Raw genomic sequence first — 55061 nt, 5'->3', positions numbered from 1 at the left:
GCGCCCTGCGCGACCGCCTGAACGGGATCGAGGCGGCGACCTTCCCTGATGGCCCCCGCAGTGCAGAGATCCGGATCGAACTGCCCGAGGATGAGTTGACCGCGGATTTTCTCGACCGTACCCAGATGCGTACGCCTGATGGCGGATACGTCCCTTTGGCTGATATTGTCAGCGTCGAGCGGCGCAACGGCTTTTCGACCGTCCAGCGTGAAAACGGCATTCGCCTGATCTCTGTCACCGGCGACATCTCTGAAGATGACCCCGCCCGCGCGACCGAGATAAGCCGCGCGCTGGCCGAAGACATCCTGCCCACCATCGCTGCCGAACGGCAGGTCGATTTTCGCAAGGCGGGCTTGAGTGAGCAGGAAGACGAATTCCTCGACGACAGCCTGACGGGCCTGATCCTGTGCTTGACCGGTATCTACCTTGTATTGGCATGGGTCTTTGCCAGCTGGACGCGGCCAATCGTTGTCATGGCGATCATCCCTTTCGGACTGGTGGGCACCATCTATGGCCACGGTGTGTGGGACATACCACTAAGCATGTTCACGGTTGTCGGTTTGCTGGGCATGACCGGGATCATCATCAATGACAGCATCGTGTTGGTCACGACCATCGATGAGTACGCCAAGGACCGGGGCCTGTTCCCGTCGATCATCGACGGTGCGGCGGACCGGCTTCGACCGGTCATGCTGACAACTCTGACAACCGTGTTGGGGATGACGCCGCTTCTGTACGAGACATCGCAACAGGCACAGTTTCTGAAGCCGACGGTTATCACACTGGTCTACGGTCTGGGCTTTGGCATGGTGCTGGTATTGCTGGTCGTGCCGGCACTGGTCGCCGTACAACACGATGTGGCGCGACAAGTGCAGGCAATGCGGCGCGGGTTGGGATCACCAACCCCGTCGGTCCGCTGGGGCTTCACGGGGCTATGGGCGCTGGTGCTGTGCTGGTTCGGGGCAACTATGGGGTATGCTTTTGTCACCGACAGGCTGCCTGTCTACCTGACCAACATATTACCGCAACTTGCCGAACGTGACGCACTACCAACGGCACTTGTCCTGTTTGCAGCCGGGGTCATGGTGTTGGGGTTGGCCGCCTATGTGCTGGCGGCACTGGCCTTCCAGATCGTACGCCGCCGCGCCGCCTAACCGGCCGTGCAGCCGCGCACATCCACGGCATAACTGCCGCCCAGAATAGTGATGCGGACGTTTGACCGATCAACGGCAAAGGCGCCGCCTTCTGCGTGCACCATCTCGCTGACAGCGACGACAGTATTGCCGCTTCGGGTCGTGTCCGCTTCGCCTACCCAAACGCCAGGCACACCAGATTCTATGACTGCAACCTCGGTCCCACCCGTATGGGGCAGGTTTATGCGAGCCTCGATCTGCATGCCGTGCCGGGTCGGGCGCAAGCGACAGGTGGCAGATTGTACCTCTGCCTCTGCTGCGGAATAGGGCATGTCGGCCAGAGCGGCGACAATGGCCGGCGTCGGGCCCGAATCCGGGTTGTCCAGCAGCGTGTCGATGGACACCTGGTGAGGAAGGCAGACATCGGAACAGACGCCCATGGACAGCGTGGTGCGCAAACGCATGGGCTTTCCCTGCTTGGCGGGGGTGATGTGCATGGGGATCACCACCTGCTCGGTATACCCGATCGAGCGCATGCCGTTCTGAACATGCACATCCGGGGTCGGCCAGTTCAGACTTACGGCGCTGATGTTACGGGCACGGGACCAGTTGAAATGCGGGGGGATGCCCGCATCGCCCGGCGCGCGCCAATAGGTTTTCCAGCCTGGAGCCAACACCAGACGCACGGCAGCCAGACGGCGACCGTCGGGCAAATCCCAGCCCTGCAGCACTTCGGTCTGCACAATATCATCGAACCGACCCTGCGCCAGTGTCGGCACAGCAGTCATGGTAGCCAGCAAGGCGGCAAGGGGCAGGGCGCACGTTTTCATAGTTTCTAGATGCAACGCCAGACGATCAAAGCCAAGTCACGTCCCGGTCAACTTCCTGTAACGATCCGGTGCGCGGTGGCTCGCCTGCGGCACGTCTTCCGGTTGCTCCGCGCGCGGACCGGCGGCATTCTGCCATCAGAAACAACGGAACAGGCAATGACGGGCGCCTCCACACTGGATCTGACAGGGCAACTTCTGGTCGCGATGCCGGGCATGGGTGATCCTCGCTTTGACCGCTCGGTCGTATTTGTCTGTGCGCATTCCGATGACGGAGCAATGGGCTTGATCGTCAACAAGCCCGCCGCTGACATGGTGCTGGGCGAATTGCTGGACCAGATCGAGATTGCCTGCACGTCGCCAGCACGTCGCGACCCTGTGCACTTTGGTGGCCCGGTCGAAACGTCACGCGGGTTCGTTCTGCATAGCACCGATTACACGTCGCGTCTGCAAACGCTCAAAGTCGGTACCGCCTTCGGTATGACGGCAACGCAGGACGTGCTTGAGGATATTGCCATCGGTGACGGGCCAGAACGGGCGCTGGTCATGCTGGGCTATGCCGGATGGGGGCCTGGCCAGCTAGAGGCCGAGATCACCCGCAATGGGTGGCTGACGGTTGCCGCGACACCACAGCTTGTCTTTGGCACGGGCAACACGTCGAAATGGATGAAAGCGCTGAATGCGCTGGGCATCGATCCGTTGGGATTGTCGGCAGAGGCGGGGCGGGCCTAGGGCCGGGGGGCCGCTGCCCGGCGCAAACGATCGTTGATGGCGCGACCCAGACCGCATTCGGGAATGGGGGCCACGGCAATGGGTTGGTCCAAGGCATCGAGCACATGCAAGTGGTCGAACAAATTGGCCGCTGCTTCGATCAGATCCCCCGAAAGCGACAGGTTCAGATCCGAGGTCATCGGACCAAAACCCAACAGCACCTCGCCCGGATGGGTCGCGTTGGCATTCAGGCGGACGGGTGCGCCGGGGGCATAGTGCGAGGCCAGCTGACCCGGTGCCGTGATCGCATTCCCGGCTTTTGCAAGGGGGCCAACGACGCGTTCTATCTCTTCCTGCGCTAACCCGCCAGGGCGCAGCAGGGTCAGGGGATCGCCCCCAACGATGGTCGACTCCAGTCCGACAGAGCAGGGTCCAGCATCCACAATAGCATCGACCCGCCCCCGCAAGCCCGCCATCACATGGTCGGCGGTCGTTGGACTGATGCGGCCAGATGGGTTGGCAGACGGGGCCGCCACAGGCCCGTCAAAGACGCGCAGCACGTCCTGTGCGGCCGGGTGGGCCGGTACCCGCAGCGCGACAGTGTCCAGCCCAGCGGTCACCAGTGGTGACAGGCCATGCCCCCGCGCCAAAGGTGCCACCAGGGTCAGCGGCCCGGGCCAAAAGCTATTGGCAAGGGCCGCAAGCGGACCCGTGATGTCTGCATATCGGCGCGCCATGTCCAGATCCGGCACATGCACGATCAGGGGGTTGAAACGGGGCCGTCCCTTGGCATCAAAGATGCGTGCGACCGCGTGACTGTCCTGCGCATTTGCGCCCAATCCGTACACCGTCTCTGTCGGGAATGACACAAGCCGACCGGCGGCAAGCAGCCTTGCTGCCTCCGCAATCCCGCCTGCATCCGCGGGCAACAGGGTTGTCTCAGTTTCGGTCATTGGGCCTTGTCCGCTTTCTCGTGACGCCGCGTTTGAGTTGCGGTACGCCCATCAGAAACGCATTTATGATTTCAAACACGCCCCTTTAAGCGCCGTTCGTGCGCTTGCCAAGACATTGATACCGGAGCTGACCCATGCCATATCGCGCCCCCGTGGACGACTATACCTTCCTTTTCGATCATGTCGTTGGACTGGATCAGGTCGCCGCAACCGACCGTTTCGCCGATGCGACGTCCGATGTCACAACCGCGATCCTCACCGAAGCGGGCAAGCTCTGCGAGGACGTGATCGCGCCTCTACAACGCGCCGGTGACCTGCATCCGGCACAGCTGGAAAACGGTGTCGTACGGACATCGCCCGGCTATGCTGATGGGTACAAGGCAATTGCCGAAGGCGGCTGGGTCGGTATTGCGGCAGACCCTGAATATGGCGGGATGGGGCTGCCCATGACCGTCACCACGGCGGTGAACGAGATGATGTCAGCGGCCTGCCTGTCGCTGCAACTATCCCCGCTGATGACCCAAGGCCAGATCGAAGCGCTGGAGCATCACGCGTCGAATGATATCAAGGACCTGTACCTGCCCAAGCTGATCTCGGGCGAGTGGACGGGGACGATGAACTTGACCGAGCCGCAGGCGGGATCGGACGTTGGTGCACTGTCGTCCAAGGCCGAAGACAACGGCGACGGCACCTACAGCGTCTCGGGCCAAAAGATCTATATCTCCTGGGGCGACAATGACTTTACCGAAAACGTCTGTCACCTCGTTCTGGCGCGCCTGCCGGGCGCGCCGGCAGGGACCAAGGGCATCTCGCTGTTCCTGGTTCCGCGCAACATCCCGGATGAAAACGGCAACCCCGGCATCGCCAACACGCTCAAGGTGGTAAGCCTTGAGCACAAGATGGGCCTGCACGGCTCACCCACCTGTGTGATGCAATACGATGGTGCCAAGGGCTGGCTGGTTGGCGCCCCCGGGGGCGGCATGGCCGCCATGTTCACCATGATGAACAACGCACGGCTCGGCGTCGGTGGTCAGGGCGTGGGTGCGGCTGAAGGCGCATACCAGCACGCGCTGGCCTATGCGCTGGACCGCAAGCAAGGGCGGACCGAAGGCGATACCGGCACCATCATCGACCACGCCGACGTGCGCCGCATGCTGATGACGATGCGCGCCGAAACCTATGCCGCGCGCGGCATCGCACTGCTGTGCGCGAAAGCGATCGATATGACCACAGCCACTGACGACGAAACATGGAAATCCCGCGCGGCCCTGCTGACCCCGATCGCTAAGGCGTTCGGCACCGATATCGGGAACGAGGTGGCGGGCATGGGCATCCAGGTCCACGGTGGCATGGGCTTTGTCGAGGAAACGGGCGCCGCCCAATACGCACGTGACGTGCGGGTGACCACGATTTACGAAGGCACCAACGGCATTCAGGCCATGGACCTCGTCGCACGCAAGATGATGGACGGGGGCGAGGCAGCTTCCCGCATCATGGACGAGATCGAAGCAGCGGCCGAAGCTGCCCGGGCCACCTTCCCAAAGATGGCAGAAGCCGTGTGGCAGGCAAGCGAAAGTCTGCGCGAAACCACCGAATGGATGATCGCACAGAACCACCGCGTCCGCTTTGCGGGTGCCGTGCCCTACCTGCGCGCCTTTGCACGGGTGCTGGGCGGGCATATCCACCTCGCCTCGGCACTGAACGATCAGGGCGGTGCGCATGAGAAGGTGGCGCGGTTCTACATCCAGCGGCTGCTGCCCGAACATGACAGCCTGCTTGCGCAGGCACAGGTGGGCGACTACGACGTCTATGCCCTGACACCAGAAGAGTTCGCCGCCTGATGAAAGACACACCGCCCGCTGGACTGAGATACCCGTGGGCGGACGCGCCGGAGCACGGGGCCGCAATCGAAGTGGCCCCCGGTGTGCTCTGGTGCAGGCTTCCGCTGCCGATGAAGCTGGATCACGTAAACATCTATGCGCTTGACGATGGTGACAGCTGGACCGTGATCGACACGGGCTTTGCATCCAAGAAAACCAAAGCCATTTGGCACACGCTGATGGATGGCCCGCTCGGCGGCAAGCCGATCAAGCGGGTGATCGTGACCCACCACCACCCTGACCATGTGGGCCTTGCCGGTTGGTTGCAATCGGATTTCCGGGCCGAGCTGATCACCACCCGCACCGCATGGCTGTTCTCGCGCATGTTGACGCTGGATGTGCAGGAAACTCCGACGCAAGAGTCACTGGACTTCTACCGCAGTGCCGGCATGGACAAGGCGATCTTTGACCAGCGGGCTTCGGAACGCCCGTTCAACTTCGGGGATATCGTGGCGCCCATGCCGCTGGGCTACACCAGGATCAAGCAGGGCGACACTATCACCATGGGTGGGCGCATATGGGATATCCATATCGGCAATGGTCACGCGCCCGAACATGCCACGTTCTGGAGTAGGGACGACAACCTTGTGCTGTCCGGCGACCAGATCCTGCCGTCGATCAGCCCCAATATCGGTGTCTACGCCACGGAACCCATGGCCGATCCTATTGGTGACTGGCTGGAGGCGTGCGAACGGCTCAAACTGCTGGCACGCGACGATCAACTGGTGCTGGGCGGGCACAAACTGCCCTTTACTGGGCTGCCCACGCGGATGCGGCAACTGATCGACAACCATCATGGCGCGCTTTCACGCTTGATGGATTACATCGACACGCCCAAGGCCGCCTCGGATTGCTTTACTCCATTGTTCAAGCGCAACATCGGCGACGCGGAATATGGCCTCGCACTGGTTGAAGCTGTCGCGCATCTGTCGCACCTTTACCAAGAAGGGCGGGCGAGCCGCATCCGACGGGAGGATGGCGCGTGGATCTACCAGCGCGCCGAGTGACAGGAGCAGGTCATGAATGACGAGATCAAAACGGCAGCCGAAGCGGTGGAAGCCGATGCGTTGCCGCGTGCGCATGAGGTGCATTGTGACCCCGACGCGCGCAATGCCGCGGATCAACCCGTGCCCAAGGGCGTAAGCAAAACCCCGACCGAGCAGAAAAGTCCGGCCCAATGGGCCTATGAGCGCATCATCATGTACCTCAAGAATTTCGAGGAAAGCCTGGATAACGAGCACGAGGTGGCCATGGGATTCACCGGTGGCGATGCCGGTGTGCTGCGAATCGAGGGGATGGGATATTTCCCACCTGACGTGGTCACGTTTTACGGTTCAGACCCAACCGGGTCAAAAACGCAGCTGATCCAGCATGTGAGCCAATTGAACGTCATGCTGCGGGCCCTGCCGAAGGCGGTAGAACAGGCGGAGCCCAACCGGATCGGCTTCCGGCTGGCCCAAGATCTCGAAGATGAATAGGGCCGTGCCGCAAAGACGCAGTGACACACCCGGATGGATACGCTAAAGCGCGGCGCAAGCTGATTGGACAAGGGAACCGAATATGGCAGAGCATAAGGCGGGCGAGATGAACGTCGAGTCCCAGGAAAAGACATTTGATGGCTTCATGTCATGGGTCACATGGTCGGTGATCGTGATCTTGGTGCTGCTGGTCGGCATGGCCATTTTCATTTCATAAAGTGATGTTGCACCCTGCCGGGTGATCGGGGAGTTCGGGTATGCGTTGGATTGCGGTCTTGGCCGTTTGTGCTGTGGTTGCGGGATGCGCCCCGCCGCCCACCGTGTCTTACGCATCGAACGAACGCGTTGCGGCAGTCGCCTATCGCGCGCCGGGGCCCGCGACAATCACCCTGATGACAATGGTGTCGAACCGCGATGGCTCGGGTGGGCACTCGGCTCTTATGATCAACGGCAGCCAGCGTGTGATCTTTGATCCGGCGGGCTCGTTTGTGAATGACCGTGTGCCGGAGCAGGAAGACGTGCTCTATGGCGTGTCTCCCGCAGTTTTGGCGGGGTACAAAAGCGCCCACGCCCGCAGCACGTATCACGTGGTGAGCCAAACTGTTGAAGTGACGCCCGAACAGGCAGAGATCGCCTTGCAATTGGTTGAACAGAACGGGGCTGTTGCGCGGGCGTTCTGTACCAACGCAACGACCTCGCTGATGAAAAAAGTGCCCGGGTTCGAAGACATCCGCGTCACTTTCTTTCCCACAAACCTGATGCAACAGATGTCTCAGCGCCCGGGTGTGGAAGAAGAAAAGTATTTCGAAGATGACGAGGGCACGATCATCGACGGCATTGAAGGCATCGTGATCTCTGAGTGACGGGTTCGGACGCTCTTTGACTTTGTCAAAGTCGCCCCGCCCGCCGTCCCGTCAGAGCGCGTAGACCAGTACGAACAGCGTGACTGCCCCTGCGCCAATTGCGGCAAAAACATTCCGTGTCCACATGCCCACTGAAAGCGTCGCAACGGCGGCCAATACGCGGGTCATGTCGGTGCTGCCACCTTCTCCTGAAAAGACAACCAGCGGCGCCACCAGCGCAGGCAGGATTGCGACGGCAGTATAGCGCAGATGGCGCAACAGCCATTCGGGCAGGGGGCGGTCGCCCACGAAGCCCAGAAAGGTGAAGCGTAACAGGAAGCTGCCCACGCCAAGGCTGATGATCACGATCCACAAGGTTGCATTGTCAGTCATGGCGTGCGTCCCTTGAGCTGGAGTTCGGCCTGCGCCCCGGCCATCATCCCGGCGGCCCCGGCAAGGATCAAGCCAAGCGAGTAGGGGACGGACACCGCCAGCAACCCGACAATCACGGCGACCGTGGCCGCGATCAGATGTGGCAAGGTGCGCACCATCGGGGCCACCATCGATAGAAAGGCGATGGGCAGGGCGAAGTCCAGCGGCAGATCCTGCGGCAACTGTGTGCCAACGGCCGCGCCGACATAGCTCATTCCGAACCAGAAGATCATGACCAGCAGGCAGGTGCCAAAATAGTACGCCATGCGCTGCGGTACGGTCAGTTCGGGTACAGCCTCGAACTTGGCATGGCTCAGGGCATAGCTTTGGTCCACCAGCAGATAGGCCGCAAACACCCGCTGCCACAGCGGTGCGCGGCCGAGATAGGGGGTCAACGCGGCGGAATACATTGCCACGCGCAGGTTCACGGCAAGAGCGGAAAGGATCACCACGACTGTCGGTGCTTCGTTTTGCATGACTTGCAAGGCTGTGAACTGCGCGGCCCCCGCGATGACTGCCAGCGAAAAGGTCATAACTTCGAACACGTTCAGCCCCGCCTCGGTCGCCAACACGCCGAACAGCATGGCAAACGGGCCAGCCACGAGGATAAACGGTGCGCCGTCGCGCACACCCGCCCAAAAAGCGGATTTGGTGGTGGTGATGGGCATGAGGGGGCCTTAGACTATCTGCCAAGACTTATGACGTGCACGAGGGGGATGCAATTGGCGCGTGACACCGATCAAACCGGATACCTGATTGCGCCCGATCCTGCAGCGGCGCGACTGACGCGCGCAGTCACGGGGCACGATCACACCGGTGCCGAAACCGAAATTTCGGTGGTCGAAGAGCGTCCCCTGACTATCTACTTGAATGCGCAGGAAATTGTCACAGCCATGACAATCGGTGACTACCCCGACTACCTGGCGCTCGGCTTCCTGCGCAATCAACGGATGCTGACGGATGCCGACACGATCACGGGTGTGGACTATGACGAGGAACTTGAAACCGTCGTCGTCCGCACCTCTCAGCCTACCAACCACGAAGACAAGCTGAAGAAAAAGACACGCACCAGCGGCTGCGCCGTGGGCACCGTCTTTGGCGATATGATGGAGGGGTTGGAAGACGTGCAACTGCCGCAAGCGCAGGTCCGAACGTCTTGGCTCTATGCCCTCAGCGCAGCCATCAATCGCACGCCCTCTCTCTACCTTGAAGCGGGCGCGATTCACGGCACAGTGCTGTGCCAGCAAGACCAGCCGCTCGTCTATATGGAGGATGTGGGCCGGCATAACGCCGTGGACAAGGTGGCAGGCTGGATGCTGCAAACTGGTGCAGACCCAGCGGACAAGATCCTCTACACCACCGGCCGCCTAACGTCTGAAATGGTGATCAAGACGGCGCTCATGGGCATCCCCGTCCTCGCCTCCCGCTCGGGCTTCACGGCTTGGGGTGTCGAGATCGCGCGCGAAGTCGGTCTGACGCTGATCGGACGGATGCGCGGCCAACGCTTTGTTTGCCTGAGCGGAGAAGAACGGCTGATCCGTGACACGGATCCAGCCAGTATCAAGAACGAACCAAAAGGCGCAGGCCGCAAGGGGGCCGCGTCATGACCCTTCCACGCGCCCGCCGATTACCGCAGGGATGTCTTCTGCCCCTGCAAAAGACAAGAGTAAGCTGCCAATGACCCCACCCCTTGGCGTGATCCTGGCGGGCGGGCAAGCCACGCGCATGGGCGGCGGTGACAAGGGGCTGCTGCAGGCAGGCGGCAAACGCCTTATCGACCACGTGATCGACCGGCTCAGTCCCCAAGTGGCAGGCCTCGCACTCAACGCCAATGGCGACCCGGCCCGCTTTGCCGATCTGGATCTGCCTGTCATTCCAGATAGTATTGACGGCTTCGCCGGTCCTCTTGCGGGTGTCCTCGCGGGCCTCGACTGGGCAGCGGAGCAGGGCGCCGACACCATCGTGACGGCCGCTGCCGATACACCGTTTTTTCCCTGCGATCTCGTCCCGCGCCTGCAACTCGCGACCGAAGACATGCAACACCCTCTGGCCCTTGCCGCCACCCCCGATCCCAAGAGGGGACAGGCGCGGCACCCTACCTTCGGTCTTTGGCCCGTCGCCTTGAGCGATGACTTGCGTGCGGCTCTTCAGGGCGGGCTGCGTAAGGTTGTTCTGTGGACCGACATGCATAAGGGGCGCACGGCGCTCTTCTCTGACGAAGCGGCCTTTTTCAACGTAAATACCCCCGATGACCTCGCGCGGGCAAAGGACATGGCATGAAGATCTACGGCGTTGTCGGTTGGAAAAATGCAGGCAAAACCGGCCTGATGGAGCGGCTTGTGACCGAGATTACCGGCCGCGGCTACACAGTTTCGACCGTCAAGCATGCCCATCACACATTCGACGTCGACCATCCGGGCAAGGACAGCTTTCGCCACCGCGTGGCAGGCGCGTCCGAAGTGCTGCTGGCCTCGCGCAACCGCGTGGCGCTCATGCAAGAGCTGCGCAACACAGATGAACCCACGCTTGATCAACTTCTCACCCGGCTCAGCCCTGTCGATCTGGTGTTGGTCGAAGGATACAAGCGCGACGCCCATCCCAAAGTGGAGGCGCATAGAGCCGAGACGGGCAACCCGCTCATTGCCCCGAACGATCCCACGATCCGAGCCATCGCCAGCGATACGGCCCTGACGATGGATCGTCCGGTCTTTGATCTGAACGACACCAAGGCCATCGCTGACTTCATCCTGTCCGAGGTTGGGCTTTGACTCCGTTCGATACGATATTGGTCGCAGACTGGTCGGCTGGCAAACGCCGCCCCGCACGGCCCAGCAAAGACGCCATCTGGCTGGGGATTGCTCGCAACGGCATTCCCGATACCCCCATTTATTGCCGCTCCCGGCAAGAGGCCGAGGCGCAGATCTCGGCACTGATCGACGCTGAACAGGCCGCAGGCCGACGCCTGCTTGCAAGTTTTGATTTCCCGTTCGGCTACCCCACGGGGCTTGCCCGCTGTATCACCGGTCAAGATGATCCCTTCGCCCTCTGGGACTGGATCACCGCCCGCATCACTGACGCCTCGGATGGCAGCAACAACCGCTATGCCATCGCCGAAGAAATGAACCGCCACTTTGATGGCCCCGGCCCGTTCTGGGGCAAACCCAACCAGACCGACTGGCCCGGTGTGCCTTACCGCAAAGCTGGGATCAGCTACGACACGGTTCCCGAACGCCGCGTCTGCGACCTCGCGGCCAAGGCGGCTTCAAGCTGCTTCCAATTGGCCTTCCCGCCCACCGTGGGCGGCCAAATCCTCATGGGCCTGCCCACCCTCAACCGTCTGCGTGCGCGTGCTGGAGTCGCCGTGTGGCCGTTCGAGGATTGGCACGATGCCCCTGTGGTGCTGGCCGAAATCTGGCCGGGCCTGATCGAACCAGCTGTAAAAGCTATGCAATCGACCGACATCCGTGATGCCGTGCAGGTCCGCCTTCTGGCCCTAGCTCTCTCGCGTCTGCCGTCCGGAACCCTGTATCAGTGGATGACTGATTTGCCCGGTGCCGCGCGGGAAGAGGCGTGGATTCTCGGAGCCGGTCACACCGAAGAACTCGTTACTCATGCGGAGGACAGTGATGCCGCCGCTTAAGAACGACTGTTTTGCGTTGCCGCCCGGCGTACACTGGACCCCCGTGGACGAAGCGCTGGCGGACCTCAGGACGCGTCTCAGCCCTGTCGTCGGGCAAGAGGTTGTGTCGGTGGCAGAAGCACTCGACCGCATCCTTGCTGCCAACATCAAAGCCCCGCGGGCCCATCCCCCGTTGCCAAACACGGCCGTAGATGGTTACGGATTCCTTAACGGACGCGGGGAGGGTGACCACCATATCCCGCTCGTGGCCCAACATATGCCTGCTGGTGCCACGCCCGACGCAAGTGTCCCCGCGGGGACAGCCATTCGTATCCTCACAGGTGCCGCGCTACCTCCCGGCGTAGATACGATCATTTTGCAAGAGGATGTGACGGTCGAAGACGACGCGATCCACTTCACCGGCCCCATTAGACAGGGCGCCAACACCCGCAAGGCGGGCGAGGATGTCGAAGTGGGAGATATTGTTGCGGAGGCGGGGCGCAGATTGACGCCTGCTGACCTCGCCCTGCTTTCTGCCGTGGGAGTGGCGGAGGTGTCTGTCTGTCGTCAACTGCGGGTCGGCATCTTGTCGACCGGGGATGAGGTCGTGCAGCCGGGCGCCGATGCCGGACCGGGTCAGATCTATGATGCGAACCGGCCCATGTTGCGGGGCCTGATTGCGCATCTGGGGCATATCCCTGTCGACCTTGGGCATGTCGTCGATGACCGCGACGCCCTGCGTGCGCGTCTCGATCAGGGGGCGAAACAGGTGGACGTCATCTTTACCAGCGGTGGCGCGTCTGCAGGGGATGCGGATCATGTGTCCGCCCTGCTGAACGAGGCGGGGGCGATGGCACTGTGGCGTGTGGCGATCAAACCCGGGCGACCTTTGGCCTTGGGGATGTGGCAAGGCAAACCCGTCTTTGGACTGCCGGGCAACCCGGTGGCGGCCATGGTCTGCACGCTGGTGTTCGGCGCGCCTGCGCTGTCCGTTCTTGCGGGGGCAGATTGGAAGGCTCCGCAGGGTTTTATGGTGCCTGCCGGCTTTTCAAAAACGAAGAAAGCGGGACGGCGTGAGTTTTCTCGGGCTCGAATCCGCGACGGTCAGGTCGAGGTTTTTGCCTCGGAAGGGTCCGGACGGATCAGTGGACTGAGCTGGGCCGAGGGTCTGGTCGAACTGCCGGACGAGGCGATGTCAGTGCAGCGAGGCGACCTTGTTCGTTTCATCCCCTGGGCGGGGTTTGGAGCCTAGTCGAATGTTCCCGCCACGCGGCCCAGCAGCATGAAGGCGCGGGCGGTGCGGGTGTCACTCAGGGCCGAGAGTTCTGCATCCGTGGCCGTCTCGGCGAAAGTGGACACCGTTTGGTCAAAGCGGCGCAGGAAGTGGTGCGCCGCGTCGCGGAAGATCGGGTCCTGTTTCATGCGACCTGCGGACAGCGCCAATGACGACCGGTCCCGCACGCCGCCCAGCGGAGCGACGGCGCGGCCGCGTGCACCTTGGGCAAACTGCCGCCACACTTCGGGACGGGCGCGGTCGGGGCGCAGGTCGTCCATGTAGATGCCATCCTGGCTGAGCAGGGTCAGGATGTCCTGCGCGGCCTGCACCAGCTTCGAGGTCTCGCGGTCGCGCATGGCCTTGCGGAGCGCGGTAAATCCTTCTTCGTCTTCTGCCGTTTCGGGGAAGTTCAGAGCGCGGATGAAATCCTCGGTCGCAAGCGGCCGCGCGATATCTTCGGCGCTGGTGCCGAGCGCAAGGGTGGGTTGGTCTCCGCTGGGTTCCGGCTGCGCCACAGGTTGCTGGGCCGGGGCTTGTTCGCGGCGGCTTTGGAAGGTGGCGAGCGCTGTTTCCGTCTTGCGGGTGGCGGCGGCAATTTCGTCCAGCTTGCGGGCCACGGACGGTTCATCCGCCACGTTGCGCCCCTGGTTCTGCGCGATGTAGGCCTGTCGGATGGCGTCGATCGCGGTTTGCAAACGCTGGCTTTCCTCGCGCATCACCTTGCTGGACCGGGCTGCCGTTGCGGCCACCCAGATCATCGCCACCGGCATGAACACGGCAAGCATGGTGATCAGAAAGCGCAGACCTTCGCCTGTCCCCGTGGGGTCATCACCAGCCAGAATGAAATAGGCCGCTGCCCCAACCAGCCAGATGGCGGTCAGGATCAGGGCAGCAACCTCGATCCCCGTGACACCCACTTCGGTGGGTTTGTCGTAGATACCCAGGGGGGTCGGGCGCGCTTGTGGTTCGGGCTTTTCGGCCATGGCCTCAGCTATAGCTGATTTTCAGGACTTCATAGGACTTTTCGCCGCCCGGCGTGCGCACTTCGACGCTGTCGCCCTCTTCCTTGCCGATCAGGGCACGGGCGATGGGCGATTTTATGTTCAAAAGACCCTTTTCGATGTTGGCTTCGTATTCACCGACGATCTGATAGGTTTTTTCCTCGTCCGTATCTTCGTCCACCAGCGTCACGGTCGCACCGAACTTGATGGCCCCGGACAGTTTGGTCGGATCGATCACCTCGGCCAACGAGATCACGCCCTCGAGCTCTTTGATCCGGCCTTCGATAAAGGACTGCTTTTCCTTGGCCGAGTGATATTCCGCGTTTTCGGAAAGGTCACCATGTTCGCGCGCCTCTGCAATCGCCTTGATGATGGCGGGGCGTTCTTCGGTCTTGAGATGTTTCAATTCCGTTTCCAGTGCGGTCGCACCGGCGCGGGTCATTGGGATCTTTTCCATCGGCGTCGTCCTAATAACAGGCGGCGGCCCGCGATGGAGCCGCCGTTGTTTGCGATAGGAGATACCTGACCCAATGGAGCGGGGGAATGCAAGAGGGTTTGGGGCTTTGCCCCCGGCGCGGCGCGCCTCCCCCATGATATTTTCGGTCAGAAGAATGAACAGGCGTCCCGGAAACGGTCTGGGGGACCGTTTCGCCTGTGAATGGGCGGAGCCCTAGTCGTATTGCACCACCTCGAACTCGATATTGTCCTTGTCATGAAAATAGAAGCGGCGGCCCGGTTCATAGTCGTGGTGCTGGCCCACGCGGAACCCCTGTTCGCGTGCGGCGTCCTCAATCCCTTCGAGGTCGTCCGTCACGATGGCAATGTGGTTGAGCCCGCCGATGGTCGCATAGGAGTTATCGGTGGCCTTGCCCGCCGCGTCCTGCGTGTACAGCGCGAGATAGTGTTTGTCGGTCCCGACGTGGACGGTGCGCCCGACCTCCATCGCGTTGCCGGCCCACCGGATATGCCAGCCAAAGAGGTCGCACATCCATGCTGCGGTCGCATCCGGGTTGGAAACGGTGAGATTGGTGTGTTCGAGCATTGCGGGCATGATCTGGTCCTTTCGTCATGTGGTCTTTCCTTTTCAGGTCGATGAGGGCATCCTGCGACCTCAAGTTAACTTTAGGTCAAGGACTTTTTTCATGGCTGTATCCGAGGGTTTGAGCATTGGCGAAATCGCGTCACGGACAGGCTTGGCCGTGTCGGCCATTCGTTACTATGAGGACGAGGGGCTGTTGGCACCGTGGCGCAATGCCGGTGGGCAGAGGCGGTTTCAGCGGGCCGATATCCGGCGGTTAAGCTTCATCATGGTGGCGCAGCAATTTGGTTTCACCTTGGCCCAGATCAAGGCGGAACTGGATCTGCTACCCCGCCACCGCGCCCCGAACAAGCGGGACTGGGCGCGCATCAGCGTGGAATTTCGGCAAGGTCTGGACGAGCGTATCGCGCGGCTGGAAAAACTGCGCGATACATTGGATGGGTGCATCGGTTGTGGCTGTTTGAGCCTTGAGGTTTGTGCGCTGTACAATCCGAAGGATACGGCAGCAGACAAGGGGCAGGGACCGCGGTATTTGATGGGGGATACGCCGCCCTAGTCGTATGTTTGTCCGATCAGCATCGTTGGGGTGACGTTGGTGAAGTTGGGTAAATCGGCCAGCACCGGGCCTGCATCTGCCATTGTCGCATCAAACGCGGCCTGATCTGCAAAGACAAAGGTGGCGATGGCGTGAAAGCCCGGTGGAGTGTCCGGCCCGCCTGCCAACCCTTTGGTCACCACCTGGCTTTGAATATGTGCGCCCATGTGCTGGGCTACGAGCCCCATATGAGTGGATTGGTAATAGTCATCGTCAAATGTGCTGCCGTTGCTGACAGGATAGAGCACTTGCAGGGTCATGGGCATCTTCTGGGTCCTCGTGTTGCATGTGACCACCATGCGCGGCTTTGCGGATTCGACAAACCGTGCGGTACGCCATTGGCGGAAATGTGTCGGGCTGAAGTGCATCAGCTTTGTGCGCCGATCTGCTTGACGTGGTGCGCCGCTACGTCATTTGCCATAACGTGCCGTCGTTTCGTGAATTTTTAGTGGATTTTTTCACGATGACGCTGCACCACATTGCGCAAAGCCTATCTGTAGGCTAGCGACACGGAAATTTGCGCGAAGGCGCGGGAGAATAGGGGAGCCGCCACATGGCAGAGATTGAACGCGAAGCGATGGAATATGACGTGGTGATCGTTGGGGCCGGCCCAGCGGGCCTGTCGGCGGCCATTCGTCTCAAGCAGCTGGATGCCGACCTGAACGTGGTTGTGCTGGAAAAGGGGTCCGAAGTGGGCGCCCATATCCTGTCCGGTGCTGTGCTGGACCCAAGTGGTCTGGACGCGTTGATCCCCGATTGGAAAGAAAAAGGCGCGCCGCTAAACGTGCCGGTCAAGGACGACAACTTTTACATGCTGGGTGAAGCCGGGCGGGTGCGTATCCCGAACTTCCCCATGCCGCCGCTGATGAACAACCACGGCAACTACATTGTATCGATGGGCAATGTGTGCCGCTGGATGGCCGAGCAAGCCGAGGAGATGGGTGTTGAAATCTTTCCCGGCATGGCGTGTTCCGAGCTGGTCTATGGTGACAATGGCGAGGTGAAAGGCGTTGTGGCTGGTGTGTTCGGTCTCGAAGAGGACGGGTCCATCGGCGAGAATACCGAGCCCGGCATGGAGCTGCACGGCAAGTACGTGTTCCTGTCCGAAGGTGTGCGTGGGTCACTGTCGAAAGAAGTCATCGCCAAGTATGACCTGTCGAATGGCAAGGAGCCTCAGAAATACGGCCTGGGCATGAAAGAGATATGGGAGATTGACCCGGCAAAGCACAGGGAAGGGTCGGTGACCCACACGATGGGCTGGCCGCTGGGATCGAATGCCGGGGGCGGGTCGTTCATCTACCACCTTGAGAACAATCAGGTTTATGTCGGTTTCGTCGTTCACCTGAACTACAAGAACCCGCACCTGTTCCCCTACATGGAGTTCCAACGCTTTAAGCATCATCCGATGGTGGCAGAGCTGCTCAAGGGCGGGAAGCGCGTGGCCTATGGCGCGCGGGCCATTTCCGAAGGTGGATACCAGTCGATGCCCAAGATGGTGGCACCCGGCGTCGCGCTGCTGGGCTGTTCGGTGGGCATGGTCAACGTGCCGCGCATCAAGGGTAACCACAATGCAATGCATTCGGGCATTCATGCGGCAGAGGCGGCCTATGTCGCGATCAACGAGGGTCGTTCCGGCGACGAGTTGGACGGATACGAGGCGCTGGTGCGCACCGGACCCATTGGCAGCGACCTCAAGAAGGTGCGCAACGTGAAGCCGCTGTGGTCCAAGTACGGTCTGACGGCCAGCCTCGTGCTGGGCGGCTTTGACATGTGGACCAACACGCTGGGCTTTTCGCTGTTTGGAACGATTGGCCACGGCAAGAACGACGCCGAGGCCACGGAAGAGGCAAGCAAGCACAAACCCATCGACTATCCCAAGCCTGATGGCACGCTGTCCTTTGATCGACTGACGAACGTGTCCTTCAGCTTTACCAACCACGAAGAAAGCCAGCCTGCGCACCTCAAGCTGACGGATGCGGATGTGCCTGTGAATGTGAACCTTGCAAAATACGCAGGTCCGGCGGCTCGGTACTGTCCGGCGGGCGTGTATGAATTCGTTGAGGAAGAGGGCAAGGACACGCGATTTGTCATCAACTTCCAGAACTGCGTGCACTGCAAGACCTGTGACATCAAGGACCCGGCGCAGAACATCACCTGGACCACGCCGCAGGGCGGAGACGGACCGAACTATCCGAATATGTGATCGGTTCGCGATCTCGCGTGAAATGTGAACAAAAACGACGCCGGGCCCTGTGTCCGGCGTTTTTTATGGCGCTCAACCGCTGACCATTTCGCGAGCGTGCGTTGCACATGGGCGCAGACGTGCTAGCCTATTGCCCAACAACAGGCAAAAGGCAGTGCATCCCGTGATCCGTTCGCTTCTTTCCAGTGTCGCGTTGGCCGCCATTCTGGCGACCACCCCGCATATCGCGTCCGCGCAGTCCGTGGCCGGGTCATACCTAGCCGGGCGACAGGCCGCGATGACAAGCGATTTTGATGCCGCAGCCCGATATTACGCGGCCGCGCTGGCCCGCGATCCGAACAATGTGGAGTTGATGGAGGATGCCATCGTTTCACAGCTTGCCTTGGGTCGTCTGGATCGTGCTTTGCCCATCGCGCGCGTCGTGGAAGAGCAGGAGGTGCGCAGCCAGGCCGCGCACATGGTCATCATTGCCGACATGCTGGCGCAGGAGGATTTCACGGGCTACCTGGAGCGTGACACTGAAACGCAAGGCATCGGTCCGCTGGTCGATGGATTGCTGAACGCGTGGGCCTTGGTCGGGATCAAGGATGTCGAAGGGGCTCTTGCCGCGTTCGATGCTGTGTCTGAGCAGCGCGGCGTGCGTGGATTTGCGCTGTATCACAAGGCGATGGCGCTGGCCGGTCTTGGTCAGTTCGAAGCAGCAGGAGAGATTTTCGAAGCAGAAGGGTCTGGCCCCCTGCAACAGACCCGCCGCGGTGCCATGGCGCGGGCTGAAGTTCTGTCGCAACTGGGGCGGAACGAAGAGGCCATCGCGTCCTTGGACGTGGCCTTTGGCTCGGTGAGCGATCCGGAACTGGACGCCATGATCTTGGCGCTTGAGGCTGGGGAAACGTTGGCCTTCACCCATATCACTGGCGCGCGCGATGGTGCGGCGGAAGTGTTTTATTCCCTTGCGGGGGCACTACGTCAGGATGCCGGGGCTGACTACACTCTGCTGTACGGCCGCATCGCGCGGCATTTGCGGCCCGATCATGTTGACGCGTTGCTGCTGAACGCCGATCTGCTGGAAACACTGGAACAATTTGAACTGGCCAATGCCGCCTACAAGCAGGTGCCCGCCGATCATCCGGCCTTTCATGCTGCCGAACTGGGTCGCGCCGCGGCACTGCGTGAGTCGGGCAAACCCGATGCTGCCATCGAAGTGCTGGAGCAGTTGGCAAAACGCTTTGGAGATCTGCCGCTGATCCATTCGACATTGGGCGATGTGTTGCGACAGCAAAGCCGGTTCGAGGAGGCTGTGGCCTCTTATGATCGCGCGCTGGAACTGACGGACCCGGATGACCGCCGCGCGTGGTTCCTACACTATGCCCGTGCGATTTCACACGAGCGGCTCAAGGAATGGCCTGACGCCGAGTCCGATTTCAGGCGCGCGCTGGAACTGAACCCCGGTCAGCCGCAGGTGCTGAACTACCTGGGCTATTCACTGGTGGAAAAGCAGATCAAGCTGGACGAAGCGCTTGGGGTGATTGAACAGGCGGTGGAGGCGAGCCCGGATAGCGGCTACATCGTCGATAGCCTTGGCTGGGTGCTGTACCGGCTTGGCCGCTACGAAGAAGCGGTGAGCCATATGGAACGCGCGGTCGAACTCATGCCGGTTGACCCGGTGGTCAACGATCACCTTGGCGATGTGTACTGGGCCGTGGGCCGCGAGCGTGAGGCGCGGTTCCAGTGGATGCGCGCGCTGAGCTTTGTCGACCCCACTGAAGTTGACGGAGAGGCCGACCCCGAACGGATGCGCCGCAAGCTGGCCGTAGGGCTGGATACAGTGTTGTCCGAGGAAGGCGCTGAACCGCTGCGGGTGGCGAATGGCGATTGAGGTCTTTGCGCCTGCCAAGATCAATCTGACGCTCCATGTGACCGGCCAACGCACGGATGGCTATCATTTGCTTGATTCCCTTGTGGTCTTTGCCGATGTCGGTGACCGACTGGAGATCGCGCCCGCACCCCGGATGGGACTGGACGTGTCCGGGCCGTTTTCAGTGGGCGTTCCTACGGATGAGCGGAACCTGGTCTGGCGCGCGGCAGTGCTTGCCGGGGTTGCGGGCCAGATATCTCTGGAAAAGAACTTGCCCCATGGCGCGGGTATCGGTGGCGGGTCATCTGATGCGGCGGCCATCTTGCGTGTTCTGGGGGCCGAGGCGCACGCGTCGGCATTGGGTGCTGATGTGCCTGTGTGCCTGTTGGACATTCCACAAAGGATGCGAGGGATCGGCGAGGATGTGACACCTGTTGGCGGTGTGCCAGCCCTTGATCTGGTGTTGGTCAATCCGGGCATTCACGTGCCCACGCCTGAGGCGTTCAAGCGTTTGAGAACGAAGGACAACGCGCCGATGGAGGACCGCTTGAACTGGTTGGACCATGCCGCATTCCTGGCTTGGCTCGGGGAACAGAGGAACGATCTGCAGACACCCGCCGCCTCTGGTAATCCAGCGATATTGGCGGCGTTGAAAGCGCTGAAGGGGGCAAAGCTTGCACGTATGTCCGGGTCGGGATCGACCTGCTTCGGAGTATACGCGGATGCGCAGGCTGCCAGCGACGCGGCTGCCGGGATTGCAAAGAAGCAGCCCCGATGGTGGGTCCGCGCCGTGAAGACGGTCAGTTCCCAGACTGGTCCGACTAGTTGATCCGTTCGACCACGTAATCCGCCAGATCAATCAGCATGTCGCGCAGGTCATGCGCAGGCAGGGTGCCCAGAGATGCCTTGGCTTTCTCAGCCCAAGCGATGGCGTCCTGTTTCGTCTGTTCCAACGCATCGTGTTTGTGCAGCAGGGCAAGAGCATGGTCGAGATCGCCATCCTCTTGTTGGCCCTTTTCGATGGTGCGTGACCAGAAGGCGCGTTCTTCGGCGCCTGCCTTTTCCACCGCCTTGATCACCGGCAGGGTCAGCTTCCGCTCGCGAAAATCGTCGCCTACATTCTTGCCAGTGGCAGAGGATTGCCCTTGGTAGTCGAGCAGGTCATCCACGATCTGGAAGGCGATGCCAAGCGCGTCGCCATAGTCGAACAATGCCCTTGTTGTGGCGTCATCCTGACCGGCGATCACGCCGCCGACTTCCATCGCGGCCGAGAACAGGGCTGCGGTCTTGCCCCGCACCACTTGCAGATAAATCGCTTCATCGGTGGCGAGATCCTGTGCCGCCGTCATTTGCAGTACTTCGCCTTCGGCGATTGTGGCGGCGGCGTCAGACAGGATGCGCAGGACGGCGATATTTCCGGTTTCCGTCATCAACTGGAAGCTGCGGGCAAACAGGTAATCGCCCACCAACACAGAGGATTTGTTGTCCCACAGAAGGTTTGCAGTGGGCCGTCCGCGCCGCTGTGCGCTTTCGTCAACCACGTCGTCATGCAGAAGAGTGGCCGTGTGGATGAATTCGACCGTGGCTGCCAGATGCACGTGATAGGGGCCGGGATAGCCACACAGATGCGCCGACGCCAGTGTCAGCATGGGCCGCAGCCGTTTACCGCCCGCTTCGACAAGGTGACGCGTTACCTCGGGGATGCGCGGCGCGTGTTCCGACGCCATGCGGTCGCGGATCAGGTCGTTCACACCCTCCAGATCCGCCTCGAGATAGGCAGCCAGACGGTCATGTGGCTTTGCGATTGTGGACGCGTCCATCACTTTCCCCATAGCACCCCTCGAGAGTTAGGCCGATGTGCCCCTACATCCATGATATGAAGGAACTTTTGCGCAGCACCGACCCGACGATCATCGCCTTTGCCTCTGCCCTTCTTGAGGGCGAGGATATAGACTGCTTTCAGATGGACGTAAATATGAGCATCCTCGAAGGTGGGATTGGAATTTTCCCCCGCAGGCTGATGGTGCGGGAGGACGACTATGACGCCGCCTTGCGGGTTGTGACCGACAATGACATCGATCTTGGACGTTGACCTGACGCACGATGCCTTTCTGGGCGGGCGGCTGCATTTGTGGCAACCGCGCGACGGGTATCGGGCGGGCGTTGATCCGGTGTTGCTGGCTGCGTCGGTGCCTGCGCGCGCGGGGCAATCGGCGTTGGATCTTGGTTGTGGCGTTGGGGCTGTAGCCTTGTGTCTTGGCGCGCGGGTGCCCGGGTTGGAACTGGTTGGTGTCGAGCGGCAGGCCGACTATGCCGCACTTGCGGTTCGGAACGGCTTGCAGGCTCACGTCGCCGATCTGACGGATATGCCCGCGGAGGTGCGAGATCGCAGCTTTGATCATGTTCTGGCCAATCCGCCCTATTTTGATCGCACCGCGGGGCACGTGGCCGAAGATTCGGGGCGCGAGGCGGCGCGCGGTGTGGAGACACCTGTTGCCGCATGGATCGATGCGGCGGCGCGACGGCTGCGGCACAAGGGGTATCTGCACATGATCTACCGGGCCGAGCGGGTGCCGGACCTGTTGGTTGGTGCCGCCGGGCGGCTGGGCAGTCCCGAGGTCTGGCCGCTTTGCCCGCGGGTCGGAAAAGCGGCAGAACTGGTGATTTTCCGGGCGCGCAAGAACGGGCGTGCAGATTTTCGCCTGCATTTTCCCGTCATTTTGCACGGGGGCGCACGGCACGAGAGGGATGGCGAAAGCTATACCCATAAAATTCAGTCGGTTTTACGCGAAGGCGCTGCGCTGCACCTTTAATCTGGCGTTGACCATACATACATTTTGTAGGTCCATATGCTGCGCCTGCGGCGTGACTTATACGCAAAGCTGTGCTTGGCTGTGGAGGCAACTTTGTCAGCAAGGAGGACTGCATGAGCGTGATCGCCCATCTCGAAGAGTTGAAAAAGAAGCACCAGACCCTGAGTGATCAGGTTGAGACGGCCCAACGATCGCCGGGCGTGGATCAGATCGAAGTGGCCACCATGAAAAAGCAGAAGCTGAAACTGAAAGAGGAAATTACCCGACTTTCGAGTTAGGGCACCCCCTTCAGGCTGGCGCGGGCTGCCAGGAGCGCTCCGCCAGTGACCAGTATGGCCGCAACGGCCAGTGACCAGCTGGGCGCAGCAACGCCAGCCAAAATCAAGACCACTGTCGACAAGAGCGGTGCCGCGTAAGATGCGGTGCCGAGCATCTGGATATCGCCACGTTTCACGCCGATGTCCCAGACATAAAAGGCAAGCCCCACTGGGCCGAGGCCCAGTAGAATGGCGCTTGTCCACCCCATGCCAGCAGATGGCCATACAGTATCTTCCAGCATCAGGTGTAGTGGCACCGACAGAATGGCGCTTGCCACGCAAAATACGGCAACTGATGCCGTGGGCACGGTGCCGAAACGACGCGACAGGACAGAATAGCTGGACCACGTGACCGCACAGGCCATGGCGAGCAAGTAGCCGGGCAGGGCAGCGGCATTGAATCCGGTCACCCCGCCCGTGACGATCAACGCGGCCCCCGCAAAGCCCACAAGCGCGCCCAGCACGTGACCGGCGCGCAGCGTTTCGCCCGGCAGCAACCCCGAGAACAAAACGATCAGTAGAGGCCAGAGATAGGCGATCAGGCTCGCCTCGGCCGCAGGGGCGAGACGCAGGGCCGAAAAATAGAGTGCGTGATATCCAAATAGCCCCAATGTGCCCATGAGGTAGACATGCGAGGGAACGGCCCGCAATTGGCGCAGGCCACCGCTTGCGGCAGTCCAGATCAAGCCAAGAGTACCGCCAATGGCAAAGCATAACGCATTCAGCAAAAATGGCGGTGTGGGTGCGGAGCCAACCGTCAGGAGGGCCAGGACACCCCACAGAAGAACGGCGATGAAGCCGATCAGGGTCGCTGTTGCCCGGCTCATACGGCTTGGAAATCGGAGGAAGGTTTACGGATCATGCGGTCAGTGATGTGGCTGGTCTTGTCGATCTCGGCGATCATCCATTCTAGAAAGGCAGCGAGGTGCGGCCGCTTTTCGGCTCCTTCAGCGCACAGAAACCGGAATCGCACCCCGGTGTCCAGAGCATGCGGCCAAGGGGCGACAAGGCGACCGTCATGCATGTCCTTGACCACAAGTGACCGTCGGCCCAGTGTTACGCCCATCCCGGCGAGTGCCGCGTCAACGGCATGGTCGGCCTGGCTGAACCGGGCACCGTGGGTCGGGGCAAAATCGATTCCCATCATCCGAAACCATGTGCTCCAATCCGCGCTTGGGCGCAGATTGGCGATGCTGTCGTCAAAGATCAGGGGCGCGTCTTTGAGGCTCTCTGGCGTCGGGTATTGCGCGACGAGGTCGGGTGTCATCACTGGACAGACCCATTCCATCGCCAACAGCTTGCTGAACATGGCTTCGTCCTGACCAGTGCCAAAGCGGATGGCAACATCGACCCCGTCGCGGTTGAGATCGACCATCTTCAGGGACGCCGAAAAGCGCAGTTCGATTTCGGGATGGGCTTGCGCAAAGTCATAAAGCCTTGGAGCGAGCCATTTGGCCGTGAACGCTGGTCCAGCTGTGACGGTTAGCGTTCTGGTGTCCAATGTCCTCTCGGCGGCGCGCCAAGCGGCTGCTAGGGTCTGAAACCCATCAGCCATGCCGGGTGCCATGGCGCGGCCAGCCTCGGTCAGTTCGACGGCGCGGTTCAGCCGGTGAAACACTTGTGTGCCCAAGTGTTCCTCAAGCGATTTGATCTGAAAGCTGAGTGCGGCGGGCGTGACATGCAGCTCTTCTGCGGCCTTGGCAAAGGACATATGGCGGGCAGCGGCATCGAAGGCGCGCAAGGCGGTCAAAGGAGGGAGGCGGTCAGGCACATTCACTTAAGTACAGCTTAAGTGAAGTTATGGAAAGTCTCGTTTGAGGGCTTTTAGAAAAGGGCGCATATTCAGCTCAATTCAGAAACGCTGATCCAATGAAGGATACCGCCCATGTTCGAGACATCCGCACACCCCGCCATCCGCCAAGGTCTGGAAAGAGCACACGCAGAGCGAGGTGCTGTCCTGGCCGAGGCTTGGAACTGGCTGTTCGGGGCTAAAACTTCCCGCTGATGCGCGCGCGGCATCTTACGGGATAAAGAAGGGCCGGTGCAGCGATGCACCGGCCCTTTTTCATGCTTGAAGCCGTCGGCTGTCAAACAAAGAACTGCGCGCCGTTGGCCGAGATGGTCGAGCCGTTGATGAAACCCGAATCGTCGGATGCAAGGAAGACGACGCAGCGCGCGATCTCTTCCGGTTCACCGAGACGGCCAGCAGGAATCTGGCTGATGATGCTGTCACGTACTTTTTCAGGCACGGCCATAACCATTTCCGTCGCTATATAGCCGGGGCAAATGGCGTTGGCGGTGATTCCAGCACGTGCACCTTCTTGCGCAAGCGATTTGACGATGCCCAGATCGCCCGCTTTCGTCGCAGCATAGTTCACTTGGGCGAACTGGCCCTTTTGACCGTTGATGGACGAGATCACGATCACGCGGCCGAATTTGCGTTCACGCATGCCGGGCCACAGCGGGTGCACGGTGTTGAACACGCCTGTCAGGTTCGTGTCGATAACCTGATGCCATTGCTCTGGTGTCATTTTGTGGAAGGGCGCGTCCCGCGTGATGCCCGCGTTGGCAACGACGATGTCGATGGGACCGAGGTCTGCTTCGACTTGCGCGATGCCAGCTGTCGATTCGTCGTAGTCGGCCACGTTCCACTTGTAGGTTTTGATGCCGGTTTCATCCGTGAACTTTGCAGCTGCCTCGTCGTTGCCTGCATAGGTGGCGGCGACGGTGTATCCTGCGTCTTTCAGGGCTTTCGAAATGGCCTCGCCGATACCGCGGGAACCGCCGGTGACAAGTGCTACACGGGACATGGGGAGAACTCCTTTTGGGTGCGTTTCGCATTGTTTTGCTTAAATGCGGTTCAGGCGCAACAATATTACGCGCCAACTTTGGCCTTGAGCGAATTTTGATTGGGAAAGGGTAGGCGGCGCCGTGCGGCACCGCCTTGATCTGGATCAGTCGCGTTCGAGGCACATGGCAACGCCCATGCCACCGCCAATGCACAGTGTGGCAAGGCCCTTCTTGGCGTCGCGGCGCTTCATCTCGAACAGCAATGTGTTTAGGATACGCGCGCCGGATGCGCCGATGGGGTGGCCGATGGCGATGGCACCGCCATTCACGTTCACGATCGACGGATCCCAGCCCATGTCCTTGTTCACGGCGCAGGCTTGTGCGGCGAACGCTTCGTTGGCTTCGACAAGGTCGAGGTCCTCGGGTTTCCAACCTGCTTTCTCAAGCGCCTTGCGGCTGGCATAGATCGGGCCAACGCCCATGATCGATGGGTCAAGACCGACTGTGGCGTAGCTTGCGATGCGGGCCAGCGGCTCGATCCCGCGCTTTTCTGCATTGTCGGCGGTCATCAACAGGGCACCTGCGGCGCCGTCGTTCAGACCGGATGCATTGGCCGCCGTGACCGAGCCATCCTTGGTGAAGGCAGGGCGCAGTTTCTTCATGGCGTCCATGTTGGCGCCGTGGCGGATGTATTCATCAGCGTCGACCACGATGTCGCCCTTGCGGGTTTTCACGGTGAAGGCGGTGATTTCATCGCCAAACTTGCCCGCTTTCTGAGCGGCTTCCGCCTTGTTTTGGGAGGCAACGGCAAACTCGTCCTGCATGTCACGCGTGATCTGCCACTGGTCCGCCACGTTTTCGGCCGTCTGACCCATGTGGTAGCCGTTGAAAGCGTCCCACAGACCGTCGCGGATCATAGTGTCAATGTACTTCATGTCGCCCATCTTGTGGCCGGCGCGCAGGGCGGCGGCGTGGGGCGAAAGGGTCATGTTTTCCTGTCCACCGGCGGCGATGATGTCAGCGTCACCCAGGGCGATGTGCTGAGCACCAAGTGCCACGGCGCGCAGGCCCGAACCGCAGACCTGATTGATCGACCACGCGGCACTTTCCTTGGGCAGGCCCGCGCTGACGTGCGCCTGACGGGCGGGGTTCTGACCCTGGGCGGCGGTCAGGACCTGACCAAGGATGGTTTCGGAAACCTCGGACTTGTCGATGCCCGCACGCTCTACCACGGCTTCAAGCACAGCTGCGCCAAGATCATGGGCGGGGGTGTTGGCAAATGAGCCACCAAAGCTGCCGACGGCAGTCCGGGCGGCCGAAGCGATGACGATGTTGGTCATGGAGTCGGGTCCTCTGTCAGTTTCCTTGAGGACCAATCCGAGACTTTGCACGCCGGTGCGGGCCTCAGAATGGTCCCGCGCTGCGCGTGCACTACCGGATTCGCTGCCATGCGGCAACGGACGTTATGTCTCAGGCGCGCATACCTGCTGGTTGTGCAGTATCACCCTTGCCAAAGAGCCAGTCAGGCCGGACTTGCGGCGCTTGGAAATAGAAGCCCTGCAAGCAATCTGCACCCATCTGCGTCAGCATCTCGACATCTTCCTGCCGTTCGACCCCTTCGGCCACGACCAGCATGTCGAAATGGTGCCCGATCTGGATGATCGCGGCGGTCAGCGCCTGCGTGTCCGGATCGTTGGCGATGCCGTTGCAGAACTCCATATCGATCTTGAGCACGTCAAAGAAGAAGTCCTTGAAATAGCGCAATGCGGTATACCCGGCGCCGAAATCATCGAGGGCAAAACAGATCCCCTTGGCACTGAGCCGATCCATGAAGTCCACGACCAGTTCGGGTTGATCCATCGCCGATCCTTCGGTGATTTCGAGGATCAGCCGTTCACCGACCGAGGGATCCTTTTTGAGCCAGGGGTTCAGGGTCTGCATCCATCTTTGGTAGCCGATGGAACGGGCCGACATGTTGATCGACAACCGGATCGACGGATTTTCGTGCAACGTGCGTAGGCCCATGTTCAACGCCACCACGTCGATCTCGCGGCCCAGTTCGGCGCGTTCAACAACCGGCATGAAATCCTTGGCCGGGATAATGCGCCCCGTGTCGTCCATGACGCGGATCAGTCCCTCGTAAAATCCCACGCGGCCCGGGTCGTTCGCGATCACGACTGGCTGAAATGCGAGCAGAGTTTGCTGATGCTTGACCGCCTGCTCGACCATCAACAACGTGCTGCGGTCGCGTGATGACAAGGCTGCATTCAGCGGATTGTCCGCCCCAGCGGGCACGTTCGAGAACCGATTGTTCGTCATGGGCTGGCAGCGACCCTTGTGCTTGAAAACTGGCATCAGCATTGAGCCGAAGCTGTAAAAACTGTCTTAATGTTTGCATTTTGTTCCAATTTTAGTTGTTAATCAAAACGGGGAGGATTTGGCATGGTGCACCGCTGTGGGTGGGAGGGGGAAGCCCCCGACTACGTCGCCTATCATGACACCGAATGGGGGGTGCCTGAACATGATGCGCGGGCGCTGTGGGAGAAGCTGATCCTCGACGGTTTTCAGGCCGGTTTGAGCTGGATCACCATCCTGCGCAAGCGCGATGCCTTCCGCGATGCCTTTGGCGAGTTTGATCCTGCCATCGTGGCAGAGTGGGGCGAGGATGATGTACAACGGCTGTTGGCAAACCCCGGTATCATCCGCCACCGTGGCAAGATCGAAGCAACGATTACCAACGCCCGCGCCTATCTCGAGGTTAATGCCACCGTCGGCTTCGATAAATTTCTATGGAATTATGTGGATGGTGCGCCGCTTCAGACCAACTTTGCCAGCCGTGATCAGGTACCGCCCAAGACGAAACTGAGCGAACAGGTCTCAAAGGATTTGCGGGCCCGGGGCTTCAAGTTCGTGGGTCCCACGATCGTCTATGCGTTCATGGAAGCAACCGGGTTGGTCAATGATCACATCACCCCGTGTTTCCGCCATGCCGAATGCGCTGCCATGGGTGGGCCGAAGTAGCCGTTGACTCTGTCAATTCTGGTCGTATAAGCGCGGCTTCATTGGTGTTGGTGGCCTTCGCAAGAAGATCCCTGTCGTCCCGGCCAAATCCGGGGAGAGGACAACGCCCTTTGGAAACCTGAACCGAAGGAGATCAGCCGTGACAAAACGCACGTCTGCCAAGTACAAGATTGATCGCCGCATGGGCGAAAACATTTGGGGTCGCCCCAAATCCCCCGTCAACCGTCGTGAATATGGCCCCGGCCAGCACGGTCAGCGCCGCAAGGGCAAGCTGTCCGACTTCGGTATTCAGTTGCGTGCCAAGCAGAAGCTGAAAGGCTACTATGGCGACCTGACCGAGAAACAGTTCCGTCGCATCTATGCCGAAGCGGTACGTGTGGGCGGTGACACCGGCGAAAACCTGATCGGTCTGCTGGAACGCCGCCTCGACGCGGTTGTTTACCGCGCGAAATTCGTGGCAACCGTCTTTGCCGCCCGTCAGTTCGTGAACCACGGCCACGTGCGTGTGAACGGCCGCAAGGTCAACATCCCCTCCTACCGCGTGAAAGAGGGTGACGTGATCGAGGTGCGTGACCGTTCGAAGCAACTGGCCGTCCTTCTGGAAGCCACGCAACTGCCAGAGCGTGATGTGCCTGACTATATCGATGCAGATCACTCGAAAATGACCGCCACCTTCACCCGCACCCCCACTTTGGGCGACGTGCCGTACCCGGTGATGATGGAACCAAACCTGGTCGTGGAATTCTACGCCAAGAACTAAGACGCTGCGGGAGTGTCCCGCCGTCAGATTTTCAAAGGGTCGCCCGCATTGGGCGGCCCTTTTTCATGCGTTTTCGATGGTGATCCCTTCGTGCGCGATCCCGACGCTGTCGATGGCGACCTCATTGCCCTCTGCCTTGAGGTCGGTGCCTGTGATCTTGGTGGGAAAGGCGTTCATCACCCGCCAGACCATGGTCGGCGTACCGCTTCCATCAAGCAATGAAATGGTCAGATCCTGACGCTTGATCGTGTTCATCTTGATACCGCTGAACCAGTCCCAAAATGTTTGATCCCGGATGAAGACACCCTTTTTGAGGGTCAGGTTGCCCGTCTTGCGGAGGCCGGGCATCTTGATCGTGGAAAAGACCTTGCTGTTGCCTGCGCGATATTCAATGGGCTGGCTCTCGGCATCGAGGCCGCTCACCTCTTGGAATGTCATGTCCTCCCCGGCCATCGTAACTTGGAAATAGAAGGCTGGCAGGGGCCAGATGTTTTGTGATTGCGGGCTGTCATCATCGGTCATGGCGCGGTTCCTGTCGGATGTAGGTGGCGCTAGTGTAGCAAGCTTTCAGTTCCGTTGTGGTTTCATGTCACAGGGTCAGGGTCGGCATGCGTCAATAGAGTGACCACAGTCAGCCAAAGGAGTGCCCCATGCTTTCCGCACCGCGCGTCACCGCCACGCCATTGCCCGCCGACAGTGCTTTGCACGGGTATATGCAGCGGGGTGATTTTCTGGATTGTTATTCGGTTGCGAGCACAGCCAACGCGCGCGCGGCGTCCGAGATCATCACGGCTTTTCCGGGTTGGGCGCAGATGTTGGTCAAACTGCGTGGCTTGATCACGACCCCGTTTGGCTTGTCGCAGGATGGGCCAGATGCGGCAGACAAATTGGGTCCATTCCCGGTCGAAAGCGAGACGGGAACCGAGTTGATTGCCGGGTTCAACGACAGGCATCTGGATTTCCGGGTCAGCGTCCGGTCCGAGGAGGGTGTCGTTTCGCTGGCAACCTGGGTGCATACGCACAATATGGGCGGGCGGCTTTACTTGGCCGCGATCATGCCCTTCCACGTTCTGATCGCGCGTGATGCGCTTGCCCGCGTGGCCCGCGCCCCTGCGACACCGCCGCGCCCGGCGTAGACCGACCAGCTACTTGTCGTCCCAGAAGGTGGGGGGCATGTCGTGTAGCAATTCTGCCGCCTTGTCCTCGATCCAGTCCTGACGAGCATCTGTTGACCACGTGCCTGCATCCGGTTCATCTGCGATAAGCGCGTGTGCGAGTTTCATGGCTTGAGCATATTTCAGGTCTTCGATCCGTGCCTCAGGCACGATGGCATAGACAAACCGCGCGCCCATGGCAGAGGCCAGCTGTTCCATCTGCTTGATCGAAACGGCTCCGTCCTGTTCGCTGCGTTCCGCCTGATACACCGCGTTTCGACTAACACCCTTGCGTCGTGCCACCTGTTCTGCAGACATGCCCAAAGCATGACGGACCGAAGCGATCCAACCCTTGTCAGGCACGGCAACATCGGACACTTGGCTGGCCGTACGATCAATCATCCGCGCAAGGCGGCGGCGGTGGAGAAAGTCCGGCATGGTGTGCGCTCAATCCCGTTTGAAACCGTGGCTGGTACAACACCCTAGATAGGTATGAATAAAAAAAATACAATTTCTGCACATAAATACCTAACATTTTTTTATCAGTGACTATATAGATATGGAAATGAAAGACATGATTGCACTTTTCCTATCGCCCGAGAGCGCCCCGTTTGCCATCGCACTGGCAGTGGTGGCTGGCCTGTTTGTTCTTGAGATATTGAGCGCCGTGTTAGGCGGCACACTCATGGGCCTTGGCAGTGACGCGCCAGATATCGACGTGGATGCGGACTTTGATCTGTCGACCGAGTTTGCGGCGGACATTGATCCCGGTGTGGATGCTGTCGATGCCGTGGATGCGGCAGAGATGCCTGACATTGATGCCGGTGCTCAGTCCTCCGGGCTGTTCACATGGATCGGTGCGCGTGATGTGCCGTTCCTGATCTGGCTTGCGTCATTCCTGACTATGTTTGGTCTCTTTGGCCTGATCCTTCAGTCCTTTGTCGCGGGTCTGTTCGGGCAGGGCCTGCCTGCCCTCATCGCCTCGGTTGTTGCGGCTGTCCCGGCGCTGGCCGTGACCCGTGTGATCGCCAACTGGGTGGCCCTGATCATGCCCAAGACCGAAACAAGCGCCACGCGGGCCCGGTTCCTTGGCGGCTATCACGGCACCATCACGCAAGGCACCGCTGCACGCGGTCGCCCGGCTGAGGTCAAGATCAAGGATCGGCACAACAACATCCACTATCTTCGGGTTGAGCCGCTTCACGATGAAGATGTTTTCCCCAAGGGCAGCGATGTCACGCTCATTCGCAAACGCGGTGACAAGTTCTTCGTGATCTGACCAGCCTTGCGGCTCATCATACACGCTGTCTGTCCAACCTTACCTTTAGTTCATGTAGGAGTATTCATATGCAACTCACTGCAATCCTGACGATTGCCGCCATCATTCTTGGTCTTCTTGTTCTGATCGGCTTGATCATGGCGCGCCTCTATAAACGTGCAACACGCGAAACCAGCCTTGTGAAAACCGGGTCCGGCGGGCGCAAGGTTATCATGGATGGCGGCACCATTGTTGTCCCGTTCCTGCACGAGATATCCAAGGTCAACATGAAGACGCTTCGCCTGGAAGTGGCGCGGGTGGCTGAACAGTCGCTGATCACCAAGGACCGGATGCGTGTTGATGTGGGCGTTGAATTCTACGTCTCGGTCAACGCCACCGAAGACGGCATTTCGCGCGCGGCCCAAACGCTGGGTGACCGGACATTCCATGTCGAACAGTTGCGCGAGATGATCGAGGGTAAGCTGGTCGATGGTCTGCGTGCCGTGGCCGCGCAGATGACGATGGATGAATTGCACGAAAACCGCGCCAGCTTTGTTCAAGAGGTGCAGAATGCCATCTCCGAAGACTTGCTGAAGAACGGTTTGGAGCTTGAGGCCGTGTCGCTGACCGCTCTGGACCAGACACCGTTTGATTCGCTTGATGAAAACAACGCGTTCAACGCAGTCGGGATGCAGAAGCTGGCGGCCGTCATTGCCACCTCGCGCAAACAGCGGGCCGAGATTTCGGCAGAGGCTGACGTGTCCGTCGCCCAGTCCGAGATGGAAGCCGAAAAGCGCAAGTATCAGATCGAGCGCGAGCAGAAGCAGGCCGAGATCGCCCAAATTGAGGAAATCCAGACTCTGCAGGCGGAACAGGAGGCACAGATCGCGCGCAACCAGGAAGCGTCGGACCGCGCCAAGGAAGAAGCGCGGATTGAACGCGAGAAGGCGGTACGTTCAGCCGAGATTGCGCGTGAGCGCAGCATCCGCGAAGCCGAGATCGCCAAGGAACGCGAGCTGGAAGTGGCGGATCAGGAACGCCAGATCATCGTGGCCCGCAAGTCCGAGGAAGAAAGCCAGGCACGTGCGTCCGCTGACACGGCGCGGGCTGAGGCCAAGAAAGCGGCGGAAGCCATTGAAACCGCACGCGCGGTGGCTGAGGCCGAGCGGATCAAGCGGATCGCCATCATCGAGGCGCAGAAAGAGGCGGAGCGTCAGGCAACGGGTATTCGTGTGACGGCCGAGGCGGAAAAGGACGCTGCAAGCGACCGTGCCGCGGCCCAATTGGAAGAGGCGCAGGCCGATGCAAATGCGTTGACCGTGCGTGCCGAGGCAAAAAGGACCGACATGCTGGCAACAGCTGAAGGTCAGAAAGCCATAGCGAACTCCGAGAACGAGCTGAGTGCCGAGATCGTGGCGATGAAGATCCGCCTTGCCCAGCTTGAGGCCATGCCTGCCATCATCGCGGAAATGGTCAAACCGGCTGAAAAGATCGACTCGATCAAGATCCACCAGGTGACGGGCATGACCCCCGCCAGTGGTGGTGCAGACGGTGCGCCGAACGGCGGCACTCCGGTCAATCAGGCGCTCGATTCCGTGCTGGGCATGGCGCTGCAAATGCCCGCCATGCAGGCTCTTGGCAAAGAGCTTGGGATCAGTATGGAAAACGGGATGGCCGGCATCGCGGATGCAGCGGTGGGCAACACGGTCACTCCGGTGGATCAACCTGCGCGGCCAAAGACGATTGAAAACGCAGCAGTGACAAAGCCCGAAGCGAACAGCAGCGAAGAACCTGCAAGCAGCAAGGCATAACGTCCGTTCGATTGTTTGGGGCGAGGGCGCTGGTGCAGCGCCCTCGTTTGTCTTTTGCACCTTGGTTCGCCCACGCCCTTGCCGGGCACTTGCGCTTTGAACTTTTCATGCCCGCGTTACCTAACCTGTGGTAGCGTTCTCGCATTGATTGACGAGAATTGGAGACTGCCATGGGCGCGCGCGATATTTCCTTCGCGAGTTTCAACCTTCTGAACCTGCAAACCCCCGGGGACGCGATTTACGGCGATACCGACGGGTGGGATCCGGTGATCTACCAACGCAAGATCGACTACACTGCCGCGACCATGGGTCGGCTTTTTGCTGATGTGGTGGGCCTGCAAGAGCTGTGGGCCGCCGCTGCGTTGGATCAGGTGCTGGTAGAAGCCGGGATGGACAGCGAATATACCGCCTTGGTGCCGACGGATCATGCCGGGGACAAGATCGTCTGTGCAGCCGCCGTCCGCACCGATATCCTGGTGGGCGATCCCGAATGGATTGTCGATTTCCCGGACGAGTACGTGTTGAAAACGGGCGGCGACGATCCGCAACAGGACTTTCTTGAGGTCAACCTGAGCACCTTTTCCCGCCCGGTCCTGCATTTTCAGGTACAGCCCGACCCGCGGACACCTGTGATCCATGTCTTTGTCTGCCACTTCAAATCCCGCCGCCCCACGCAGATCTGGCGTGAGCGCAGCTGGTACGACAAGGACGTGCATGGGCCGCATGTCAACGCGCTGGGCTATGCCATTTCGACCGTTCGGCGCACGGCAGAGGCTGCTGCGCTGCGGGTCATCATCACGAAGCTGGTTAAAAAGACGGACACGCCCGTAGTTGTCATTGGCGACATGAATGACGGCAAGTCCAGCAACACGTTGAACATCTTATCCGAGCAGCCCACCTACCTATCGCCGTTGTCGTCGGGTGGTGGGGACAATGCGCTCTACACCGCGCAGACGATACAGGAATACAGATCGGTCCGCGATGTGTACTACACCCATGTCTATAAGGGGCAGCGCGAGAGCTTGGACCACATTCTGTTCAGCCAGGAATTCTACGACAACTCCAGGCGGCGGAAGTGGGCGTTTGACGAGATGGTGGTCCAGAACGATCACCTGAACCAGAACGATCACAAGGAAAGCGGGACCAACGACCACGGGGTGATCCGGGTCGGGTTCAAGTGGAAGCCCGCGCCGGACGTGACGAGCTAAGCCTAGAACGGATCAAGCCGAAGGTGCCGCTACATCTCGGTCTGCGCGTGATATGGCCCCATCGGTAAATGGGAACGATGAACCGCTTCGAGCCGCCCACGGGACGGCAAGTCACGGCCCTTCTCTGTGCCGACTGGAGTTTGCGTGCTTTTGCCCCTAGCCACTCTGTCCGGACGCCCCTAAAACATCTCGGACGAACGGAGAGGATCAATGACCCGCATCACACCGCAACCCGGCATCATGGACATCGCGCTTTATCAGGGCGGGGCGTCGTACTTGGCGGATGTGGAGAACGTGTTGAAACTGTCCTCAAACGAGAACCCAGCAGGGCCGTGCCCGGCGGCCATTGACGCCCTCACGCGGACGGCAAGTGACATGCATCGCTATCCTTCGACCGATCACGCCGCTTTGCGCGCGGCCATTGCCGAAGTGTGGAACGTGGATGCGGACCGAGTGATCTGTGGTGTCGGAAGTGACGAGGTGTTGCAGTTCGTGACGCAGGCGTTTTCAGGTCCGGGGGATGAGATCATCCACACCGCTCATGGATTCTCGATGTACCCGATCCTGGCCAACATGGCTGGTGCCACGCCTGTATGCGTGCCCGAGCGGGACCGGATTGTGGATGTGGATGCTATTCTGAGTGCTGTCACCGAACGCACTCGCATCGTGCTGCTGGCGAATCCCGGCAATCCCACTGGCACGCGCCTGCCGGATGCAGAGGTTGTTCGGCTCGCCGATGGCGTGCCGGAGCATGTGATCCTTGTGATCGATGGGGCCTATACCGAATATGCAGATGGGTATGATGGCGGTCTTGCCTTGGCGAGAACGCGTCCCAACGTGTTGATGACGCGAACCTTTTCCAAGATTTATGGCCTTGGCGGCTTGCGTGTGGGCTGGGGATATGGCCCAAGGGACATAATCGATGTGATGACGCGTATCCGCCAACCCTTCAACCTATCTACCGTCGCCTTGAGCGCTGCGGAGGCTGCAGTGCGAGACATCAAATGGGTCGAGGACTGCGCAGCCTTGAATGCTGATCAACGCGCCCGGCTCATCGGTGCACTGCGCCAGCTAGGATTGGCCTGCGATGAGAGCGATACAAACTTCGTTCTGGCCCGCGCTGCCACGGTGGCCGAAGCCGATGCGGCTGAGGCGGCTTTGAATGCCGACGGCATCCTCGTGCGCCGCGTCGCCGGTTATGGCTTTCCCGAAGGTATTCGCATCACGGTGGGGAATGCAGACCAAACAGGCCGCGTGATTGCGGCCCTGACTGAATGGCGGAACGCATCTTGAGCGTGATTTATGAGAAGATCGCCTTTATCGGGCTTGGCCTGATCGCGGGTTCGATGGCGTGGGCCACACAGCGTGCCGGTGCTGCCACGACGATCAGCGGGTACGCGCGGTCCGAGGCAACGCGCGACACAACCCGGCGCCTTGGCTTTTGCGACACGGTGACGGACACGGCTGCCGAGGCTGTACAAGATGCTGACCTTGTGGTGCTGGCTGTCCCTGTGGGCGCGATGGGCCAAGTGATGGCAGAGATCAAAGGCGGGCTTAAACCCGGCGCCACGGTGATCGACGTTGGCTCTGTAAAACAGGCGGTGTTTGATGCGGTTGTACCGCACCTGCCTCAAGGCGTTCATTTCGTGGGCACGCACCCCATGGCCGGGACTGAGCACAGCGGCCCAGAATCCGGGTTTGCGGAGCTGTATGACAACCGCTGGACTCTGATCGTAATTCCTGACGATGCGGACGCGACCGCCGTGGCAAATGTGGAACGGTATTGGTCGGCGCTTGGGGCTATGACCGAGCGGATGGATGTACAGCATCACGACCGCGTCTGCGCCGTGGTCAGCCATATCCCGCACTTGATTGCCTACACGATGGTTGGTGTCGCTGACGATCTACGGCGTGTGACGGATAGCGAGGTCATCAAGTTCTCTGCTGCTGGATTTCGGGACTTTACCCGCATCGCGGCGAGCGATCCCACGATGTGGCGTGACGTCTTTCTGACCAACAAGGATGCGACGCTGGAGATACTGGGGCGCTTCACAGAAGAACTGTTTGCGCTTCAACGCGCCATCCGTACCGGTGACGGGGATCACCTGTTCGACTATTTCACGCACACCCGCGCCATCCGCCGTGGGATCATCGAAGCCGGGCAAGACACCGATGCGCCCGACTTTGGCCGTGGGGCGCAACGATGAAAGTGCTGGCGCTCAGTCTGATGCTGGCCGCGGGCCTTGCGGTTGCGGCACCTGATACATCAAAGCGGCCCGTGGCCCGAGCCGGTACAGACGCCCGAAACGTCGTACGGGACGCGGTCGTGACGCCGGTTGTGCCGACTGTGGCTTCGGCCGTTCCGTCGGCGGCGATCTTGCCTGAAAGTGCGACCTCTTTGCGTCCGACGCTACGACCCGGAGCGATCGTCGAACAAGCCATGGCGCGCAGGGCTGAACGGCGTCGCGGTCAGGTTTGTGGTGATCCGGACTTGCAGGGAGATGTGGTTGGCTTTGTGCCGGGACGCATCAATGGTTGCGGGATATCCGAGGCTGTGCGGCTGCGCTCGGTCTCGGGTGTGACGCTGAGCCAGTCGGCGCTGATGGATTGTACCACGGCCAAGGCGCTAAAAAGCTGGACAGAGCGGGGCGCCAAGCCCGCGCTGCGCAGCAAGGGCGGCGGGTTGGCCAGCTACCGCGTGGCGACGCACTACGCCTGTCGGACCCGCAACAACCAGCCGGGCGCGCGGATTTCCGAGCATGGCAAGGGGCGCGCCATCGACATCTCGGGCTTCCAGTTGAACGATGGGACCACGCTGACTGTGCTGAACGACTGGAATTCGCGGCATCGCAGGGCGTTGCGATCCATGCACAAGGCGGCATGTGGTCCGTTTGGAACCGTACTGGGCCCGAACTCGGACCGGTTTCACCGAGATCACTTTCACTTCGACACGGCCCGTTACCGCGGTGGTACCTACTGTAGGTAGGCTTTGACGCGCTTCAGCGCAGGATCAGGCGCGGTGCTGGGGCCAAGGGGATAAAGCCAAGGCGTATGGCACCGTCCCGTATGGAGAGCTCGACATCAAGTGTGCTCTCATTGCCCGACGCTCCGGCCAGGGCTTGCAGAACACCCTCGGCCTGGCTTCGCAATTGGGTTGGCAGCAATCCAGCCGTTTCCGACATGTCCAGCATTTTGCGCCAGTTTTCGGCTTGAATGGCGACTGTCCCCGCGGGGACACCAGTGGCGTCGACTGTCAGATCTGCCGTCAGGTTGAACTTCAGATCCCCCCAGATCGCCTCGACCAGATGCAGTTCGATGATACGTGGTTGCGGACGACGTTGATCCAACGCACGTCGATCCCAAGACTGGTCAAAGGTGACGTCGGCCCGCAATTGCAAGCTGTCGAACGCGCGCGGGAAATTGTCTGGCAAACGCAGATTGCTTCTGATCGGGGCGCCGGGGGCGAAGGTGTCCGCGCTGGCTGTGAGAGCGTATTGCGCGCCATCGGTCTGTTCCATGGTCAGAGTGAGGTCGTTGGCCTGCATTTGCAGGCCGTCCTGGTCATTCACCTGCCATGGTCCCGCGGTCCATCCCAGCGCCTCAAGTTCGAGGGTTGTACCCGGGTGCAGGTTCATGGCCATCACCCCGTCTGCCATGGTCAGCAGCGAGCGCCCAAGAGGCGAGGCAACCAGGATGGGGTCGTCATCAAGGGTCACTACCACGTCACCGGGCCACCAGGCCGGAGCAGAGATGTCCAGGGCTTCGGTCTGGATCGCGAGCCCGGCCTGTGGATCAGCCAGCGCGATGTCCCGCAACCCGGCGTGCAGCGTCAGGGGAAAGCCGCCGCCATCAACCTCGCGCAATTCGGCTTGCCATCCGTCAGCCTGGCGCGCGTCAAACCACGTCTGCACGGCACTGCGCAGCCCGGTTGAGGCGACCCACCACCAGCCGCACCAGGCTAGCGCGGCCAGTGCAACGATCCACATTACTTTGCGCATGCGCGCCCCTTTCCCTTTCTTGCCAAATCGGGTCTACCCCACAGCGCAGCAAAAGGACCAGTAACAATGACCATGTGGGTGTTTGGCTATGGCAGCCTGCTTTGGAACCCCGGCTTCGAAGTGGCCGAGGCCGCGCGCGGCACTTTGCCGGGTTGGGCGCGGTCGTTTTGCATGCGGTCGATCCACCACCGCGGGTCCGAGGCAGAACCCGGGCTTGTTCTTGCTCTTGATGCAGCCGCCGATGCTGCGTGTGAGGGTGTGGCATTGCGCGTGGAGCCGGGGACCGAAGACGCAACGCTGGCTTATCTCAGGGAACGCGAACTGATCTCGTCCGCCTACCTGGAAAAGATGCTGGACGTGGACCTGGCCAATGGCACGCGGATCGAGGCAGTGACATATGTGATCGATCCAGATCACGTACAGTATTGCGGCGGCCTGCCGCTGGAAGAGCAGGCCCAGATCATTGCGCACGCGCATGGCGGACGGGGCCCAAACAGTGAATACTTGTATAACACGGCGCAGCATCTAACCGAGATGGGCGTGGCTGATTCCGACCTTGATTGGCTGTCACGCCGCGTCGCAGCGATACTGGCATAAATCCTTGGCGCTTGGGCACAAAAGCCGATAGATTGCTGCAAAAGCAGAACAGAGCAGGGGTCAGGAGCCACGCTATGGCACAGACCACACCCAAGGCACAGCCGCATTTTTCGCAGCCGGTCCAACAGATTTTCGCCATGGTCTTTGTACTGGGGCTGTCGCTGTTTGGCGCGGTGATTGCACTGCCTCGCGTGTTGCCTGTGTTCCAGGCGAACCCCTACCTGAACGGGTTTATCCTTGTGGTCTTTGTGATCGGGGTGATTGCCTGTTTCTGGCAGGTGTTTTCGCTGATCTCGTCCGTGCGCTGGATCGAAGAGTTTGCCAGCGACAGGGCGGATGCGCAAACTAAGGCGCCGCAACTGCTTGCGTCGCTTGCGTCGCTCTTGCGGTCGCGTGGCGCGCGGATGCAGCTGTCTGCCACGTCCACTCGGTCTATTCTGGATTCGGTAGCGACGCGGATAGACGAAGTGCGTGATATCACGCGTTACATCGTCAACATGCTGATTTTCCTCGGCCTTTTGGGCACGTTCTATGGTCTTGCCACGACGGTACCGGCGGTCGTGGACACGATCCGTAGCCTCGCCCCGCAAGAAGGCGAAGGTGGTGTAGAGGTGTTCAACCGCTTGATGACGGGGCTTGAGGCGCAGTTGGGCGGTATGGGCGTTGCCTTTGCGTCGTCCCTTCTTGGTTTGGCCGGCTCGTTGATCGTTGGGCTGCTCGAACTTTTTGCAGGGCGCGGGCAGAACCGCTTCTACCGCGAGCTTGAGGAATGGCTCAGTTCCATAACTCGCCTCGGTTTGACCGATGGCGAAGGCGGCAGTGATCAAAGTGCGATGGCAGGTGTGATCGATCATCTCGCTGAACAGATGGAGAGCCTGCAGACCATGTTCACCCAATCGGATGTCAGCCGATCCATGGTCGATGAAAAGCTGGGCCTGTTGGCGGACTCCGTTGACCGCATGACTGCCCGGCTTGAGGCTCAAGGCGGTGGCAACGATGCGTTGGCGCGGGTGGCCGACGGGCAGGAACGCTTGATTGATGTGATCGAACGGCAAGGCACAGGCGACGGGATCGACGCTGAAAGCAGGATGCGGTTGCGGTCTATCGACGTTCAGATGCTGCGTATTCTCGAAGAAATCAGCGCAGGTCGACAGGAAACGATGGCGGAACTGCGCACTGATATCTCCGCCCTTGCCACAGCGCTCAGCCAGCCGCGGGGCCAAGGGCGCAAGCCCGGCGGCAACAATCGCAACCGCCAAGGCCACTCCGCAGGGGATAGCTGACCATGGCGCTGTCGCGACGCACAGGACAAAGGTTCCAGGCGTCTATCTGGCCGGGTTTCGTGGATGCGATGACCGGGCTACTGCTGGTGCTGATGTTTGTTCTGACGATCTTTATGATCGTGCAATTTGTGCTGCGCGAGACGATCTCGGGCCAGGAAAACGAATTGGACCAACTGGCCGGTGAAGTGGCGGCATTGGCGCAGGCGCTTGGGCTGGAAGAGCGTCGGGCAAACCAGCTGGATGCCCGCCTGTCGGCGCTGAACGCGACGTTGACCGACACCCGGTCGCAGGTAGATGCACAGGCAGCGACCATTGCGGCGCTGACGGCTGAACGGGATGCGCAGGCCACGCAGCTTGCGCAGGCTCAAACGCGCATCACCAGTTTCGAGGCGCAGGTCGCCGCACTGATCGCTGATCGTGACACGGCGCTTGAGAACGTGGCCGGGCTTGAACAAGAACAGACGCGACTTTTGTCTGAACAGGAGGCGCTGAACTTGGCATTGGCGGCGGCGCGGGATGAGGTGGACGAGCAGGTGGAAGCGGCGCGCCTTGCGGCCGCCCGCACGGATGCGTTGCAAGCCCTGATCGCAGATCTGCGCAGCCGGAATGCTGCCAGCGCGGATCAGGCCACAGCGCTGCAAGCCGACCTGGACGCGGCCCAAGAGGCGCTGAGTAAGGAAGAAGCTGCGCGCTTGGCTGAAGCTGCGGCAGCCGCGGCCCTGCGCGCGCGGTTGGAGAATGCAGATACAGAACTGACGGCCATGACTCTGGCGCTGGAAGCCCAGCGGCAGGAGGCCGAGGACACGCTGACCCTTTTGGCGGCGGCACGTGCGGCGGAGAAGGATTTGAACGACCGTCTGGCTGCCGCCCTTTTGACAGCACAGGATTCGGACAGTTCTGCATCGCAGGCGCAGACGCGTATCGGGGATTTGGAGGCCGAGTTGGCGGCAGCTTTGGCCGCGCTTGATACCTCAAATGCAGAAAGGACTGCCTTATCCCAAGCGCAAGCCAGCCTGGAGGCGCGCCTGGCCGCGGCCTTGATCGAGGCAGAGGCCGGAACGGAAGCATCGCAAACCTTAGCAGACGTTCAGGCTCAGATGACCTTGGTCGAGGAACGTCTTACCGCGCTGGATCTTGAGCGTACAGATCTGCGCGCGCGTTTGGCGGCGACCGTAGCCGAGAAGGTTGCCGTGGAAGGTCAAGTGGCTGCGCAGGAGACCGATCTGACAGAATTGCGCACGCAACTGGCCAGCATTTTGGCAGCGCGTGATGCGGCCCTTGCCGATGCACAGGCTGAGGGCAGCAGCAATGCCGATGTACGGGAACAACTGGCGGCAGCGCTTGCCGCGAAGCTGGCGGCGGAGGAGGCGCTGACGTCCCAGACTTCGGCGGCTGAAGAGAGGGCGGCCTTGCTGGCTGCTGCACGGACCGCTTTGAGCACTGAAGAAGCTGCCACATTGGAGGCGCAGCGGCAGACTGAACTGTTGAACCAGCAGGTCTCGCAACTGCGCACGCAACTGGGCCAATTGCAGGCTCTGCTGGATGACGCGGTCGCGCGGGATGCTGCGAAAGAGGTGCAATTGAGCACGCTTGGTCGCGATCTGAATACCGCCCTCGCACGGGCCGCTTTGGAGGAGCGTCGGCGACGCGAGCTGGAAGAAGCCGAGCGCAAGCGGCTGGAAGCACAGGCGCAAGACTTGGAGCGCTATCGATCAGAATTCTTTGGCCAGTTGCGCGACGTGTTGGGGGCGCAAGAAGGGGTGCGTATTGTTGGGGATCGCTTTGTCTTCTCGTCTGAGGTGTTGTTCCCGCCGGGCGGTGCGAACTTGTCGGCGGCGGGGCAGCGTGAGATCGGGAATATCGCAGGTATTCTGCGCGGTGTCGCAGATGATATTCCGGATGGCATAGACTGGGTATTGCAGGTCGACGGACACACGGACAACATTCCCTTGTCGGGGCAGGGGGAATTTGCGGACAACTGGGAACTGAGCCAGGCGCGTGCCTTGTCGGTTGTGCGGTACATGGTCAATTTCCTGGGGCTTCCGCCGGATCGGCTATCGGCCAACGGTTTCGGGCAGTACCAGCCGATCAATCCCGAGGATACTATTGATGCACGTGCGCAAAACAGACGGATCGAGTTGAAGTTTACCGAAAAATAAGGCGCACGGACACGTGCGCCTCACAGTTTTATCACAGCAATAGACTTAATATCAGGATGGGGCAGTGAAACTGCACTTTACCTGATGATCGTTTTGCCTTGAAAACGACTTATCTCTTGCTGGCCCCTGCGTAAGATCACCGTGCCGGTGTATTCACCGCCGGGCCAATTGACGGTTGTTCGTTGCTTGCCAAGCGCACGAAAGAACTGCGCTTGATTGCGCTCTATTTCGACCTTTTCATCAATCAGTGTTCCATCGGGCCCGTCGATGCGCAGGTGCATTATGTCGCCCGATTTGCTGCCGAACGCGTAGCCAAAGACAACGATTGCAGGCGCATCCAAAGGCATTTGCGGAAGGGCGGCATTGCCAGCCTTGATGTCATTGAACTCGGGCACCCGGTCGGAGAATCCCACGTCAAGCACACCGCCGGGACGATAGGACGGCGGTGTTTGCCACAGGGTTTCTGTGCTCGGAGCACCACATTGTATGTGTCCATCAGGATCGAACGGGTCGACAACTTCGCCATCCTTGCGGACGGTCATATGCACATGCGGAAATTGTGTGCGCCCCGAGAGACCCACTTGACCCAATACGGTGGACGGTCCCACTTGGTCTCCCGTTTTGACGGTCACGCTGCCGCGCTTGAGGTGACAGTACTGCGTGCTCCAACCGTCATCGTGATCGATTAGAACGCCGTTGCCGCATTCGCGCCCGTTGATCTGGCTGCTCTGTTCGTCGTTGAAAAGCCGGTCCTCCATGCCATCTCGCGTGCCTTTGACCGTGCCCGGGGCTGCGGCAATCACGTTCACACCGCGACGCATCTGGTCAAGAGACCGGAGGGCGAAATCGGTGCCTTGGTGCGTGTCGTAGCTGAGGGTTGAACAGCGGAAATCCTTCGCGTCGTGCGATGGATCATGATCCACATATTGCTGGATGAAACATTCTGCGCCGAGGTCACACTCAATCGGGACGTCCAACGAAAAGTCCCTCGCCGCAAGCGGGGTCGCGGCGAGGGTGGACATTAGCACGCCAAAGGCTGCTGCCCGCATCAGTCTGCGGTCAGAAGCGGTGGCTTGTCGCCCGATATGCGAGGTTTGTCGGGGCCGGAGAGCTTTAGGTCCAACTCACCGTTCTTGACACCTACGCGGACAACGCCGCCTTTCATCAATTTGCCGAACAGCAATTCTTCAGCCAGGGGTTTCTTGATGTGCTCTTGGATCACGCGGCCCAGTGGGCGCGCGCCCATCTTGTCATCGTAACCCTTGTCGGCCAGCCATTCGGCTGCGGGTTTGGTCAACTCGATAGTCACGTTGCGGTCCATCAGCTGCGCTTCCAGTTGCAGCACGAACTTCTCGACCACGGACAGGATCGTATCCTTGCCCAGCGGTGCAAAGCTGATCACAGCGTCCAGCCGGTTGCGAAACTCTGGCGTGAATGTGCGCTCGATAGCGGCCGTGTCCTCGCCCTCGCGCCGGTCGCGGCCAAAGCCGATGGCCGCTTTGGCCATGTCTGCCGCCCCCGCGTTCGACGTCATGATCAGGATCACGTTGCGGAAATCCACTGTCCGGCCGTTGTGGTCAGTCAGTTTGCCGTGGTCCATCACCTGCAGCAGGATGTTGTAGACATCCGGATGTGCTTTTTCCATCTCGTCCAACAACAAAACACAATGCGGATGCTGGTCGACGCCATCGGTGAGCATGCCACCCTGATCGAACCCCACATATCCCGGAGGGGCACCGATCAGACGGCTGACGGCGTGTTTCTCCATGTATTCCGACATGTCGAAGCGCAGCATTTCCACGCCCAGCGTGTCTGCCAGTTGCTTGGCTACCTCGGTCTTGCCCACGCCGGTGGGACCGGCGAACAGGTAGTTGCCGATGGGCTTTTCAGGTTCCCGTAGACCGGCGCGTGCCAGCTTGATAGCAGATGAAAGCGCCTCGATGGCGTTGTCTTGGCCGAACACCACGCGTTTGAGCGAGGCTTCGAGATCCTTGAGGGTCTCTGCATCGTCCTTGGACACGTTTTTCGGAGGAATGCGGGCGATCTTTGCCACGACATTCTCGATCTCCTTGGTGCCGATGGTCTTACGGCGCTTGGCGGCGGCGACAAGGTGTTGAGCCGCGCCCGCCTCATCGATCACGTCAATGGCGCTGTCGGGCAGCTTGCGGTCGTTGATGTACCGGCTCGCCAGCTCGACAGAGGTTTTGATCGCGTCGGAGGTGTATTTGACGCCATGGTGATCCTCGAAATAGGGTTTCAGCCCTTTCAGGATCTTCGTAGCGTCTTCGACCGACGGCTCGTTCACGTCGATCTTCTGGAACCGGCGGCTCAGCGCGCGGTCTTTCTCAAAATGCTGGCGGAACTCTTTGTAAGTGGTTGAGCCCATTGTGCGCAGCTTGCCGCCCTGCAAAGCAGGTTTCAGCAAGTTTGACGCATCCATAGCGCCGCCAGATGTGGCACCGGCACCGATCACGGTGTGAATCTCGTCAATGAACAGAACAGCGTCCTTGTGCTCTTCCAGCTCGGTCACGACCGCCTTCAAACGTTCCTCGAAATCACCGCGATAGCGCGTACCGGCCAACAGCGCGCCCATGTCGAGCGAATAGATGGTTGTACCAGACAGCACTTCGGGCGTTTCACCAGCCACGATCTTGCGCGCCAGACCTTCGGCGATGGCGGTCTTGCCTACGCCCGGATCACCCACAAGAAGCGGGTTGTTCTTTCGGCGGCGGCACAGCACCTGAATACAGCGCTCAACCTCAGCTGATCGGCCGATCAGCGGATCGATATCGCCCTCGCGCGACTTTTCGTTCAGGTCCACGCAATACTTGGCCAGCGCGCTTTCCTTCTTCTCGCCTTCGGTCACGCCTTGCGGCTCTTCCTCGGCTTCCGGCGCACCAGAGACAGGCCGCGCCTCGCCAAAGGCGGGGTCTTTGGCGACACCATGCGCGATGAAGTTCACCGCGTCATAGCGGGTCATGTCCTGCTCTTGCAGGAAGTATGCCGCATTCGATTCGCGCTCGGCAAAAATTGCGACAAGCACATTGGCGCCCGTCACCTCTGTCCGGCCGGAGGATTGAACGTGGATCGCGGCCCGCTGAATCACGCGCTGGAAGGCGGCTGTGGGTACGGCTTCCGACCCGTCAATGTCGGTCACAAGGTTCGACAGGTCGTCGTCCACGAATTCCTCAAGCGTGCCGCGCAACTCGTCGATGTCGACCGAACAGGCCTGCATGACACGGTGAGCATCCGGTTCATCGACCAGAGACAGCAGCAGATGTTCAAGCGTTGCAAATTCGTGCCGGCGTTCGTTGGCCAGCGCAAGCGCCTGGTGAATGGCTTTTTCGAGTGTCGTCGAGAATGAAGGCACGGGCAGTGCTCCTTTCGATCGGGGTCGGGTGGGGGCGCCAAGGTATGTCGAGGCCCCATACCAACCATGGCCTCATGTGTTTAAGTTTGGTTGAAGATCGCGCAGCTTCAAGGCTTTTCTTTGCCTTGACCCTCACAATGTGCGTGAGAAACGTTACTATGGTGTCACATTGGGCGCATCGGTGGACCCGCGCGTCTCAGAAGTTGTCCTTCCGGGTGCGGATTTCCGTGAATACGTCGGTGGCGTTGGCGCCCTCCATGCCCAGATGGGCCTGAACGGCGGGATCGTGGGCGCGCAGAAAAGGGTTTGTTGCCAGTTCCTCGGACAAAAGCGATGGAACGGTCGGGATGCCCGATGCGCGTTTTTCGGTCACCTCGCGGACCCGTGATATAAGGTCGGGGTTTCCGGGATCAATGGTCAGAGCGAATTTCCCGTTTGAGGCTGTGTATTCGTGGCCGGAGTAGACAACGGTGTCGCCAGGCAGAGTAGCAAGCTTTTGCAGGCTATCATGCATTTGCGGCTTGGTCCCTTCGAACACGCGACCACATCCGAGGGCCATGAGACTGTCGGCGGTAAAGATGGCCTTCGAACCCGGGAAATGAAAGGCGATGTGCCCGATCGTATGGCCAGACACGTCGATGACGACACCTGTTTCCGACCCAACGGTCACTTTGTCGCCCTCTGTCACCTGCACGTCGAGTTCTGGAAGTCGATGCGCGTCTGCCTCTGCCCCGATAACGCGGGCAGGGTGCTGAGCCAGAATGCCGGCCAACCCGTCCACGTGATCATAGTGATGATGCGTGACAAGAACATCGGTAAGCTTCCACCCCGTCTCGGCCAGCATGGTAAGGATCGGTTCCGCCTCAGGCGCATCGATCAAAGCGGTGTCACCCGTCTCAGGATCATGCGCCAGAAAGGCATAGTTATCGTCAAGGCAAGGGATTGTGCGGATGTCGAGGGGCATGGCAATTCGGCTCTTTGTGCTTAGTGTTAGGAACAAGGTGGTCCGAACGGGCCGGTTGAACAAGAGACGATCATGCATCTTGATGTGCAGGACCTGCGCAATTTCTATTACCGCAGCGCGTTGGGGCGGGCGGCGCAGGCATCGCTACGACGACGGCTCGTGGAGCTGTGGCCCGAGGCCAAGGGCCAGACAGTGGCGGGTTTCGGGTTCGCGGCACCCCTTTTGCGCCCCTATCTGAAGGAAGCGCGCCGCGTGATCGCTTTGATGCCCGGTCCCCAAGGGGTGATGCCCTGGCCGCCCGATATGCCCAACGTATCGGTGCTGACAGAAGAAACGCTCTGGCCGATCGAGACGGGTCACGTGGACAAGTTGGTCATCCTACATGGTCTCGAGACTTCGGAACGCGCTTATGACCTTCTCGAAGAAGCGTGGCGCGTGTTGGGGCCGGGCGGCAAAGCGCTGTTCATCGTGCCCAATCGCGCAGGGCTGTGGAGTCGCCGTGACCGCACCCCTTTTGGTTTTGGTCGACCCTATTCCGCCAGCCAGCTCGAGACGCAGTTGCGCAAACACCAGTTTCTGCCCGAACGGCATGTCGGCGCGCTTTATCAGTTTCCATCCAGCAGACGGGTGTGGATGAAATCAGCCGCTATGTTCGAAAAGGTCGGGCGCCTGATGCCAGGGATGGTGGCTGGCGGGGCCTTCATGGTGGAAGCATCGAAACTGGTCTACCCGCCCAAGGGCAAGGTGGTACGGGCGAAAGCGAAGCGGCAAAAGCTACCACAGGGCGTCACCGCCCCCGTGGCGGGGCGGGTTTAGAACGATCAAGTAACCGCAGGTGTCGGTAGGTCGTTCACGATGGCAATTCTGTCATCCGCAATTTCCGGTGCGCCCTCGAGGTACAGCAGTACGCCAAATTCGGTATCTGTCATCGCCTCGACCGCCGGGACGATGGCACGAATTTCGGTCCGATCTTCGGCTAAGTTGCGAAAGATCGTCAGCGCAACTTCGTCGGGAGTATCGACGCCAAGCGCCAGAACAAGCGCATCTTCATTCGGATCGAAGTCTGTAATAGTGATGGGCAGCAAACTGTCGCGCAGTTCAGGTCCAAGCGCGACAAGATCGGCCCCTTCGCCGGTCGTAATGTCAAAATCGAGCGCGTTGTTGATAATGATCTGATCGTCCCCGGCACCGCCATCCAGTGTGGCGCCATCCGTGACCAAGCCGTCCGCCGCGATGATCAGGTCATTGCCGTCGCCTCCGACTGCGGTGCCGTCAAAGTCAAAATCCAGCACTATCTGATCGTTGCCAGCGCCGCCAAATACGTTGGTCTCGTTACCCAGACCGTCAATGGTATCATTTCCATCACCGGCATCAATGTTCACAGTGGATACGCCGATAGTATTTGCCAGGTATGAGTTCGAGGCATCGACGGTGATGCTATCATCACCCGCAAGTGTCTGGATTGAATAGGTCGCGTCGATCCCTGTCCCAAGAACAGTCACAACGTCATCGCCGTCACTGCCGAACACAACAGCACCCGTCTGGTCATATTGCGTTTCAGTTTGTCCATCTTCGCCGGTGATTTGGGTCACAATGTCGGTCGAGCGCTCGGGGACTAGAAAAGGATCCACTGTGATTTCGGTCAGGTTGTCTTCGGTGAAGCCGTCCCCTTCTCCAAACGGATTCGTGTATTCGAATATCGTCACAGGGGCATTCGTGGCCAAAGTCGCGTCGGTGTCACGCGTGTCATTGACGAAGGGTTCCGTTCCGTCATCGCCCGTATTGGATGAAAAGCGACCCAGATCCACTTGGCCGACTTCCTCGGCCCCGGCGACATTGTCCCAATAGGCATCATAGAACAAAAACAGATCCTCGCCTTCGATTTCGAAGTCTTCCCCCTCGACCAGCGTGTCTGCATTGGCGGCAAGAACGTCTTCCGCAGATGGGGGGAAGTTGTCGATGTCGTCGACAAGAAAAAAGCGCATGGAGTAATCTGTACCGCTCGCGCAGCAGCCTGAGATTGCGAATTCTTCGGTTAGGCGCACGGCAACAAGCGTGCGCGTTTCATCTTTACCCACTTCAACCGAGATCTCATTGGCTCCTGGATCGAAGCTGAACGCCGCGCCAACGTCCGGCTCATCCGTTGTGTCCGGCTCATCAGGCGTGTCAGCGGAATCGCCATCGCGCGCCGCGTCGCCATCGTCCAAAGCCCCCAGCGTCAATCCACCCGACATCAATGCCAAAAGCAGCAAAGCACTCATACCAAATCCTTCTCCGTTCGCCCCCGAACTCGGGTAAGCTGTGGCTGACGCTAAACAGAGTCAATGCGGTGATCAGCAGCCAATCTCTATTGCCCCGCAAAACGTTGCATTCAGACCACGTGGCCTATCCTGCGGCTCGGAATCGGCCCCAAACGCGCACGTTTTGTGACGGAATTCTTACAATTCCTGAGGGCCAATAGGTCGCAGTTTTGTTAACCCCTTGAAATCATGAAATAAGCACCCCAGTGCCCGTTCACGAAGACATGTTGCGGGGTGGCAAACCCTCTGCTACATCCCCCCTGATTTTCACGCCTTGGCCAAAATCAGGGCGGTCCAACACCCCGGGCCATGCATCCGTGTGCAGCAATCCGGGCCAAGACATCGAAAGGGTGGACGTGTCCGAACCAGCTTCGATCTCCACAGGCATCGCAGCCCGCTATGCCACAGCTGTCTACGACCTTGCCAAGGAAGGCAAAGCCGTCAAAAAACTCGAAGGTGATATTGAAACCCTGACGGCTGCCATGGCCGACAGCGGTGATTTCAATGCCCTGATCCACTCGCCCGTTTACAGCCGGGAAGAGCAGGCCGCCGCCGTCACCGCGATCGCGAAGAAAGCCAAGCTGACCGACCTGATGTCGAACACGTTGGCCCTGATGGCTGACAAGCGGCGCCTCTTTGTGCTGCCGCAATTGGTCAAGGCGTTGCGCGACGTGATCGCCGAAGACAAGGGTGAAGTCACAGCTGACGTCACAACCGCCAAAGCGCTGACAAAAACGCAAAGCGACAAGCTTGCCAAGACGCTCAAGGCCCGCATGGGCAAGGACGTCACCATCAATGCAACCGTCGATGAAAGCCTTATCGGCGGTTTGATCGTAAAAGTGGGCTCGAAGATGATCGACACGTCGATCCGCTCCAAGCTCGCTTCCCTCCAGAATGCAATGAAAGAGGTCGGATAAATGGGTATCCAAGCAGCAGAGATTTCTGCGATCCTGAAAGACCAGATCAAGAACTTTGGTCAGGAAGCAGAAGTGGCCGAAGTGGGCCGCGTTTTGTCGGTAGGGGACGGGATTGCCCGCGTCTATGGCCTCGACAACGTGCAAGCCGGTGAGATGGTCGAATTCCCCGGTGGCATTCAGGGCATGGCCCTGAACCTCGAGAACGACAACGTTGGTGTTGTTATCTTCGGGTCCGACCGCGACATCAAAGAAGGTGACACCGTCAAGCGCACCAACTCCATCGTGGACGTGCCCGCCGGGAACGAACTGCTGGGCCGCGTTGTGGACGGTCTGGGCAACCCGCTGGACGGCAAAGGCCCCATCGCCTCGTCCGAGCGTCGCGTCGCTGACGTCAAAGCGCCCGGCATCATCCCGCGTAAATCGGTGCACGAACCGATGGCGACCGGCCTCAAAGCCGTTGACGCGATGATCCCGATTGGCCGTGGTCAGCGCGAACTGATCATTGGTGACCGTCAGACCGGCAAGACCGCCGTCGCTCTGGACGCGATCCTGAACCAGAAATCCTACAACGACGCTGCCGGCGATGATGAGAGCAAGAAGCTCTACTGCATCTACGTCGCCGTAGGCCAGAAGCGTTCGACCGTGGCGCAGCTGGTGAAGAAGCTCGAAGAGTCCGGTGCGATTGACTATTCGATCGTCGTCGCCGCAACTGCATCCGACCCGGCCCCCATGCAGTTCCTGGCACCTTACGCCGCGACCGCCATGGCCGAGTTCTTCCGTGACAATGGCCGCCACGCGCTGATCATCTATGATGACCTGTCCAAACAGGCCGTATCCTACCGCCAGATGTCGCTGCTGCTGCGCCGCCCACCAGGCCGTGAAGCGTATCCTGGCGACGTTTTCTACCTTCACTCGCGCCTGCTGGAACGTTCGGCCAAGCTGAACGAAGACAACGGTGCCGGTTCGCTGACGGCCCTGCCGATCATCGAAACGCAAGGCGGCGACGTGTCAGCCTTTATTCCGACCAACGTGATCTCGATCACCGACGGCCAGATCTTCCTTGAAACCGAACTGTTCTACCAGGGCATCCGCCCCGCCGTGAACACCGGTCTGTCGGTTTCGCGTGTTGGGTCTTCGGCCCAGACATCGGCGATGTCGTCGGTTGCGGGTCCGGTGAAACTGTCGCTGGCCCAGTACCGTGAAATGGCGGCCTTTGCCCAGTTTGGCTCTGACCTTGATGCCGCCACACAGCAGCTGCTGAACCGTGGCGCGCGCCTGACAGAGCTGATGAAGCAGGCGCAGTATTCGCCCCTGACGAATGCCGAGATTGTATGTACCATCTTTGCGGGCACAAACGGCTACCTCGACAACATCGACGTCAGCGCAGTTGGTAAATTCGAAGCGGGCCTGCTCAACTTCCTGCGGTCGCAAAAAGCCGACTTCCTGAAGTGGATCGCTGATGAAGATCCCAAGTTCAAGTCGGGCGAGAACGTCGACAAGATGAAGGCGGTCCTCGACGAGTTCGCTTCGACCTTCGCATAAGGGGATCGGGCAATGCCAAATCTCAAGGACCTGAAAAACAGGATCGAAAGCGTCAAGTCGACGCGGAAGATCACCAAGGCCATGCAGATGGTGGCCGCCGCAAAACTGCGGCGGGCACAGGAAGCTGCCGAAATGTCGCGCCCCTATGCCGAACGGTTCACCGCCGTGATGGCGGGGCTGGCGTCGGCTGCGGCTGGCTCTGACAGCGCGCCCAGGCTTTTGTCGGGCACCGGGTCGGACCAGACGCACCTGCTGGTGGTCATGACGTCGGAACGCGGTTTGTGCGGTGGGTTCAACACCAACATCGCCAAACTGGCACGGGCCAAGGCCACCGAGCTGCAAGCCGCAGGCAAGACAGTCAAGATTTTGACTGTTGGCAAGAAAGGTCGCGATCAGTTGAAACGCGACTTTGGCAACATGTTCGTTGGTCATGTGGATATGACCGAGGTCAAACGCATGAGCTATGCGGATGCCCAAGGCGTGGCCAAGGATGTGTTGGGCCGCTTTGATGCGGGCGAATATGACGCGGCGACGATCTTCTTCTCGAAGTTCCAGAACGTCGTGACGCAGATCCCCACGGCACAGCAGATTATCCCCTTTGCAATCCCCGAGGATTACGAGGGCAGCGACACGCTCTATGATTACGAGCCAGACGAAGAGGCCATTCTGGCCGACCTTCTGCCGCGCGGCGTGGCCACAGCGATCTTTTCCGGCCTGCTGGAAAACGGTGCGTCCGAACAGGGGGCTCGAATGAGCGCCATGGACAACGCGACCCGCAACGCTGGCGACATGATCGACAAGCTGACCATCGAGTTCAACCGCTCGCGTCAGGCTGTGATCACCAATGAGCTGATTGAAATTATTTCCGGCGCGGAAGCGCTGTAAGATACCCGGAGACGAAAAATGGCAAACGCTAAAGGCAAAATCACACAAGTCATCGGGGCCGTCTGCGACGTGCAGTTCGATGACCACCTGCCAGAGATTCTGAACGCTCTGGAAACCGACAACCACGGCAACCGCCTGATCCTTGAGGTCGCGCAGCACCTTGGTGAAAACACCGTGCGCTGCATCGCGATGGACAGCTCCGAAGGTCTGGTGCGCGGTCAGGAAGTAACTGACACTGACGGCCCGATCATGGTGCCGGTTGGCCCGAAAACACTGGGTCGTATCCTTAACGTCGTGGGCGAGCCCGTTGACGAAGGTGGCCCGGTTGAAGCGGAAGAAAAACGCGCCATTCACCAGGACGCGCCCGCCTTTTCAGAGCAGTCGACAGAATCCGAAGTCCTCGTGACCGGTATCAAGGTTGTGGACCTGCTGGCCCCCTACGCCAAGGGCGGCAAAATTGGCCTCTTCGGCGGTGCGGGCGTGGGCAAGACGGTTTTGATCATGGAACTGATCAACAACATCGCCAAAGTGCACTCCGGCTATTCGGTGTTCGCGGGTGTGGGTGAACGGACACGTGAGGGCAACGACCTTTATCACGAGATGATCGAATCCAACGTGATCAAGCCCGACAACCTCGAAGAAAGTCAGGTTGCGCTGGTCTACGGCCAGATGAACGAACCTCCCGGTGCGCGTGCCCGTGTGGCTCTGACCGGTCTGACGCTTGCGGAACAGTTCCGCGACGCCTCGGGGACCGACGTTCTGTTCTTCGTCGACAACATCTTCCGCTTCACCCAAGCGGGTTCCGAAGTGTCGGCTCTGCTCGGCCGTATTCCTTCGGCGGTGGGCTACCAGCCAACACTGGCCACCGACATGGGTGCGATGCAGGAACGGATCACCTCAACCAAATCCGGTTCGATCACATCCATTCAGGCCGTTTACGTGCCTGCGGATGACTTGACCGACCCTGCGCCAGCGACAACCTTTGCGCACCTCGATGCGACCACTGTTCTGAACCGTGCGATCTCGGAACTTGGCATCTACCCCGCCGTGGACCCGCTCGACAGTTCTTCGCGCCTGATGGACCCGCAGATCGTGGGTGAAGAGCACTACAAGGTGGCCTCGGACGTGCAGCAGATCCTGCAGCGCTACAAGTCGCTGCAGGACATCATCGCCATCCTCGGGATGGACGAACTGTCGGAAGAGGACAAGCTGACGGTGGCCCGCGCCCGGAAAATCCAACGCTTCCTGTCGCAGCCCTTCGACGTGGCGAAAGTGTTTACCGGCTCGGACGGTGTTCAGGTTCCGCTGGAAGACACGATTGCTTCGTTCAAGGCGGTTGTGGCCGGTGAATATGACCACCTGCCCGAAGGTGCGTTCTACATGGTTGGCGGCATCGACGAAGTGATCGCCAAAGCCGAGAAGATGGCGGCCGACGCAGCCTAATCGTAAGGCGGGCTTGGGGCCCGCCCTACATCTCAATCTCCGGGCTTAGTGCGGGGTTCACCCCGCCGCCCCAAAGAGGAGAACGATATGCAATTTGATTTGGTATCGCCCGAGCGTAGCCTCGCGTCCATGGACGCGACAGCCGTGCAGATTCCCGGTGCCGATGGCGACATGACCGTGATGGCCGACCACGCCCCCACGATCACGACACTGCGCCCCGGCGTGCTCAAGGTTGATGCGGGCAATGACACTCATGAATATGTCGTGACCGGTGGTTTCGCAGAAATTGGTGCGCAAGGCGTATCTGTTTTGGCTGAACGTGCGGTGTCGAAGGGTGACATGACGCAAGACCAGATGGATGCGATGTTTGATGACGCCCAAGACATCTACAATCGCGCCAAGGATGCATCTCAAAGCGACACCGGCCCGGTGGACGACGCGGCCAAACTTCTGGCAGACATGGCTGCTGTTGGGGCCGCGATTGGCCTGAGCACAAAGCAACCCATCCTGTAACACTCTGTCGGGAAATGTGTCGAAGGCCTCGCATTTCGCGGGGCCTTTCTTATGTGGACTACTGTCAAGTATGACTTTTGCTGTTGCTCAACCGTCTTCAAATGGCAGGGTTGA

General features: G+C 60.2%; 58 protein-coding genes (1 of these 58 running past the window's edge). 37 read left to right on the top strand and 21 right to left on the bottom strand.

Features of this window, described 5'->3' with window-relative positions; translation table 11 throughout:
* Window positions 1–1154, top strand: the 3' portion of a protein-coding gene (locus tag Q1A75_RS14080; protein ID WP_299549992.1) for an efflux RND transporter permease subunit. It extends 2461 nt beyond the left edge of the window; the window shows 1154 of its 3615 coding nt (coding positions 2462–3615); the start codon falls outside the window, past its left edge; its stop codon occupies window positions 1152–1154.
* Here the strand turns inward: Q1A75_RS14080 and Q1A75_RS14075 are convergent.
* Entirely contained in the window at window positions 1151–1963 is an 813-nt protein-coding gene (locus tag Q1A75_RS14075) for a protein-disulfide reductase DsbD domain-containing protein (RefSeq protein WP_299549993.1), read from the bottom strand. The genes Q1A75_RS14080 and Q1A75_RS14075 overlap by 4 nt on opposite strands.
* Before the next feature lie 174 nt (window positions 1964–2137).
* Between Q1A75_RS14075 and Q1A75_RS14070 the strand changes: the two genes are divergently transcribed.
* On the top strand, window positions 2138–2692 hold the full coding sequence (locus Q1A75_RS14070; protein ID WP_299550141.1) for a YqgE/AlgH family protein: 555 nt from the start codon (window positions 2138–2140) through the stop codon (window positions 2690–2692).
* On the opposite strand, the gene Q1A75_RS14065 is transcribed toward Q1A75_RS14070, so the two are convergent.
* On the bottom strand, window positions 2689–3624 hold the full coding sequence (locus Q1A75_RS14065; RefSeq protein WP_299549994.1) for an L-threonylcarbamoyladenylate synthase: 936 nt from the start codon (window positions 3622–3624) through the stop codon (window positions 2689–2691). The two genes, Q1A75_RS14070 and Q1A75_RS14065, sit on opposite strands and share 4 nt — an antisense overlap.
* 134 nt (window positions 3625–3758) lie before the next feature.
* Between Q1A75_RS14065 and Q1A75_RS14060 the strand changes: the two genes are divergently transcribed.
* The 5 genes from Q1A75_RS14060 (at window position 3759) to Q1A75_RS14040 (ending at window position 7845) form a co-directional block, all read left to right on the top strand.
* A complete protein-coding gene (locus Q1A75_RS14060) occupies window positions 3759–5465 on the top strand; it encodes an acyl-CoA dehydrogenase (protein WP_299549995.1) in 1707 nt (568 codons plus the stop codon).
* Entirely contained in the window at window positions 5465–6511 is a 1047-nt protein-coding gene (locus Q1A75_RS14055) for an MBL fold metallo-hydrolase (RefSeq protein WP_299549996.1), read from the top strand. The genes Q1A75_RS14060 and Q1A75_RS14055 overlap by 1 nt, the downstream gene beginning before the upstream one ends.
* 12 nt (window positions 6512–6523) lie before the next feature.
* The gene (locus Q1A75_RS14050; RefSeq protein WP_299549998.1) at window positions 6524–6982 is read left to right on the top strand and encodes a DUF6173 family protein; all 459 of its coding nucleotides are present in this window, start codon (window positions 6524–6526) and stop codon (window positions 6980–6982) included.
* A gap of 82 nt (window positions 6983–7064) precedes the next feature.
* Complete coding sequence (locus Q1A75_RS14045) at window positions 7065–7199, top strand: aa3-type cytochrome c oxidase subunit IV (protein ID WP_299550000.1); 135 nt, start codon at window positions 7065–7067, stop codon at window positions 7197–7199.
* Between the two features lie 40 nt (window positions 7200–7239).
* On the top strand, window positions 7240–7845 hold the full coding sequence (locus tag Q1A75_RS14040) for a hypothetical protein (RefSeq protein WP_299550001.1): 606 nt from the start codon (window positions 7240–7242) through the stop codon (window positions 7843–7845).
* A 51-nt stretch (window positions 7846–7896) separates the two neighbouring features.
* Here the strand turns inward: Q1A75_RS14040 and Q1A75_RS14035 are convergent, their stop codons facing one another.
* Together Q1A75_RS14035 and Q1A75_RS14030 are read right to left on the bottom strand one after the other, a co-directional pair.
* Complete coding sequence (locus Q1A75_RS14035) at window positions 7897–8217, bottom strand: AzlD domain-containing protein (RefSeq protein WP_299550002.1); 321 nt, start codon at window positions 8215–8217, stop codon at window positions 7897–7899.
* Window positions 8214–8924: an AzlC family ABC transporter permease gene (locus Q1A75_RS14030; RefSeq protein WP_299550003.1), complete on the bottom strand. Its 711-nt coding sequence runs from the start codon at window positions 8922–8924 to the stop codon at window positions 8214–8216. The genes Q1A75_RS14035 and Q1A75_RS14030 overlap by 4 nt, the downstream gene beginning before the upstream one ends.
* Window positions 8925–8972: 48 nt before the next feature.
* On the opposite strand from Q1A75_RS14030, the gene Q1A75_RS14025 reads away from it, so the two are divergent.
* The 5 genes from Q1A75_RS14025 (at window position 8973) to glp (ending at window position 13127) form a co-directional block, all read left to right on the top strand.
* Window positions 8973–9863: a formate dehydrogenase accessory sulfurtransferase FdhD gene (locus Q1A75_RS14025; protein ID WP_299550004.1), complete on the top strand. Its 891-nt coding sequence runs from the start codon at window positions 8973–8975 to the stop codon at window positions 9861–9863.
* Window positions 9864–9933: 70 nt separating this feature from the next.
* The gene (gene mobA / locus Q1A75_RS14020; RefSeq protein WP_299550005.1) at window positions 9934–10536 is read left to right on the top strand and encodes a molybdenum cofactor guanylyltransferase MobA; all 603 of its coding nucleotides are present in this window, start codon (window positions 9934–9936) and stop codon (window positions 10534–10536) included.
* Window positions 10533–11024, top strand: coding sequence for a molybdopterin-guanine dinucleotide biosynthesis protein B (gene mobB, locus Q1A75_RS14015; RefSeq protein WP_299550006.1), 492 nt, complete (start codon window positions 10533–10535; stop codon window positions 11022–11024). The genes mobA and mobB overlap by 4 nt, the downstream gene beginning before the upstream one ends.
* Entirely contained in the window at window positions 11021–11896 is an 876-nt protein-coding gene (locus Q1A75_RS24285; protein WP_366142208.1) for a molybdopterin guanine dinucleotide synthesis, read from the top strand. Before mobB ends, Q1A75_RS24285 begins: the two co-directional genes overlap by 4 nt.
* Window positions 11883–13127, top strand: a complete 1245-nt coding sequence (gene glp, locus Q1A75_RS24280) for a gephyrin-like molybdotransferase Glp (protein ID WP_366142207.1) — start codon at window positions 11883–11885, stop codon at window positions 13125–13127. Before Q1A75_RS24285 ends, glp begins: the two co-directional genes overlap by 14 nt.
* Here the strand turns inward: glp and Q1A75_RS14005 are convergent.
* From Q1A75_RS14005 to Q1A75_RS13995, 3 genes are all read right to left on the bottom strand, one after another.
* Window positions 13124–14134, bottom strand: coding sequence for a hypothetical protein (locus Q1A75_RS14005; protein ID WP_299550008.1), 1011 nt, complete (start codon window positions 14132–14134; stop codon window positions 13124–13126). The genes glp and Q1A75_RS14005 overlap by 4 nt on opposite strands.
* Before the next feature lie 4 nt (window positions 14135–14138).
* The gene (greA, locus tag Q1A75_RS14000; RefSeq protein ID WP_299550010.1) at window positions 14139–14609 is read right to left on the bottom strand and encodes a transcription elongation factor GreA; all 471 of its coding nucleotides are present in this window, start codon (window positions 14607–14609) and stop codon (window positions 14139–14141) included.
* Window positions 14610–14822: 213 nt separating this feature from the next.
* The gene (locus tag Q1A75_RS13995) at window positions 14823–15203 is read right to left on the bottom strand and encodes a VOC family protein (RefSeq protein ID WP_299550012.1); all 381 of its coding nucleotides are present in this window, start codon (window positions 15201–15203) and stop codon (window positions 14823–14825) included.
* A gap of 91 nt (window positions 15204–15294) precedes the next feature.
* On the opposite strand from Q1A75_RS13995, the gene soxR reads away from it, so the two are divergent.
* The gene (gene soxR / locus Q1A75_RS13990; RefSeq protein ID WP_299550015.1) at window positions 15295–15747 is read left to right on the top strand and encodes a redox-sensitive transcriptional activator SoxR; all 453 of its coding nucleotides are present in this window, start codon (window positions 15295–15297) and stop codon (window positions 15745–15747) included.
* Here soxR and Q1A75_RS13985 read toward each other — a convergent pair.
* Window positions 15744–16052, bottom strand: a complete 309-nt coding sequence (locus Q1A75_RS13985; protein WP_299550018.1) for an EthD family reductase — start codon at window positions 16050–16052, stop codon at window positions 15744–15746. The genes soxR and Q1A75_RS13985 overlap by 4 nt on opposite strands.
* A gap of 287 nt (window positions 16053–16339) precedes the next feature.
* Here Q1A75_RS13985 and Q1A75_RS13980 point away from each other — a divergent pair, with 287 nt between their 5' ends.
* The 3 genes from Q1A75_RS13980 to Q1A75_RS13970 all read left to right on the top strand — a co-directional run bounded on the left by Q1A75_RS13980 (window position 16340) and on the right by Q1A75_RS13970 (window position 20673).
* The gene (locus tag Q1A75_RS13980) at window positions 16340–17989 is read left to right on the top strand and encodes an electron transfer flavoprotein-ubiquinone oxidoreductase (RefSeq protein WP_299550021.1); all 1650 of its coding nucleotides are present in this window, start codon (window positions 16340–16342) and stop codon (window positions 17987–17989) included.
* Between the two features lie 163 nt (window positions 17990–18152).
* Window positions 18153–19865, top strand: a complete 1713-nt coding sequence (locus Q1A75_RS13975; RefSeq protein ID WP_299550024.1) for a tetratricopeptide repeat protein — start codon at window positions 18153–18155, stop codon at window positions 19863–19865.
* Entirely contained in the window at window positions 19855–20673 is an 819-nt protein-coding gene (locus Q1A75_RS13970; RefSeq protein ID WP_299550026.1) for a 4-(cytidine 5'-diphospho)-2-C-methyl-D-erythritol kinase, read from the top strand. The genes Q1A75_RS13975 and Q1A75_RS13970 overlap by 11 nt, the downstream gene beginning before the upstream one ends.
* Here the strand turns inward: Q1A75_RS13970 and Q1A75_RS13965 are convergent.
* Window positions 20666–21664, bottom strand: coding sequence for a polyprenyl synthetase family protein (locus tag Q1A75_RS13965; RefSeq protein WP_299550028.1), 999 nt, complete (start codon window positions 21662–21664; stop codon window positions 20666–20668). The genes Q1A75_RS13970 and Q1A75_RS13965 overlap by 8 nt on opposite strands.
* Window positions 21665–21720: 56 nt before the next feature.
* On the opposite strand from Q1A75_RS13965, the gene Q1A75_RS13960 reads away from it, so the two are divergent.
* The 3 genes from Q1A75_RS13960 to Q1A75_RS13950 all read left to right on the top strand — a co-directional run bounded on the left by Q1A75_RS13960 (window position 21721) and on the right by Q1A75_RS13950 (window position 22935).
* Window positions 21721–21936, top strand: coding sequence for a DUF2007 domain-containing protein (locus Q1A75_RS13960; protein ID WP_189369408.1), 216 nt, complete (start codon window positions 21721–21723; stop codon window positions 21934–21936).
* Window positions 21914–22657: a methyltransferase gene (locus Q1A75_RS13955; protein ID WP_299550031.1), complete on the top strand. Its 744-nt coding sequence runs from the start codon at window positions 21914–21916 to the stop codon at window positions 22655–22657. The genes Q1A75_RS13960 and Q1A75_RS13955 overlap by 23 nt, the downstream gene beginning before the upstream one ends.
* A gap of 113 nt (window positions 22658–22770) precedes the next feature.
* Entirely contained in the window at window positions 22771–22935 is a 165-nt protein-coding gene (locus Q1A75_RS13950) for a DUF465 domain-containing protein (RefSeq protein WP_299204951.1), read from the top strand.
* Here Q1A75_RS13950 and Q1A75_RS13945 read toward each other — a convergent pair.
* The 5 genes from Q1A75_RS13945 to Q1A75_RS13925 all read right to left on the bottom strand — a co-directional run bounded on the left by Q1A75_RS13945 (window position 22932) and on the right by Q1A75_RS13925 (window position 28083).
* The gene (locus Q1A75_RS13945) at window positions 22932–23801 is read right to left on the bottom strand and encodes an EamA family transporter (protein ID WP_299550055.1); all 870 of its coding nucleotides are present in this window, start codon (window positions 23799–23801) and stop codon (window positions 22932–22934) included. The two genes, Q1A75_RS13950 and Q1A75_RS13945, sit on opposite strands and share 4 nt — an antisense overlap.
* The gene (gene gcvA, locus Q1A75_RS13940) at window positions 23798–24745 is read right to left on the bottom strand and encodes a transcriptional regulator GcvA (RefSeq protein WP_299550058.1); all 948 of its coding nucleotides are present in this window, start codon (window positions 24743–24745) and stop codon (window positions 23798–23800) included. Before gcvA ends, Q1A75_RS13945 begins: the two co-directional genes overlap by 4 nt.
* Window positions 24746–25061: 316 nt before the next feature.
* Window positions 25062–25784 carry an acetoacetyl-CoA reductase gene (phbB, locus tag Q1A75_RS13935; RefSeq protein WP_299550060.1) on the bottom strand — a complete coding sequence of 241 codons (723 nt, stop codon included), beginning with the start codon at window positions 25782–25784 and terminating at the stop codon, window positions 25062–25064.
* A gap of 144 nt (window positions 25785–25928) precedes the next feature.
* A complete protein-coding gene (locus tag Q1A75_RS13930; protein WP_299550063.1) occupies window positions 25929–27104 on the bottom strand; it encodes an acetyl-CoA C-acetyltransferase in 1176 nt (391 codons plus the stop codon).
* 130 nt (window positions 27105–27234) lie between these two features.
* Entirely contained in the window at window positions 27235–28083 is an 849-nt protein-coding gene (locus Q1A75_RS13925; RefSeq protein WP_299550067.1) for an EAL domain-containing protein, read from the bottom strand.
* Between the two features lie 123 nt (window positions 28084–28206).
* Here Q1A75_RS13925 and Q1A75_RS13920 point away from each other — a divergent pair, with 123 nt between their 5' ends.
* Window positions 28207–28785 (top strand): DNA-3-methyladenine glycosylase I, encoded by a 579-nt coding sequence (locus Q1A75_RS13920; RefSeq protein ID WP_299550070.1) that lies wholly within the window; start codon window positions 28207–28209, stop codon window positions 28783–28785.
* A gap of 139 nt (window positions 28786–28924) precedes the next feature.
* On the top strand, window positions 28925–29545 hold the full coding sequence (gene rpsD / locus Q1A75_RS13915) for a 30S ribosomal protein S4 (protein WP_299204972.1): 621 nt from the start codon (window positions 28925–28927) through the stop codon (window positions 29543–29545).
* A gap of 63 nt (window positions 29546–29608) precedes the next feature.
* Here the strand turns inward: rpsD and Q1A75_RS13910 are convergent, their stop codons facing one another.
* Complete coding sequence (locus Q1A75_RS13910; protein ID WP_299550073.1) at window positions 29609–30067, bottom strand: phage tail protein; 459 nt, start codon at window positions 30065–30067, stop codon at window positions 29609–29611.
* A gap of 128 nt (window positions 30068–30195) precedes the next feature.
* Here Q1A75_RS13910 and Q1A75_RS13905 point away from each other — a divergent pair, with 128 nt between their 5' ends.
* The gene (locus tag Q1A75_RS13905) at window positions 30196–30681 is read left to right on the top strand and encodes a DUF2867 domain-containing protein (RefSeq protein WP_299550076.1); all 486 of its coding nucleotides are present in this window, start codon (window positions 30196–30198) and stop codon (window positions 30679–30681) included.
* 9 nt (window positions 30682–30690) lie between these two features.
* Here Q1A75_RS13905 and Q1A75_RS13900 read toward each other — a convergent pair whose 3' ends face one another.
* On the bottom strand, window positions 30691–31137 hold the full coding sequence (locus Q1A75_RS13900) for a helix-turn-helix domain-containing protein (RefSeq protein ID WP_299550078.1): 447 nt from the start codon (window positions 31135–31137) through the stop codon (window positions 30691–30693).
* Between the two features lie 127 nt (window positions 31138–31264).
* Here Q1A75_RS13900 and Q1A75_RS13895 point away from each other — a divergent pair, with 127 nt between their 5' ends.
* From Q1A75_RS13895 to Q1A75_RS13870, 6 genes are all read left to right on the top strand, one after another.
* On the top strand, window positions 31265–31978 hold the full coding sequence (locus tag Q1A75_RS13895; protein ID WP_299550081.1) for a YqiJ family protein: 714 nt from the start codon (window positions 31265–31267) through the stop codon (window positions 31976–31978).
* 68 nt (window positions 31979–32046) lie between these two features.
* Window positions 32047–33768 (top strand): flotillin domain-containing protein, encoded by a 1722-nt coding sequence (locus tag Q1A75_RS13890; RefSeq protein ID WP_299550084.1) that lies wholly within the window; start codon window positions 32047–32049, stop codon window positions 33766–33768.
* 170 nt (window positions 33769–33938) lie between these two features.
* The gene (locus Q1A75_RS13885) at window positions 33939–34976 is read left to right on the top strand and encodes an endonuclease/exonuclease/phosphatase family protein (RefSeq protein WP_299550087.1); all 1038 of its coding nucleotides are present in this window, start codon (window positions 33939–33941) and stop codon (window positions 34974–34976) included.
* 210 nt (window positions 34977–35186) lie between these two features.
* Entirely contained in the window at window positions 35187–36269 is a 1083-nt protein-coding gene (hisC, locus tag Q1A75_RS13880; protein WP_299550090.1) for a histidinol-phosphate transaminase, read from the top strand.
* Window positions 36251–37183: a prephenate/arogenate dehydrogenase family protein gene (locus tag Q1A75_RS13875; RefSeq protein ID WP_299550094.1), complete on the top strand. Its 933-nt coding sequence runs from the start codon at window positions 36251–36253 to the stop codon at window positions 37181–37183. Before hisC ends, Q1A75_RS13875 begins: the two co-directional genes overlap by 19 nt.
* Window positions 37180–37962 (top strand): extensin family protein, encoded by a 783-nt coding sequence (locus Q1A75_RS13870; protein ID WP_299550097.1) that lies wholly within the window; start codon window positions 37180–37182, stop codon window positions 37960–37962. Before Q1A75_RS13875 ends, Q1A75_RS13870 begins: the two co-directional genes overlap by 4 nt.
* Window positions 37963–37975: 13 nt before the next feature.
* Here the strand turns inward: Q1A75_RS13870 and Q1A75_RS13865 are convergent, their stop codons facing one another.
* Window positions 37976–38974 carry a DUF2125 domain-containing protein gene (locus Q1A75_RS13865; RefSeq protein ID WP_299550100.1) on the bottom strand — a complete coding sequence of 333 codons (999 nt, stop codon included), beginning with the start codon at window positions 38972–38974 and terminating at the stop codon, window positions 37976–37978.
* A gap of 66 nt (window positions 38975–39040) precedes the next feature.
* On the opposite strand from Q1A75_RS13865, the gene Q1A75_RS13860 reads away from it, so the two are divergent.
* The 3 genes from Q1A75_RS13860 to Q1A75_RS13850 all read left to right on the top strand — a co-directional run bounded on the left by Q1A75_RS13860 (window position 39041) and on the right by Q1A75_RS13850 (window position 43013).
* Window positions 39041–39571, top strand: coding sequence for a gamma-glutamylcyclotransferase (locus Q1A75_RS13860; RefSeq protein ID WP_299550103.1), 531 nt, complete (start codon window positions 39041–39043; stop codon window positions 39569–39571).
* Window positions 39572–39645: 74 nt separating this feature from the next.
* Window positions 39646–40854, top strand: coding sequence for a biopolymer transporter ExbB (locus Q1A75_RS13855; protein ID WP_299550106.1), 1209 nt, complete (start codon window positions 39646–39648; stop codon window positions 40852–40854).
* Between the two features lie 2 nt (window positions 40855–40856).
* Window positions 40857–43013: a peptidoglycan -binding protein gene (locus tag Q1A75_RS13850; RefSeq protein ID WP_299550109.1), complete on the top strand. Its 2157-nt coding sequence runs from the start codon at window positions 40857–40859 to the stop codon at window positions 43011–43013.
* 77 nt (window positions 43014–43090) lie between these two features.
* Here Q1A75_RS13850 and Q1A75_RS13845 read toward each other — a convergent pair whose 3' ends face one another.
* From Q1A75_RS13845 to gloB, 3 genes are all read right to left on the bottom strand, one after another.
* Window positions 43091–44035, bottom strand: coding sequence for a M23 family metallopeptidase (locus Q1A75_RS13845; protein WP_299550112.1), 945 nt, complete (start codon window positions 44033–44035; stop codon window positions 43091–43093).
* A gap of 26 nt (window positions 44036–44061) precedes the next feature.
* Entirely contained in the window at window positions 44062–46383 is a 2322-nt protein-coding gene (gene clpA, locus Q1A75_RS13840) for an ATP-dependent Clp protease ATP-binding subunit ClpA (RefSeq protein WP_299550116.1), read from the bottom strand.
* A gap of 196 nt (window positions 46384–46579) precedes the next feature.
* A complete protein-coding gene (gloB, locus tag Q1A75_RS13835) occupies window positions 46580–47347 on the bottom strand; it encodes a hydroxyacylglutathione hydrolase (RefSeq protein ID WP_299550120.1) in 768 nt (255 codons plus the stop codon).
* Window positions 47348–47419: 72 nt separating this feature from the next.
* Here gloB and Q1A75_RS13830 point away from each other — a divergent pair, with 72 nt between their 5' ends.
* Window positions 47420–48163, top strand: a complete 744-nt coding sequence (locus tag Q1A75_RS13830; RefSeq protein ID WP_299550123.1) for a hypothetical protein — start codon at window positions 47420–47422, stop codon at window positions 48161–48163.
* 5 nt (window positions 48164–48168) lie between these two features.
* On the opposite strand, the gene Q1A75_RS13825 is transcribed toward Q1A75_RS13830, so the two are convergent.
* Window positions 48169–49608 (bottom strand): hypothetical protein, encoded by a 1440-nt coding sequence (locus Q1A75_RS13825; protein WP_299550125.1) that lies wholly within the window; start codon window positions 49606–49608, stop codon window positions 48169–48171.
* 395 nt (window positions 49609–50003) lie between these two features.
* Between Q1A75_RS13825 and Q1A75_RS13820 the strand changes: the two genes are divergently transcribed.
* From Q1A75_RS13820 to Q1A75_RS13800, 5 genes are all read left to right on the top strand, one after another.
* The gene (locus Q1A75_RS13820) at window positions 50004–50564 is read left to right on the top strand and encodes a F0F1 ATP synthase subunit delta (RefSeq protein ID WP_299550127.1); all 561 of its coding nucleotides are present in this window, start codon (window positions 50004–50006) and stop codon (window positions 50562–50564) included.
* Window positions 50565–52106 carry a F0F1 ATP synthase subunit alpha gene (gene atpA / locus Q1A75_RS13815; RefSeq protein ID WP_299550130.1) on the top strand — a complete coding sequence of 514 codons (1542 nt, stop codon included), beginning with the start codon at window positions 50565–50567 and terminating at the stop codon, window positions 52104–52106. It abuts the gene before it with no gap.
* 12 nt (window positions 52107–52118) lie between these two features.
* Window positions 52119–52991, top strand: coding sequence for a F0F1 ATP synthase subunit gamma (locus tag Q1A75_RS13810; RefSeq protein WP_299550133.1), 873 nt, complete (start codon window positions 52119–52121; stop codon window positions 52989–52991).
* 18 nt (window positions 52992–53009) lie between these two features.
* On the top strand, window positions 53010–54434 hold the full coding sequence (gene atpD / locus Q1A75_RS13805) for a F0F1 ATP synthase subunit beta (protein WP_299550135.1): 1425 nt from the start codon (window positions 53010–53012) through the stop codon (window positions 54432–54434).
* 87 nt (window positions 54435–54521) lie between these two features.
* Window positions 54522–54947 (top strand): F0F1 ATP synthase subunit epsilon, encoded by a 426-nt coding sequence (locus Q1A75_RS13800; RefSeq protein WP_299550138.1) that lies wholly within the window; start codon window positions 54522–54524, stop codon window positions 54945–54947.
* The last annotated feature ends 114 nt before the right edge of the window (window positions 54948–55061 follow it).

Source organism: uncultured Tateyamaria sp. (assembly GCF_947504105.1).
Classification (GTDB): domain Bacteria; phylum Pseudomonadota; class Alphaproteobacteria; order Rhodobacterales; family Rhodobacteraceae; genus Tateyamaria.
This window is presented reverse-complemented; position numbering and strand designations above follow the sequence as displayed.

Coding starts and splice junctions, on each gene's coding strand:
- Q1A75_RS13995 (WP_299550012.1), bottom strand. CDS start 15,203: ATGCCCGCAATGCTCGAACACACCAATCTCACCGTTTCCAACCCGGAT.
- Q1A75_RS14050 (WP_299549998.1), top strand. CDS start 6,524: ATGAATGACGAGATCAAAACGGCAGCCGAAGCGGTGGAAGCCGATGCG.
- Q1A75_RS13830 (WP_299550123.1), top strand. CDS start 47,420: ATGCATCTTGATGTGCAGGACCTGCGCAATTTCTATTACCGCAGCGCG.
- soxR (WP_299550015.1), top strand. CDS start 15,295: ATGGCTGTATCCGAGGGTTTGAGCATTGGCGAAATCGCGTCACGGACA.
- Q1A75_RS13920 (WP_299550070.1), top strand. CDS start 28,207: ATGGTGCACCGCTGTGGGTGGGAGGGGGAAGCCCCCGACTACGTCGCC.
- Q1A75_RS13910 (WP_299550073.1), bottom strand. CDS start 30,067: ATGACCGATGATGACAGCCCGCAATCACAAAACATCTGGCCCCTGCCA.
- Q1A75_RS13845 (WP_299550112.1), bottom strand. CDS start 44,035: ATGTCCACCCTCGCCGCGACCCCGCTTGCGGCGAGGGACTTTTCGTTG.
- Q1A75_RS13960 (WP_189369408.1), top strand. CDS start 21,721: ATGAAGGAACTTTTGCGCAGCACCGACCCGACGATCATCGCCTTTGCC.
- Q1A75_RS13850 (WP_299550109.1), top strand. CDS start 40,857: ATGGCGCTGTCGCGACGCACAGGACAAAGGTTCCAGGCGTCTATCTGG.
- Q1A75_RS14045 (WP_299550000.1), top strand. CDS start 7,065: ATGGCAGAGCATAAGGCGGGCGAGATGAACGTCGAGTCCCAGGAAAAG.
- Q1A75_RS14030 (WP_299550003.1), bottom strand. CDS start 8,924: ATGCCCATCACCACCACCAAATCCGCTTTTTGGGCGGGTGTGCGCGAC.
- phbB (WP_299550060.1), bottom strand. CDS start 25,784: ATGTCCCGTGTAGCACTTGTCACCGGCGGTTCCCGCGGTATCGGCGAG.
- Q1A75_RS13965 (WP_299550028.1), bottom strand. CDS start 21,664: ATGGACGCGTCCACAATCGCAAAGCCACATGACCGTCTGGCTGCCTAT.
- Q1A75_RS13870 (WP_299550097.1), top strand. CDS start 37,180: ATGAAAGTGCTGGCGCTCAGTCTGATGCTGGCCGCGGGCCTTGCGGTT.
- Q1A75_RS13970 (WP_299550026.1), top strand. CDS start 19,855: ATGGCGATTGAGGTCTTTGCGCCTGCCAAGATCAATCTGACGCTCCAT.
- Q1A75_RS14075 (WP_299549993.1), bottom strand. CDS start 1,963: ATGAAAACGTGCGCCCTGCCCCTTGCCGCCTTGCTGGCTACCATGACT.
- greA (WP_299550010.1), bottom strand. CDS start 14,609: ATGGAAAAGATCCCAATGACCCGCGCCGGTGCGACCGCACTGGAAACG.
- Q1A75_RS13855 (WP_299550106.1), top strand. CDS start 39,646: ATGGCACAGACCACACCCAAGGCACAGCCGCATTTTTCGCAGCCGGTC.
- Q1A75_RS13875 (WP_299550094.1), top strand. CDS start 36,251: ATGGCGGAACGCATCTTGAGCGTGATTTATGAGAAGATCGCCTTTATC.
- Q1A75_RS14055 (WP_299549996.1), top strand. CDS start 5,465: ATGAAAGACACACCGCCCGCTGGACTGAGATACCCGTGGGCGGACGCG.
- Q1A75_RS13890 (WP_299550084.1), top strand. CDS start 32,047: ATGCAACTCACTGCAATCCTGACGATTGCCGCCATCATTCTTGGTCTT.
- Q1A75_RS13905 (WP_299550076.1), top strand. CDS start 30,196: ATGCTTTCCGCACCGCGCGTCACCGCCACGCCATTGCCCGCCGACAGT.
- gloB (WP_299550120.1), bottom strand. CDS start 47,347: ATGCCCCTCGACATCCGCACAATCCCTTGCCTTGACGATAACTATGCC.
- Q1A75_RS14040 (WP_299550001.1), top strand. CDS start 7,240: ATGCGTTGGATTGCGGTCTTGGCCGTTTGTGCTGTGGTTGCGGGATGC.
- atpA (WP_299550130.1), top strand. CDS start 50,565: ATGGGTATCCAAGCAGCAGAGATTTCTGCGATCCTGAAAGACCAGATC.
- Q1A75_RS13885 (WP_299550087.1), top strand. CDS start 33,939: ATGGGCGCGCGCGATATTTCCTTCGCGAGTTTCAACCTTCTGAACCTG.
- Q1A75_RS14060 (WP_299549995.1), top strand. CDS start 3,759: ATGCCATATCGCGCCCCCGTGGACGACTATACCTTCCTTTTCGATCAT.
- Q1A75_RS13925 (WP_299550067.1), bottom strand. CDS start 28,083: ATGACGAACAATCGGTTCTCGAACGTGCCCGCTGGGGCGGACAATCCG.
- Q1A75_RS13810 (WP_299550133.1), top strand. CDS start 52,119: ATGCCAAATCTCAAGGACCTGAAAAACAGGATCGAAAGCGTCAAGTCG.
- Q1A75_RS13980 (WP_299550021.1), top strand. CDS start 16,340: ATGGCAGAGATTGAACGCGAAGCGATGGAATATGACGTGGTGATCGTT.
- Q1A75_RS13930 (WP_299550063.1), bottom strand. CDS start 27,104: ATGACCAACATCGTCATCGCTTCGGCCGCCCGGACTGCCGTCGGCAGC.
- glp (WP_366142207.1), top strand. CDS start 11,883: ATGCCGCCGCTTAAGAACGACTGTTTTGCGTTGCCGCCCGGCGTACAC.
- Q1A75_RS14035 (WP_299550002.1), bottom strand. CDS start 8,217: ATGACTGACAATGCAACCTTGTGGATCGTGATCATCAGCCTTGGCGTG.
- Q1A75_RS14005 (WP_299550008.1), bottom strand. CDS start 14,134: ATGGCCGAAAAGCCCGAACCACAAGCGCGCCCGACCCCCCTGGGTATC.
- mobA (WP_299550005.1), top strand. CDS start 9,934: ATGACCCCACCCCTTGGCGTGATCCTGGCGGGCGGGCAAGCCACGCGC.
- Q1A75_RS13950 (WP_299204951.1), top strand. CDS start 22,771: ATGAGCGTGATCGCCCATCTCGAAGAGTTGAAAAAGAAGCACCAGACC.
- atpD (WP_299550135.1), top strand. CDS start 53,010: ATGGCAAACGCTAAAGGCAAAATCACACAAGTCATCGGGGCCGTCTGC.
- Q1A75_RS13945 (WP_299550055.1), bottom strand. CDS start 23,801: ATGAGCCGGGCAACAGCGACCCTGATCGGCTTCATCGCCGTTCTTCTG.
- Q1A75_RS13825 (WP_299550125.1), bottom strand. CDS start 49,608: ATGAGTGCTTTGCTGCTTTTGGCATTGATGTCGGGTGGATTGACGCTG.
- Q1A75_RS13985 (WP_299550018.1), bottom strand. CDS start 16,052: ATGCCCATGACCCTGCAAGTGCTCTATCCTGTCAGCAACGGCAGCACA.
- Q1A75_RS13955 (WP_299550031.1), top strand. CDS start 21,914: ATGACATCGATCTTGGACGTTGACCTGACGCACGATGCCTTTCTGGGC.
- Q1A75_RS13900 (WP_299550078.1), bottom strand. CDS start 31,137: ATGCCGGACTTTCTCCACCGCCGCCGCCTTGCGCGGATGATTGATCGT.
- Q1A75_RS14065 (WP_299549994.1), bottom strand. CDS start 3,624: ATGACCGAAACTGAGACAACCCTGTTGCCCGCGGATGCAGGCGGGATT.
- Q1A75_RS13895 (WP_299550081.1), top strand. CDS start 31,265: ATGAAAGACATGATTGCACTTTTCCTATCGCCCGAGAGCGCCCCGTTT.
- hisC (WP_299550090.1), top strand. CDS start 35,187: ATGACCCGCATCACACCGCAACCCGGCATCATGGACATCGCGCTTTAT.
- Q1A75_RS13800 (WP_299550138.1), top strand. CDS start 54,522: ATGCAATTTGATTTGGTATCGCCCGAGCGTAGCCTCGCGTCCATGGAC.
- Q1A75_RS13860 (WP_299550103.1), top strand. CDS start 39,041: ATGACCATGTGGGTGTTTGGCTATGGCAGCCTGCTTTGGAACCCCGGC.
- mobB (WP_299550006.1), top strand. CDS start 10,533: ATGAAGATCTACGGCGTTGTCGGTTGGAAAAATGCAGGCAAAACCGGC.
- Q1A75_RS14025 (WP_299550004.1), top strand. CDS start 8,973: ATGCAATTGGCGCGTGACACCGATCAAACCGGATACCTGATTGCGCCC.
- Q1A75_RS13865 (WP_299550100.1), bottom strand. CDS start 38,974: ATGCGCAAAGTAATGTGGATCGTTGCACTGGCCGCGCTAGCCTGGTGC.